At 57.1% G+C, this 57,671-nt stretch carries 49 protein-coding genes and 11 pseudogenes (2 of these 60 cut by a window edge); 31 read left to right on the top strand and 29 right to left on the bottom strand.

Going from position 1 to position 57,671, the window contains the following annotated elements:
* Positions 1 to 61 carry the end of a hypothetical protein gene (locus tag SM755_RS14685; protein WP_323173315.1) on the top strand. The gene continues 191 nt to the left of window position 1, outside the view, so 61 of the gene's 252 nt are visible here — the last part of the coding sequence; its start codon lies beyond the left edge, outside the window; the stop codon is at positions 59 to 61.
* A 289-nt stretch (positions 62 to 350) separates the two neighbouring features.
* On the opposite strand, the pseudogene SM755_RS14680 reads toward SM755_RS14685, so the two are convergent.
* Positions 351 to 524: pseudogene (locus SM755_RS14680) on the bottom strand (ISH3 family transposase); the annotation flags it as partial.
* Positions 525 to 781: 257 nt separating this feature from the next.
* On the opposite strand from SM755_RS14680, the pseudogene SM755_RS14675 reads away from it, so the two are divergent.
* Both SM755_RS14675 and SM755_RS14670 read left to right on the top strand, forming a co-directional pair.
* Positions 782 to 1,370, top strand: a pseudogene (locus SM755_RS14675) (TATA-box-binding protein).
* 236 nt (positions 1,371 to 1,606) lie between these two features.
* A complete protein-coding gene (locus SM755_RS14670; protein WP_323173314.1) occupies positions 1,607 to 2,545 on the top strand; it encodes a PrsW family intramembrane metalloprotease in 939 nt (312 codons plus the stop codon).
* A gap of 607 nt (positions 2,546 to 3,152) precedes the next feature.
* On the opposite strand, the gene SM755_RS14665 is transcribed toward SM755_RS14670, so the two are convergent.
* Positions 3,153 to 3,650, bottom strand: a complete 498-nt coding sequence (locus SM755_RS14665; protein ID WP_323173313.1) for a DUF1269 domain-containing protein — start codon at positions 3,648 to 3,650, stop codon at positions 3,153 to 3,155.
* Positions 3,651 to 3,784: 134 nt separating this feature from the next.
* Entirely contained in the window at positions 3,785 to 5,119 is a 1,335-nt protein-coding gene (locus SM755_RS14660; RefSeq protein WP_323173312.1) for a metallophosphoesterase, read from the bottom strand.
* Between the two features lie 421 nt (positions 5,120 to 5,540).
* Here SM755_RS14660 and SM755_RS14655 point away from each other — a divergent pair.
* From SM755_RS14655 to SM755_RS14640, 4 genes and pseudogenes are all read left to right on the top strand, one after another.
* A pseudogene (locus tag SM755_RS14655) lies at positions 5,541 to 5,829 on the top strand (IS5/IS1182 family transposase); the annotation flags it as partial.
* A gap of 682 nt (positions 5,830 to 6,511) precedes the next feature.
* The gene (locus SM755_RS14650; protein ID WP_323173311.1) at positions 6,512 to 7,552 is read left to right on the top strand and encodes a S8 family peptidase; all 1,041 of its coding nucleotides are present in this window, start codon (positions 6,512 to 6,514) and stop codon (positions 7,550 to 7,552) included.
* A 238-nt stretch (positions 7,553 to 7,790) separates the two neighbouring features.
* Positions 7,791 to 8,729: a 1,4-dihydroxy-2-naphthoate polyprenyltransferase gene (locus tag SM755_RS14645; protein WP_323173310.1), complete on the top strand. Its 939-nt coding sequence runs from the start codon at positions 7,791 to 7,793 to the stop codon at positions 8,727 to 8,729.
* A 668-nt stretch (positions 8,730 to 9,397) separates the two neighbouring features.
* Positions 9,398 to 9,817 carry a VOC family protein gene (locus tag SM755_RS14640; protein ID WP_323173309.1) on the top strand — a complete coding sequence of 140 codons (420 nt, stop codon included), beginning with the start codon at positions 9,398 to 9,400 and terminating at the stop codon, positions 9,815 to 9,817.
* Between the two features lie 81 nt (positions 9,818 to 9,898).
* Here the strand turns inward: SM755_RS14640 and SM755_RS14635 are convergent, their stop codons facing one another.
* Together SM755_RS14635 and SM755_RS14630 are read right to left on the bottom strand one after the other, a co-directional pair.
* Positions 9,899 to 10,312 carry a VOC family protein gene (locus SM755_RS14635; protein WP_323173308.1) on the bottom strand — a complete coding sequence of 138 codons (414 nt, stop codon included), beginning with the start codon at positions 10,310 to 10,312 and terminating at the stop codon, positions 9,899 to 9,901.
* A 166-nt stretch (positions 10,313 to 10,478) separates the two neighbouring features.
* Positions 10,479 to 11,258, bottom strand: coding sequence for a class I SAM-dependent methyltransferase (locus SM755_RS14630; RefSeq protein ID WP_323173307.1), 780 nt, complete (start codon positions 11,256 to 11,258; stop codon positions 10,479 to 10,481).
* Between the two features lie 184 nt (positions 11,259 to 11,442).
* Between SM755_RS14630 and SM755_RS14625 the strand changes: the two genes are divergently transcribed.
* The 5 genes and pseudogenes from SM755_RS14625 to SM755_RS14600 all read left to right on the top strand — a co-directional run bounded on the left by SM755_RS14625 (position 11,443) and on the right by SM755_RS14600 (position 14,888).
* Positions 11,443 to 11,883: a HalOD1 output domain-containing protein gene (locus SM755_RS14625; protein WP_323173306.1), complete on the top strand. Its 441-nt coding sequence runs from the start codon at positions 11,443 to 11,445 to the stop codon at positions 11,881 to 11,883.
* Positions 11,884 to 12,476: 593 nt separating this feature from the next.
* On the top strand, positions 12,477 to 13,517 hold the full coding sequence (locus tag SM755_RS14620) for a S8 family peptidase (protein WP_323173305.1): 1,041 nt from the start codon (positions 12,477 to 12,479) through the stop codon (positions 13,515 to 13,517).
* A 368-nt stretch (positions 13,518 to 13,885) separates the two neighbouring features.
* Positions 13,886 to 14,002: pseudogene (locus tag SM755_RS14615) on the top strand (MarR family transcriptional regulator); the annotation flags it as partial.
* 1 nt (position 14,003) lies between these two features.
* A pseudogene (locus SM755_RS24460) lies at positions 14,004 to 14,549 on the top strand (RNA-guided endonuclease InsQ/TnpB family protein); the annotation flags it as partial.
* Between the two features lie 138 nt (positions 14,550 to 14,687).
* On the top strand, positions 14,688 to 14,888 hold the full coding sequence (locus tag SM755_RS14600) for a hypothetical protein (RefSeq protein WP_323173303.1): 201 nt from the start codon (positions 14,688 to 14,690) through the stop codon (positions 14,886 to 14,888).
* A gap of 156 nt (positions 14,889 to 15,044) precedes the next feature.
* Here SM755_RS14600 and SM755_RS14595 read toward each other — a convergent pair whose 3' ends face one another.
* Genes SM755_RS14595 through SM755_RS14575 form a run of 5 tightly spaced genes read right to left on the bottom strand, consistent with a single transcriptional unit; the run spans position 15,045 to position 17,631 of the window.
* Positions 15,045 to 15,716 carry a dihydrofolate reductase family protein gene (locus SM755_RS14595; protein ID WP_323173302.1) on the bottom strand — a complete coding sequence of 224 codons (672 nt, stop codon included), beginning with the start codon at positions 15,714 to 15,716 and terminating at the stop codon, positions 15,045 to 15,047.
* A gap of 1 nt (position 15,717) precedes the next feature.
* Positions 15,718 to 16,209 (bottom strand): SRPBCC family protein, encoded by a 492-nt coding sequence (locus SM755_RS14590; RefSeq protein ID WP_323173301.1) that lies wholly within the window; start codon positions 16,207 to 16,209, stop codon positions 15,718 to 15,720.
* Positions 16,206 to 16,805, bottom strand: coding sequence for a dihydrofolate reductase family protein (locus tag SM755_RS14585; protein ID WP_323173300.1), 600 nt, complete (start codon positions 16,803 to 16,805; stop codon positions 16,206 to 16,208). Before SM755_RS14585 ends, SM755_RS14590 begins: the two co-directional genes overlap by 4 nt.
* A 2-nt stretch (positions 16,806 to 16,807) precedes the next feature.
* Positions 16,808 to 17,296 (bottom strand): SRPBCC domain-containing protein, encoded by a 489-nt coding sequence (locus tag SM755_RS14580; protein WP_323173299.1) that lies wholly within the window; start codon positions 17,294 to 17,296, stop codon positions 16,808 to 16,810.
* Positions 17,293 to 17,631 carry a metalloregulator ArsR/SmtB family transcription factor gene (locus SM755_RS14575; RefSeq protein WP_323173298.1) on the bottom strand — a complete coding sequence of 113 codons (339 nt, stop codon included), beginning with the start codon at positions 17,629 to 17,631 and terminating at the stop codon, positions 17,293 to 17,295. The genes SM755_RS14580 and SM755_RS14575 overlap by 4 nt, the downstream gene beginning before the upstream one ends.
* A gap of 290 nt (positions 17,632 to 17,921) precedes the next feature.
* On the opposite strand from SM755_RS14575, the pseudogene SM755_RS14570 reads away from it, so the two are divergent.
* Positions 17,922 to 18,922: pseudogene (locus SM755_RS14570) on the top strand (IS630 family transposase).
* Here the strand turns inward: SM755_RS14570 and SM755_RS14565 are convergent.
* The 5 genes and pseudogenes from SM755_RS14565 to SM755_RS14545 all read right to left on the bottom strand — a co-directional run bounded on the left by SM755_RS14565 (position 18,919) and on the right by SM755_RS14545 (position 24,053).
* Positions 18,919 to 19,585, bottom strand: a pseudogene (locus tag SM755_RS14565) (IS6 family transposase). The pseudogenes SM755_RS14570 and SM755_RS14565 overlap by 4 nt on opposite strands.
* 489 nt (positions 19,586 to 20,074) lie before the next feature.
* Positions 20,075 to 21,445, bottom strand: coding sequence for a cytosine permease (locus tag SM755_RS14560; protein ID WP_323173297.1), 1,371 nt, complete (start codon positions 21,443 to 21,445; stop codon positions 20,075 to 20,077).
* A 247-nt stretch (positions 21,446 to 21,692) separates the two neighbouring features.
* Positions 21,693 to 22,002: pseudogene (locus tag SM755_RS24455) on the bottom strand (Zn-dependent hydrolase); the annotation flags it as partial.
* A gap of 177 nt (positions 22,003 to 22,179) precedes the next feature.
* Positions 22,180 to 23,742 carry a sodium:solute symporter family protein gene (locus tag SM755_RS14550; RefSeq protein WP_323173296.1) on the bottom strand — a complete coding sequence of 521 codons (1,563 nt, stop codon included), beginning with the start codon at positions 23,740 to 23,742 and terminating at the stop codon, positions 22,180 to 22,182.
* A gap of 2 nt (positions 23,743 to 23,744) precedes the next feature.
* Positions 23,745 to 24,053: a hypothetical protein gene (locus SM755_RS14545; RefSeq protein ID WP_323173295.1), complete on the bottom strand. Its 309-nt coding sequence runs from the start codon at positions 24,051 to 24,053 to the stop codon at positions 23,745 to 23,747.
* A gap of 733 nt (positions 24,054 to 24,786) precedes the next feature.
* On the opposite strand from SM755_RS14545, the gene SM755_RS14540 reads away from it, so the two are divergent.
* From SM755_RS14540 to SM755_RS14525, 4 genes are all read left to right on the top strand, one after another.
* On the top strand, positions 24,787 to 25,599 hold the full coding sequence (locus SM755_RS14540; RefSeq protein WP_323173294.1) for an IclR family transcriptional regulator: 813 nt from the start codon (positions 24,787 to 24,789) through the stop codon (positions 25,597 to 25,599).
* Positions 25,600 to 26,456: 857 nt separating this feature from the next.
* Positions 26,457 to 27,728 (top strand): Zn-dependent hydrolase, encoded by a 1,272-nt coding sequence (locus SM755_RS14535; protein ID WP_323173293.1) that lies wholly within the window; start codon positions 26,457 to 26,459, stop codon positions 27,726 to 27,728.
* A gap of 30 nt (positions 27,729 to 27,758) precedes the next feature.
* A complete protein-coding gene (locus SM755_RS14530) occupies positions 27,759 to 28,175 on the top strand; it encodes a DUF3830 family protein (protein ID WP_323173292.1) in 417 nt (138 codons plus the stop codon).
* Positions 28,172 to 29,107: a D-2-hydroxyacid dehydrogenase gene (locus SM755_RS14525; protein ID WP_323173291.1), complete on the top strand. Its 936-nt coding sequence runs from the start codon at positions 28,172 to 28,174 to the stop codon at positions 29,105 to 29,107. The genes SM755_RS14530 and SM755_RS14525 overlap by 4 nt, the downstream gene beginning before the upstream one ends.
* Before the next feature lie 210 nt (positions 29,108 to 29,317).
* On the opposite strand, the gene SM755_RS14520 is transcribed toward SM755_RS14525, so the two are convergent.
* Positions 29,318 to 29,491, bottom strand: a complete 174-nt coding sequence (locus tag SM755_RS14520; RefSeq protein ID WP_323173290.1) for a hypothetical protein — start codon at positions 29,489 to 29,491, stop codon at positions 29,318 to 29,320.
* Between the two features lie 354 nt (positions 29,492 to 29,845).
* On the opposite strand from SM755_RS14520, the gene SM755_RS14515 reads away from it, so the two are divergent.
* The 5 genes from SM755_RS14515 (at position 29,846) to SM755_RS14495 (ending at position 36,399) form a co-directional block, all read left to right on the top strand.
* Positions 29,846 to 31,279, top strand: coding sequence for a uracil-xanthine permease family protein (locus SM755_RS14515; RefSeq protein ID WP_369335249.1), 1,434 nt, complete (start codon positions 29,846 to 29,848; stop codon positions 31,277 to 31,279).
* Positions 31,272 to 32,498: an XdhC family protein gene (locus SM755_RS14510; protein WP_323173288.1), complete on the top strand. Its 1,227-nt coding sequence runs from the start codon at positions 31,272 to 31,274 to the stop codon at positions 32,496 to 32,498. Before SM755_RS14515 ends, SM755_RS14510 begins: the two co-directional genes overlap by 8 nt.
* A gap of 162 nt (positions 32,499 to 32,660) precedes the next feature.
* Positions 32,661 to 33,179, top strand: a complete 519-nt coding sequence (locus SM755_RS14505; RefSeq protein ID WP_323173287.1) for a (2Fe-2S)-binding protein — start codon at positions 32,661 to 32,663, stop codon at positions 33,177 to 33,179.
* 1 nt (position 33,180) lies between these two features.
* Positions 33,181 to 35,541, top strand: a complete 2,361-nt coding sequence (locus tag SM755_RS14500) for a molybdopterin cofactor-binding domain-containing protein (protein WP_323173286.1) — start codon at positions 33,181 to 33,183, stop codon at positions 35,539 to 35,541.
* Entirely contained in the window at positions 35,542 to 36,399 is an 858-nt protein-coding gene (locus SM755_RS14495; RefSeq protein ID WP_323173285.1) for a xanthine dehydrogenase family protein subunit M, read from the top strand.
* An 11-nt stretch (positions 36,400 to 36,410) separates the two neighbouring features.
* On the opposite strand, the gene SM755_RS14490 is transcribed toward SM755_RS14495, so the two are convergent.
* Positions 36,411 to 37,826: an amidohydrolase gene (locus tag SM755_RS14490; RefSeq protein WP_323173284.1), complete on the bottom strand. Its 1,416-nt coding sequence runs from the start codon at positions 37,824 to 37,826 to the stop codon at positions 36,411 to 36,413.
* Between the two features lie 327 nt (positions 37,827 to 38,153).
* Here SM755_RS14490 and SM755_RS14485 point away from each other — a divergent pair, with 327 nt between their 5' ends.
* The 5 genes from SM755_RS14485 (at position 38,154) to uraH (ending at position 42,364) form a co-directional block, all read left to right on the top strand.
* Entirely contained in the window at positions 38,154 to 38,738 is a 585-nt protein-coding gene (locus SM755_RS14485) for a nucleotidyltransferase family protein (protein WP_323173283.1), read from the top strand.
* Between the two features lie 69 nt (positions 38,739 to 38,807).
* Entirely contained in the window at positions 38,808 to 40,187 is a 1,380-nt protein-coding gene (locus SM755_RS14480; RefSeq protein WP_323173282.1) for an amidohydrolase family protein, read from the top strand.
* Between the two features lie 140 nt (positions 40,188 to 40,327).
* Entirely contained in the window at positions 40,328 to 40,831 is a 504-nt protein-coding gene (gene uraD, locus SM755_RS14475; RefSeq protein ID WP_323173281.1) for a 2-oxo-4-hydroxy-4-carboxy-5-ureidoimidazoline decarboxylase, read from the top strand.
* A 196-nt stretch (positions 40,832 to 41,027) separates the two neighbouring features.
* The gene (pucL, locus tag SM755_RS14470; protein WP_323173280.1) at positions 41,028 to 42,017 is read left to right on the top strand and encodes a factor-independent urate hydroxylase; all 990 of its coding nucleotides are present in this window, start codon (positions 41,028 to 41,030) and stop codon (positions 42,015 to 42,017) included.
* Complete coding sequence (gene uraH / locus SM755_RS14465; protein ID WP_323173279.1) at positions 42,014 to 42,364, top strand: hydroxyisourate hydrolase; 351 nt, start codon at positions 42,014 to 42,016, stop codon at positions 42,362 to 42,364. The genes pucL and uraH overlap by 4 nt, the downstream gene beginning before the upstream one ends.
* Positions 42,365 to 43,608: 1,244 nt before the next feature.
* Here the strand turns inward: uraH and SM755_RS14460 are convergent.
* Positions 43,609 to 44,136, bottom strand: coding sequence for an Rrf2 family transcriptional regulator (locus SM755_RS14460; protein ID WP_323173278.1), 528 nt, complete (start codon positions 44,134 to 44,136; stop codon positions 43,609 to 43,611).
* 117 nt (positions 44,137 to 44,253) lie between these two features.
* Between SM755_RS14460 and SM755_RS14455 the strand changes: the two are divergent.
* Positions 44,254 to 44,953 (top strand): annotated as a pseudogene (locus SM755_RS14455) (IS6 family transposase).
* A 700-nt stretch (positions 44,954 to 45,653) separates the two neighbouring features.
* On the opposite strand, the gene ilvD reads toward SM755_RS14455, so the two are convergent.
* The 4 genes and pseudogenes from ilvD to tuf all read right to left on the bottom strand — a co-directional run bounded on the left by ilvD (position 45,654) and on the right by tuf (position 50,984).
* Positions 45,654 to 47,423, bottom strand: coding sequence for a dihydroxy-acid dehydratase (gene ilvD / locus SM755_RS14450; RefSeq protein WP_323173277.1), 1,770 nt, complete (start codon positions 47,421 to 47,423; stop codon positions 45,654 to 45,656).
* Between the two features lie 542 nt (positions 47,424 to 47,965).
* Positions 47,966 to 49,234 (bottom strand): hydroxymethylglutaryl-CoA reductase, degradative, encoded by a 1,269-nt coding sequence (locus SM755_RS14445; protein ID WP_323173276.1) that lies wholly within the window; start codon positions 49,232 to 49,234, stop codon positions 47,966 to 47,968.
* 68 nt (positions 49,235 to 49,302) lie between these two features.
* Positions 49,303 to 49,647 (bottom strand): annotated as a pseudogene (locus SM755_RS14440) (IS630 family transposase); the annotation flags it as partial.
* 65 nt (positions 49,648 to 49,712) lie between these two features.
* On the bottom strand, positions 49,713 to 50,984 hold the full coding sequence (gene tuf, locus SM755_RS14435; protein WP_323173275.1) for a translation elongation factor EF-1 subunit alpha: 1,272 nt from the start codon (positions 50,982 to 50,984) through the stop codon (positions 49,713 to 49,715).
* Positions 50,985 to 51,137: 153 nt separating this feature from the next.
* On the opposite strand from tuf, the gene SM755_RS14430 reads away from it, so the two are divergent.
* The gene (locus SM755_RS14430) at positions 51,138 to 51,491 is read left to right on the top strand and encodes a helix-turn-helix domain-containing protein (RefSeq protein WP_323173274.1); all 354 of its coding nucleotides are present in this window, start codon (positions 51,138 to 51,140) and stop codon (positions 51,489 to 51,491) included.
* A 16-nt stretch (positions 51,492 to 51,507) separates the two neighbouring features.
* Here the strand turns inward: SM755_RS14430 and SM755_RS24450 are convergent.
* The 3 genes and pseudogenes from SM755_RS24450 to SM755_RS14420 all read right to left on the bottom strand — a co-directional run.
* Positions 51,508 to 51,720 (bottom strand): annotated as a pseudogene (locus tag SM755_RS24450) (HalOD1 output domain-containing protein); the annotation flags it as partial.
* A gap of 346 nt (positions 51,721 to 52,066) precedes the next feature.
* Positions 52,067 to 53,476, bottom strand: a complete 1,410-nt coding sequence (locus SM755_RS14425) for an ATP-binding protein (RefSeq protein WP_049903970.1) — start codon at positions 53,474 to 53,476, stop codon at positions 52,067 to 52,069.
* Between the two features lie 836 nt (positions 53,477 to 54,312).
* A complete protein-coding gene (locus SM755_RS14420; RefSeq protein WP_323173273.1) occupies positions 54,313 to 54,969 on the bottom strand; it encodes a helix-turn-helix domain-containing protein in 657 nt (218 codons plus the stop codon).
* A gap of 85 nt (positions 54,970 to 55,054) precedes the next feature.
* On the opposite strand from SM755_RS14420, the gene SM755_RS14415 reads away from it, so the two are divergent.
* Together SM755_RS14415 and SM755_RS14410 are read left to right on the top strand one after the other, a co-directional pair.
* On the top strand, positions 55,055 to 55,870 hold the full coding sequence (locus SM755_RS14415) for an NAD(P)H-binding protein (protein WP_323173272.1): 816 nt from the start codon (positions 55,055 to 55,057) through the stop codon (positions 55,868 to 55,870).
* Positions 55,871 to 56,077: 207 nt separating this feature from the next.
* Positions 56,078 to 56,254, top strand: coding sequence for a hypothetical protein (locus SM755_RS14410; protein WP_323173271.1), 177 nt, complete (start codon positions 56,078 to 56,080; stop codon positions 56,252 to 56,254).
* Positions 56,255 to 56,653: 399 nt separating this feature from the next.
* On the opposite strand, the gene SM755_RS14405 is transcribed toward SM755_RS14410, so the two are convergent.
* The 4 genes from SM755_RS14405 to SM755_RS14390 all read right to left on the bottom strand — a co-directional run.
* Positions 56,654 to 56,866 carry a hypothetical protein gene (locus SM755_RS14405; protein WP_323173270.1) on the bottom strand — a complete coding sequence of 71 codons (213 nt, stop codon included), beginning with the start codon at positions 56,864 to 56,866 and terminating at the stop codon, positions 56,654 to 56,656.
* A 133-nt stretch (positions 56,867 to 56,999) separates the two neighbouring features.
* A complete protein-coding gene (locus SM755_RS14400) occupies positions 57,000 to 57,185 on the bottom strand; it encodes a hypothetical protein (protein WP_323173269.1) in 186 nt (61 codons plus the stop codon).
* On the bottom strand, positions 57,182 to 57,532 hold the full coding sequence (locus tag SM755_RS14395) for a HalOD1 output domain-containing protein (RefSeq protein WP_323173268.1): 351 nt from the start codon (positions 57,530 to 57,532) through the stop codon (positions 57,182 to 57,184). Before SM755_RS14395 ends, SM755_RS14400 begins: the two co-directional genes overlap by 4 nt.
* 84 nt (positions 57,533 to 57,616) lie before the next feature.
* Positions 57,617 to 57,671: the final stretch of a helix-turn-helix domain-containing protein gene (locus SM755_RS14390; RefSeq protein ID WP_323173267.1), read on the bottom strand. It continues 590 nt past the right edge of the window; only the last 55 of its 645 coding nucleotides appear in the window; its start codon lies beyond the right edge, outside the window; the stop codon is at positions 57,617 to 57,619.

The following is a 57,671-nucleotide window of genomic DNA, read 5'->3' as shown; positions in this document are numbered from 1 at the left end:
TGCTGTCCACGAGTTCGCCGGGAACCAAATTCGGGAAGGCGGCGTCTGTATCTGTGAATAACAGAGTTTAGAGCCTTAACAAGCGGTTGTATATCGTATGTCGGTATACCATATTCTGGCGAACCGTCGCATAAATTCTGCGTTTGGATTTCTACAAACCACCATTCAGATAAGTCTCAGTACCTCACAAAGCGTCCCTGCTCACTTGGGCTGAAGCCGCAGTTTTATCCTGATCGGTAGTGCTTAACGGGAGTTCTGACCGAAGATTGAGCAGAGTCGTTGCTGTCGGCGGCAGTCAGCCGCCGACGCGACGGCATTGCCACTCACAGGAAGGCTGGCTCGGTCAGGTCTTAGCGGTGGAACCGGTCGTCAGGTGGCCGGTTTGCGGGGACGGCCCAACGCACCGCGAGGGCCGTCCACGCTGCCCAGCATAGCATCTTGATGAACTCCTTGAACGACCAGGACCAGAGGCGACGCCCGCCACGGTGGGTCGTCGCCACGTACTTCCAGTGCAAGTACTGCCAACACGCATCTGGATCGTTCCCGCGATTGCCCTCGAGCACGCTTCCTCACCGGATCGCTCCGAGAACCCTCCTCGTGAAGGGCGAACCCGTCGGAATTTGGAGTGGCGATCGTGCAGTGAGACGACACACATTCGGTGGCTTCGATGAAGTGCCAGTTCCAGAGATTCCCGACTCACCGATCTGGGAGTGTACCAGGTGTCAATTCCCCTGACACGGGCCGGATCCTGACAATCCGAGGGGGGACACGCACCACTAAAATGGAAGAACTGACATCCACCACCGATCCGGAGGAAACACTTGCAATTGAAAATGTGGTCGGCTCAACCAGCCTTGAGCAGGAACTCGACCTCGAAACCCTCGCTGACGATCTCGAAGACATCTCATACGATCCGGAGCAATTTCCGGGATTGGTTTATCGCACGATCGATTCGAAGGCAACGTCGCTGATCTTTCGATCGGGCAAACTCGTCTGTACTGGTGTGTCATCAGTCATCAATTGATGATCTCGAAGACGCAGTCCGAATCACGGTCGAAAAACTTCGGACGTTAGGTATTGCGGTGCTAGCTGATCCAGAGGTGACGATCCAAAATATCGTGACGAGTGGTGATTTCGGGGCTCGACTCAATCTCACTGCGATTGCGATCGGTCTCGGGTTGGAGGCGGTCGAGTACGAACCAGAACAATTCCCGGGATTGGTCTATCGATTGGACGAGCCAGATGTCGTCGCCTTACTCTTCGGCAGTGGCAAACTCGTGATTACGGGTGGTGAACAACCGTCAGATGCACAAGCAGCGATTGAGACGGTTCAGACACAGCTGGTCGAGCTCGACCTTTTGGAGACGTGACCCCGTGTTTGGGCAGCAGCCCTTTAGGACAGAAGTGGCTATGGAGGTTTTCGTTGCTACTCGTGTATTAGCAATCCACTACAGATGTCAGACGTACGAGTCACGACGGTTTCGCGCGATTATCTCTCCATTACCCTTACAAATAAGAAAGTGCTGACAATATCACTTTAAGTAATAGGAGAACCTTTCAAATAACCATCGGCGATATTTTTATCGATTATTCCCGCGGTTGGTGCATGGTCTCAGATAGACCAGAAGGCGGCATCGACGACAGGGAGCAGTACGACGTGACGACCTGGGAAGAGCGAACAAGACTCGATCATCTTGCGGTCAGGACCTCCGGATTCATTGGTCGGTGGTGGGTTTTCCTCGCAGCTGTAGTCGCCGTGCTTTTTGCCGCTCACCCACTTGCGACCATCGGGTCCGAGCTGATCCAGTATCCGTGGCTCATCGGTGTGGTGTTGCTTTCTTTGCTGGTTGGACTGCTTATCATTAGGTACATCCGACGGATCAACCCGACGACGGTCTCGCGCAAAGCACTGGTCGTGACGTTCCTTCTCGGCGGGGCATTCGCCGGCATCGCCATACTCATTGAGGGGAGTCTTCAGCCCGTCATCGGGGCCCTCCCTGTCGTCGGGACGGCCATGTTTTTCCTCCTAGTCGTCGGGCCAGTCGAAGAACTCGTGAAGTGGGCGGCTGTCCGGCTGTACGCTTTCGAGCGGTCGAGCTTTCAGACAGCTCTTGATGGTGCGCTCTACGGAGCCGTCGCGGGGCTGGGCTTTGCCGCCCTTGAGAGTTCGGAATACATCGCAAGGGCAGTTGCACAAGGCTCGGCGAGCGATCCAGCACTCTCACTGGCCGTGGGCGGGGCGATCGGGCGGGTGCCCGCTGTGCCGTTCCACGTGGTCCTTACTGCCTTGGCCGGGTATTACCTCGGCCTCGCGAAGGCCAATCCAGAGTCGTATGCTCCTATCGTCATCAAGGGATTGCTCATCGCCGCGGTCCTCCACGGAATCTACGATACCCTCGTGACGTACCTCCCAGGCGTCGTTGGACTCGCCGTCGCAGTCGTCTACGTTGGAGGTATCGGCCTATTGCTGTATAAGAAACTCTCTCGGTACCGTCAGCAGGCCCCCAGTGATGGCTCACCTGCACCGACGACGGCGAGTTCGTAGATCACACCCTCGTACTGCGAACACGGTTATAGGAAGGTGATGTTGTTTGCTTCTCAGAGTGGTGAGAGGATCCTACGATGCCAGAGATTGATTGCACTGTTGAGTCACTGACGCCACAACAACGCCTCGAGTCGCTCAAACCCCCGGATCATTGACACGTGAACGGCAGTGCATTGACGCTTCTGTCGTGTGTCGCCTACGAAACCTAGCACCAACAACGCCTTCCGTTCCTCAACCAGATTGCTCGGCGAGCAGAGAAACTCCGCGAGGAGTGTAGTTAGATCAAATCGAGATATGGCCGTCCCACGTTGTGAATCAGGGATCCGCAATCAGCAGACACACTCAGTGGTCGTCAGTGTGAGAATCAGCTGACCAGCGGATACAGCGTCACTACGCACCCACGTCGTCGGTTTGAACGTCCTTACTCTCGAGTGACCCATCTAGTGAATTAGAGCTGTCATCGCTCAATGAGCCCGGTTCAGTCGCGTGAGTAGATCCGATCGTATTAGGGTATTGTTATGATTGCACCAATTACAGTAATACCATCTAAAATCTCAATTTTAGCTAACGGCGCTTTGTAAGGGACTGAATTTGTGTTTTCCCCTTCTCAGGCTGCAACTTCCTCCGCTGCGAACATCTCGCGAAGGGTATCTTCATCCGCCGGGGGAAGGTTCGTCCGAATCACTTCAGGATCGTACTGAGCAAGATCCTCGAAAACGCGCTCTTCGGAGACGTTATGAGCGAGCATGAACAGCGCGGAGTGGCCGGGTTCGACCGTGTCAGCCACTTCATCGATGAAGTCGTCATCAACGCCGACATCACTGAACTTCCCAGAGAGCGCACCGGTTGCGGCTCCGACCGCAAGGCCGAGCCATGGCATCCAGAAAATGATCCCGATAAGCAGGCCCCAGAATGCCCCGCCGAGAGCACCTGCACCGACCAGACTCCGTGCTTGTTTCACGTTGACGTGGCCGTCGTCTTCTCGGACGACGACTGCTGCGTCGTCGAGTTGTAGCAACTCTTGTTTCTGAAGGTCGTAAAGTTCGTCACGGACGGTTTTCGCGCCATCCATGGAATCGAACGCGAGGACGATGAGTTCTTTCATCGGCAACGAACGCACGTTGACACAGATCTTAAAGTTTTCACACAAGAATTTAGAAAAACACCACTGCAGACTCTCACGAGGATTGATGTTCGTACCCCACTCTTGTGTGACGATTCGCTTCCAGTGGAGGCTGTTCACTCAACCGTGTCGGGAGTGACTCCTTTCCTCTCGTCCTCGACAAGCGCTCGGTCAGGCAGCTCAGGGTTCGGCTCCCGACCCAGAGTCAGCAGTCGTTCGGTGAGCGTCAGCTCATCGGCAGTCGGACGCGGTTTCTCAATTTCCTCGTATTCAACCGCAACACCCTCGGGATCAGATTCGATGCGGACGACACACAGCTGGTATGAGGGATAAAAGACCGGAGGGAGATGCCCGGCAATGACATCCCGGCGGTGGAGACGCTTCAGCCAAGTCCCTGTGTTGACGAGCAACCTGCTGTCAACTTCCATCATCTTCGGTCGGTGGGTATGGCCATAGCAGAAGATAGCCGTCTCCGGACGTTCAGCGAAGACCTCGCTAGCGGCTTCCTTGTACGGCTCTTCGGGATCAACCGTAAGATCTGTTTCGACGATTCCGAACCGGTCAATCGTCTCCTTGGCATCCCGGAGGAAGAAAAACAGGAGGATTCCGATGAGCAACAGTAGCCAGATGACTGTCACGTTGATTACGAGTAGGAAGTGAACTGCCGCCCCGGCTAAACCGAACTGTTGGAGGAATGCGTCAGCTGTTTCGACCGGCATTGACCAGATGCCAGCCAGATCGAGCCCCGCGAGAACAGCGAGGATGACACTGATGTTGAACAGAAACAGGAACGGGACCGTGGCATACCGCAGAAGGGGATTCATCTCGCGGTAGAAGTATTTTGAAATGAGCCAGTTCGGCATCCTTTCAGTAGGCGTTACCGACTGAACATCCTTCAACCAGTTGTACCGTCCCCGGTCAGACAGCTGACCAGCTCGACTCGTCACATGCGTATTATAAAAGTACCCCAGCGGTGTCGCGTGTGGATTCCCGAAGTCCTCGATTCGATTGTTAGGATCCTGCTGGTGACCATGTTCGAACCAAATCGTTCGGTCGCCGACCGGCCGGGTGATCGACTCAGATTGAGCGAGCTCGATGTTATACTCGGCTAATTGCTCGACGTACTCGTCGTAGGCAGCGAGTTCGTGGTCGTGATTTCCTGGGAGCAGCGTGATCGGAATGGACTCACCGGTCGCACGGAACTGTTCGAACAGCGCTGAATACTTCTCGACCAGTACGTCAAATTTCTCCAGTCCCTCAATCTCGGTGAACTCCCAAAGCCCGAATGCGTCGCCGTTAATGATCAGCTCCGCATCCTCATCCGTCGTTTCCAATCGGTCGAGGAATTCGAGCAACTCATCGACAAAATCGACATGCTCCAGTTGCTCGTCCCCTCCGATATGGAGGTCACTGATCACGTAATAGATTGGGCCATCGGTGACATTGGTCATCGAATCAGATGTACAGGTCTAACACTAAAGTAATGGTGACATTCTTGCGCAACTTAGCGGATAACCAACAGCGAAATTAGAGTATCCCGCCAAACACCGGTTGGTGAAGTATAATCGCCTGCATTCGGCGGAATGCTTCACCAACTTGTCTCACTCGATACTATCGAGTATCGGCTTCAGTTGCCCGATGCGCTTCGCCACGTTGAGTAAGAGCGAATAGGTTTATTTACCTTGTTGAATGAATATTCACTTCTGGAAACATATCACATAACTAACAACATGTTGGTTTAGCTCCTATTGGTAGTGTACTTTTTGATCTGATGGCAAGAATGAAGAGTAATTTCTGAGATCTCGCGCTTTCACTTCTCGTTCGTACTCGTAGCACACCTTCCCGACGCTGCTCCCGAATACAACACAGCAACTCTGGCGAGTGCTGCTGCGCCTGTCGGCAAAGCTGCACGACCCAAGTGGTCACGCCGCCATTGACCCGACGTTTTTCGACTGTGAAAACGCGAACAAGCACTACTGTCGCCGAACGAATTACCGCGTCCAGACGCTCAAAACAACTGCTCTTATCGATACAGAAATTCAGGCTATTCGCTGTACAACCGAGAAACGTCACGACACACAGCTCGGCCGGCGACAAAGGATATGACTGGATGGTATTGCGCGAGAAACTCCGCGAAGAAGGCGTGGGCCCGCTGATCAAACTATGTCCGCCGATTCACTATGGCTGTTTTTCGTACCAACCAGGCAGCTGAGTCAGAGAGTAACCCCTCCTAGTTCCAGTGTAGGTGACCGAATCGATACAGGCTCGTACCACGGCGTGGCTCAAGTGTCCGTCACAAATAGACTCACTGAGAAATTGTGCAGTGTGCCGACCAGATAGTCAGAGGGTACAGCGTCACTAGGCGTACAGTCCGGTGGTTGGAACACCCCTACTCTCGCGTGATATCCCTAGTAAATTACAACTGGAATTGCGAACCTAGCTAGACTCAGTCATGTGAGTAGACCCTGTGGTAGTAGGACGTTGTTATGATTGCCGTGAGCATGATAATACTCCCCGCAATCTCACTCATAGGTTGTAATTTCTGTTGAGTTTAACACTCCCTATAGATACTACTTATCGAATACTGAATATGTACTCGTTATTAAACGAATACCTACCTAGTGGTCATAGCGAGTGGTTCGTCTATGAACAAACCACCTGAAACGCAATTTGAGAACCGAATTGGACGACGATCATATCTCCGAGCAGCTGCCACCGCAGGAATTGTAGGTGCAACGCTTGGAAGCATCGGTACGACTGCAGCACAGGATGCAGAGACGACGACTCAATACAACGTTGGTCACGAGACCGAGGCAGGAAGAGCGCATGCGAGAGATATCGCAGTGGAAGTCCACCACGAGTTCGAGGCGCTGGATATCACCACGGTCGAAGTTGCAGAGGGCGACGTCGATGCTCTCAGTGACCATGATGATATCCGATTCGTTGAAGAGAACATTGAGCGGAGTCTCGATCTCCCTGACACCGATCCTGACAACCAAATACAAGAGGATCTTGAAGCCGAGCAATGGAAGCCCTGGGGAATCGAACGAGTTGGTGCGCTTGCGGCGCACGAACGAGGTGAGACCGGGTGTGGCGTCCACGTTGCGGTCATCGATACCGGTATCGACCCCACGCACGAGGACCTGCATGCCAACATCGGCGAGGGTGTTGCCTTCGTCGAGACCACGGCCGAGAGCGATGCAGCGTGGGCCGATGACGACGGCCACGGCACGCACGTCTCGGGGACGATCGCCGCAGTCGATAACGACTTTGGTGTCGTCGGTGTGAGTCCGTCTGCGACGCTCCACGCAGTGAAGGTGCTCGATGACCAAGGAACTGGGACTGATGCGGATATCGCTGCTGGTATCATGCATGCGGCAAGAAAAGGCTACGATGTCGCCAATCTCAGCGTGGGCGAACCAGAGACAACGCAGACACAGACCGAGGCTGTCAAGTTCGCTCACGAGGAGGGGCTCCTGCTCGTTGCGGCGACTGGGAATGACGGTCACCCGCAGGTAGACTACCCTGCGGACCTCGATGAAGTGATTGGTGTAAGTGCGATCGCGAAAGACGATTCGCTCGCATCGTTTTCGAACACGGGCCCCGAAGTGAACCTGACCGCTCCTGGTACTCTCGTGCTATCGACGATGCCTGGAAATCAGTATGGAGTCATGGAAGGCACCTCGATGGCGACACCACACGTGACGGGTTCGGCAGCGTTGCTAGCCGCACATGGCCTCTCTAACGATGAAATCCGCGAACTCCTCACCGCATCCGCAGAAAACATCGGACTTGGGCCCGACCAGCAAGGATCCGGGCTTGTCAACGCGAATGCTGCCCTCGAGGAACTCGAGAAACTGGAAGGAAAGGCGCTGGCCAAGTAACAACGCCACCTGTGATACAATCATTTTTCACGGTTTGCGGTTGCTATTGACCGGAGGTCTCCTCACATTGGCTGGAAACTGAGTGGTTTTAGTGAAGCCTTCTCAGTGATGGTTTTCAGCCGACCTGCTGCATACATAGTGCGGATATAGCACGAGATTCGGCTCGGGTTCGTGGGTTACCCCATTCGGTTGGCTGCAATGCCAATATTGACACGTACCCGAATCGGATGATTGACACATGAGTATGGGCGAGGGTGACGTGTCACGGACAAAGGCGTGGTTGCTGGCTGCCCGCCCGCAGACCTTGCCCGCAGCCGCTGCACCAGTTATCGTCGGTGCGGGACTCGCAACCCATGAGAGCGTTTTTGAACCGTTGCCCGCGCTGATGACGTTCGTCGCTATCGCGTTGATCCAGATTGGAACGAACTTCGCGAACGACTACTACGACGCGATCAGAGGTGTGGACACCGAGGATCGGGAGGGATTCACTCGTGTCACGCAAGCGGGGATCATCCCCGCTCGGCAGGTCCAACTTGCAGCGTTCGCTATGTTCGCGCTGGCGATCTGCTCTGGTGCCTATCTGGTCTCCGTCGGCGGCGTGCCGATCATCGTCTTCGGACTCATAAGCGTCTTCTGTGGATGGGCCTATACCGGTGGTCCGTATCCGCTTGGCTATCACGGTCTCGGCGATCTCCTCGTCTTCATCTTCTTTGGTATCGTTGCCGTCGTCGGCACCTACTACATACAGGCCGTTTTCGCGGTCGAAGCGTTTGTGATGACGATTCCTGACGGAACCATCACCTGGCAGGTGTTTCTCGCGAGCCTTCCCATTGCCGGGCTCTCCACAGCGATGATTGTCGTGAACAACGTTCGCGACATGGAAACTGACGCCGAGACCGGCAAATGCACGCTCGCCGTCCGCCTCGGCTACCGCGGGAGTCGCATCGAGTTCACCGCAATGCTCTCGCTCGCGTACCTCACGCCGATCTGGTTCTGGCTCGGTGAGGGGTTCGGCGCGAGCATCTTGCTCCCGCTCGTTTCGCTTCCCTACGCAGTGATGATCTCTCGGACAGTCTGGTCCAGAACCGACGGTAAGGCGCTCAACCCAGCGCTCGAGGCGACCGGCAAACTTCTGGCGCTCTACGCGGTGTTGTTTGCCGTAGGGCTGGTGATGTAAGCTCGCCCTCGACCTCCTGGAGACGTGACCTGTGTTGGGGCAGATCAACAATCGAGAATGAAGTTCCGTGAAATTACGCTGATGTGTGTCATCTACAACATCAAACGTGCTATTAAACAGTGAAATCCAACGCAGTATGGCGATTCAACAGAGCCGAGGATACAAAATAAAGCAATGCGGCTCTGACACCATCTCGGTAACTTTGCACACGTAGTTAGCGAACTGCCCGACTCACTTTCAGGTATCATTCTACATAAATAATTCGGGCTACTACATACTGATGATTTTTAGTACGATAAGGAGGCCAAACAGCGGCAATCCCTTCTCCCACTCCCCAAGAGGTCTTTCTCGTGATCGAGGCACTTGTCGAATAAATGATAATCACATAGAGAACAGCCCGATTGCGTCCATCGTGCTGGACTCGTCGACGAGTTCAGTGGTCGCCGAATCGCACAGACTCTCGCTTGGGGATGCACTTCAACAGCGATCAGACATCAAATAGCCGACATCGTTACTCAAGTTCAGTGACCCACTCGCGTAGATCGGCGGCCAGTTCGCCGTTCTCTGTTGCGCCAGCATAGACGCGCAGTGCTGCCTGAGCTGTCGGATTATCGCCGGGAGCGATCACTTTCGCTTCGCTAGGATCGCATATTTAGGTGAGAGTTCCGTTGACAACATTGCAGACCAAAGCCATGAATGTCAAAGCTACAGATTTCGTTTTCCAGACCGTGACTGATTTCAGCACATCGGTACTGTTCTATCGTGATACGCTCGGACTAGAGCCGGAGTTGGTAGATGACGAAAATGGATGGGCGGAGTTTGCTCTCCCACCGACCACGCTCGCACTCGGAGAGGAAAGCCCGCAGATGCCCTTCACACCGGGAGAAAGCGGCAGTGGTGTCGCAATGGCAGTTGATGATGTCGAAACGGCCACCGATGAACTTCAAGATGAAGGAGTAACTATCCTGATGGACCCCATCGACAGTGGTGTGTGCCATATGTCAATAATTGCTGATCCGGACGGTAATCCAATTCTCCTCCATAGGCGCAACGATGGCACCTCCGGACGGGTTGATCCGTTCCCCTGAGTCTGAATGGTCGCAGGGAGATAGGTAAACCATGACCGGTTGAAACGCGTAGCTCAGAAAGTGGAAAGCGGATCGAGAGAATTACTTGCCGCCGTCTGGTGGTCGCTCGACGAAGACGACGCCGTTCCCATAGAGGTCACGTGCGACGGCCTCGATGCCGTAGGGCTGTTCTTCAGGCTCGGCCGTGAACTCGACACCGCGCTCGCGCAGGGTTTCGTAGGTTGCGTGGCAATCGTCCACGGTAAAGGCGAGTGCTGGTTGTTCACCGACCATCGCGGCTCGACGGTCGGCTTCTTCCTCGTCTTCAGACCAGTCGGGGAGTTCGAGGACGATCTCTGCAGTGTCGTCTTGTTCAGCTGCGACAGTGACCCAGCGGTTATCGGGTCCGAACGGTTCGTCCGCTTTCTTCACGAGGCCGAGCTTCTCGGTGTAGAAACGCAGCGCTTCGTCCTGGTCATCGACGAAACGAGTGGTGAGACGGAGCTTTTCGATCATAATTCCTCCATCTGTACCGACGACGCGTGCCGGCAAATACGTTCACCTAGTACACTGAAAGTGATAGCTGCTCTGCTCACAAGACATTCTCCCTTACTGATTGGCTGTCAACAGTGCACCCCTTCATATATGGTGAACCCATTTGAACTGCTGTTGCCGGTCGTCACTACTCGCGGGTCTTCCGAGCGACGACGCGAAGCCGCCGATAGTCCGCGATCCACGTCTCGTCCTGAAGCTGGTCCTCTCGAAGGCGATCCTCGACGGAGGAGATGACTGTTGACTGTTCATCATCGGGGATCGTAGACAATAGACTGTCACCGAACATACCGAGCCAGTCCGCGAGTCCATCGGTCCCGTTATCGAGTTCAGTCGGTCGGTCGAAGAGTGTCGCGTAGCGCGTTTCGAAACCGTGTGATTCCAGTTTCGAGGTATATTCGCCGACACTTGGGAAGTACCATGGACTCTCGACATCGTAGCCGCGTGCAGCCGCTTCGTCACGAACTGCGTTCACAATGGCAGCGACGTTTCCTGTTCCTCCAAGCTCTGCGACGAACCGACCACCGGGAACAAGTGCGTCGGCGACCGATTCAAGAACGGCATCCTGCTCAGGGATCCAGTGGAGGGCCGCGTTGGAGAACACGGCGTCGAACGGATTGTCGAACGAGAAGTCCCGGGCGTCCTCGTTGACGAATGGATACTCGGGATAGGTTTCGTGGGCCGTCTCAACCATCTCTTCAGAAGCGTCGAGACCGACGACAGTTGCTCCTGACTCGGCAATTCGATCTGTAAGGTGTCCAGTCCCGCACCCGAGATCGAGTATCCGCTCCCCGTGCTCTGGCTCCAGTAGATCGACTACCCCTTCACCGTACTCAAAGACGAAGGAGTGTCCCTCGTCATAGCTATCGGAATTCCACTTGTTCGCGGTCTTCTCGTCCGGTTTTCCCATACACATCGCTACTCTATACATTCACTTCTATCTGTTGAAATAACAGGTGTTGCTTTCTGTTCCACCAATCTCGGCCATACACGAGTTACCGTGACTGTGCTTTTCCTACCGCTGACATCAACTGATCGGAGGGACAAACCCCTGGCGCTCCCATGTAAATTATTTACATTTTCGAGTGGTGCGTATGCAGACGATGGCTCATAGCAATGCCAGTCTGTCAACCCGAGTGGTATTCACTGTTGCAGAGGCAATTGACACGGATCCCGTGGATCTTCCGTCGCTCGAAAAAACGATCAGTAGTGAGGCACTCAATAACCTCTTCCACGAGGACACATCACTTCCCGGCGCATATCTGGTGTTTCCGTACAGTGATGTCTGGGTGATGGTTCACGGCGACAGAACCGTTGATGTATTCATGGAGTACGCCGCGACCACAGCCGTTGACGACGTTCCAACCGATAGTGAAGGGCAACCAACTGACGATCAAATGGTCGTACTATCCGCTGAAAATGGACGACACGCATTCACCGACGACGAATTGAAGACACTCCACGAAATCGTGGAGGAGGCGGACGATGCTACGGAAGCGTGGGAGGACACCATTAACTATGCCGAGCAACGATAGATCCCGCGATCTCTGCGATCACGTTGTAAGTTAGTGTCTGGCGCGACCATACTCACTGAGAAGCCACAAGGTGTGGCACTCAGGTGCTCAGAGATACGGTCTCACTAAACGCACAGTTCATCGGTTGGAACGCTCTTACTCTCGAGTGATACCCCTGATAAATTATAACTGTGATTATTAAGTGAGTCAGATTCAATCATGTAAGGAGAGCTGATTGTAGTAGGTCTGTACTATGACTGCCGTGAGCACGATAAGATTCCCCAACAAGCTCACTCTTAGATTGCAATTTCCGTTGGATTTACCGCTACCTATAGATACTAATCATAAAATATTTATTATGTATGGGTGAGTGAACGAACACCTACTCAGGTGATATAGCGATTGGTTCGTCTATGGACAAACCACCTGAAACGCAATTCGAAACGCGTGTTAGACGACGGTCATATCTCCGAGCTGCTGCCACAGCAGGAATCGCAAGTGCAGCACTTGGAAGCATCGGAACGGCTGCAGCACAGGACGACACAGAGACGACGCGTCAGTATAACGTCGGCCATGAGACTGAGGTGGGAAGAGAACACGCGAGAGATGTTGCGGTGGAGGTACACCACGAGTTCAAGGCGCTGGATATCACGACGGTCGAAGTTACAGAGAGCGATCTCGATGCCCTCGGTGACCATGAGGATATTCGATTTGTCGAAGAGAACATCGAGCGGAGCCTCGATCTCCCTGACACTGACCCTGACAACCAAATACAAGAGGATCTCAAAGCTGAGCAATGGAACCCATGGGGTATTGAACGAATTGGTGCGCTTGCGGCGCACGAACGAGGCGAAACCGGTTGTGGCGTCCACGTTGCGGTCATCGATAGCGGTATTGACCCCACGCACGAGGACTTACACGCCAATATCGGGGAGGGTGTTGCGTTCGTTGAGACCACAATCGAGAGCAATAAAAAGTGGGCTGATGACTTTGGCCACGGCACACACGTGTCGGGGACAATCGCGGCGCTCGATAACGACATCGGAGTCATTGGTGTGAGTCCATCCGCAAAGCTCCATCCAGTGAAGGTGCTCGATGACCAAGGAACTGGAACCGATGCGGACATAGCCGCTGGAATCGAGTATGCGGCACGCCACGGCTACGACATCGCCAATCTCAGCGTCGGCGAGCCGGAGACAACGCAGACACAGACCGAGGCTGTCAAGTTCGCGTACGAAGAGGGACTCCTGCTCGTTGCGGCAACGGGGAATGACGGCCAACCGCAGGTGGACTACCCTGCGGATCTCGATGAAGTGATCGGTGTGGGTGCGACCACGAAAGACGATTCGCTTGCACCGTTTTCGAACACAGGTCCCGAAGTGAACCTGGTCGCCCCTGGTTCCCCCGTGTTATCAACGATTCCCGGAAGCGAGTATGGGGTCATGGAAGGCACCTCAATGGCCACACCGCACGTGAGCGGCTCGGCAGCGTTGCTAGCCGCACACGGCCTCTCTAACGTCGAAATCCGCGAACTCCTCACCACGTCTGCAGAAGATATCGGACTTGGGCCTGACGCAGCGGGATCGGGACTTGTCAACGCGAGTGCTGCCCTCGAGCACCTCGAAAAGCTGGAGTTAGAGGTGCTGCCCGAGTAGCAAATCCAACGTTGTTGAAAACCGTTTCGCATTTTGCAGTCCTGTCGACCGAAAATCCTTGCTAAGCTGGTTGAAAACCCGTTAGAGAGCGCCTTTTTCTGCACATGATTCTTGAGTGTGGCGTGTTGACCAGATCTTACAGAGTGCTGAGTTGGTTCAGGATCTGCGACAAATATCCACCAGTTGATGTTTTGTAGAAATCTAAACGCAGCATCTGTGTCAACTTCCAAAGGATAGAGACGTTGGGACTGGCCCCCTCAATGCATACAATTCTCGAACCGCTCCGTGATCAACAGTAATTTCCCCTTCAGTGTTTTCGTAGCTTTCTCCTACACTCCTTACAGTGGAGCACGCCTCCGCGTTCAACGATGCCCATCGACCGTGACACCTCCGAAAACACGAGCGAGGACGAACTCGCGGATCTTTCAGTCCCGGATCAGGTCTTCGGGTTTCTCGCCGCCAACGAGGGCCGGGCGTTCAAGGCCCACCGAGACACCGGACGAAGGTGACACTGAGCACAACACAGTCCTCGGTGTGGACCTCGGTATCGAACAAATCGTTGTCACGTCGACCGGGATGTTCTGGAACGTGGCTACCTGACCCACCGTCGGCGGGAGTACGAGCGGATTCGCGGCAACCTGCAACAGACCGGGACAGAATCGGCCACCGAACCATCGAACAGATGGGCGACCGCGAGATCCAGTGGGTCGAGGACTACCTACACTGTATATCGAAGGCAATCGTCCAAGAAGCCGTCGCGAACGAGTGCGACACCATCGCGTTCGAGAAACTAACAGACATCCGCGATCGGATGCCCCGAGCCAAGAAGTTCCACGCACGGGCATTCCGACGATTGTACGACTACGTAGCGTACAAGGCAGAGGCCGACGGAATCGATCGATGCACATAGACCCGGCCTACACGAGTTAGCGGTGCTCGCAGTGTGGGACGATGCTTCGAGAGAATCGACCGTCGCAAGCGGAGTTCTGTTGTCAGAAGTGCGGCTACGAAGTGAACGCGGATTACAACGCGGTCGCCGGACTACGTCCGGCGGGCAGCAAAGTCGCTACGCGACTTTGCGACGGCGAAGAACATCGGGTCTCCGACCGAGATTTCGGTCAACGGCTCCTGGATGTCCCCAGTTCCGATGAGGTTAAATGAAATGTTGATGTGTCCGGTCTCCTCGACCACTGCATCGACGAACTCGTCGACTGCCTGCTCGTCGAGGGCATCGACGACGGCGGTGTCCGCCTCGCCGCCACCCGATCAAATGTCCTCGGTGACCGCTTCGAGCGGTGCCGCAGTGCGACCCGCAAGGAAGACATTAGCTCCCTCGCTGGCGAAGGACCGTGCGACGGAACCGCCGATTGACCCGCCTGCGCCGTAGGTCACGGTGACCTCGTCATCGAGCAACACGACTACGATCCCTCCCTGGCGCTCTGGTGCACTCCGGTGACACGTTGATCGTTTGTGGGATGGTCAGGCTCCTCTTGCCCACTTCAATCTGGTCGTTGGTTTCGTCGGCTGTCATCGCTCTTCGTTTTCAGTTGCTCTTTCGTTCACGACGCGGAATCGGAGATGCGTCACGTTGGGTGACCCCACAATCCTCGTTCGTTCCAGTTCGATCGGCCTGGTACCGAGGTGATCGAACAATCGGATGCCGTCACCAAGTAGTACGGGAACGACGTGAAGCTGAATCTCGTCTACGAGTCCCGCCTCGACGTATTGACGGACGACATCCGCACCGCCCGAGATTCGGACGTCCCCGTCACCAGCGGCCTCCTCGGCCCGTTCGAGGGCGCGTTCGATTCCCTCGGTGACGAAGTGGAAGGTCGTCCCGCCGTCCATCTCGAGCGGCTCTCGTCCGTGGTGCGTGAGGATGAACACTGGTGTGCCGAAGGGCGGGTCGTCGCCCCAGGGCCCTTCGAACGGGTCGTCTCCCCACGGACCGTCGTCGTTGTCGAACATCCGCCGCCCCATCACGAAAGCGCCGACCCGTTCGATCGATTTCGCCACGATTTCGTCGTCCTGGCCAGTCTTCCCTCCGTCAAGCCCCTGCTCCGCGCGCCAGCTCTGCAACTCGAAGACCCACTCGTGGAGGCGCTCGCCCCCATCACCCAGGGGGTTCTCCTGGCTATCGTTCGGGCCGGCGATGTACCCATCAAGCGACATCGACATGTCTACGAAGACGGTTCCCATACTATGTGGCCCCTCCGTTTGCCAAGTGTTCGGCGAGGCGGCCCAGGGTCTGCTTCGCGCCGTCGTCGGCGCCGAACTCCACGGCCTCGTCTAGTTCCTCCGCCGAGGAGAAACACATCTCCATGGTGAGGTCGGTCTCGCTATCCCCTTGAGCGTCAAATGTTACGACGACCCGGAACTGCTCGGGGTCATCGGGCGAGCCGTGCGTGTACGCCAGGCGTTCGGGTTCCTCGACCGCGTCGTATTCGATACGATTCGGGAACTCGTTGCCGTTAGGGCCAGTCATCATGAACCGCCACACCCCACCGGGACGTACCTCCATCTCGTCCGTCGTGGTCGCGAATCCGTCCGGACCCCACCACTGGTCGACCTGCTCCGGGTCCGTCCAGGCCTCGAACACCCGCTCGCGCGGTGCGTCGAACGTTCGTCGGATGGTTAGCCGGTTTTCGCTGGTTTCGAGTTCAGCTTCTGCGTTCGTCGTGTCGTCTGTCATCGGTTTCTCTCCCTTTTCTCCGCCGTCTCGTAGGTAAGACCGACAACGCCCGAGTCGGTCGTCTCTATCTCGACAAGTGTCATACCGGTTGGCTCGCTCTCGTCCGTAAAGAGCCGCTTGCCGGTGCCGAGGACCAGCGGGTGGACCATGAGTTGGTATTCGTCGACAAGGTCGTTGACCATGAGCGTCTGGACTAGCTCCCCGCTGCCGATGACTACGAGGTCACCGCCAGGCTCCTGTTTCAATTCGGCGACCGCGTCGGCCACGTCACCCTTGAGGAGCGTCGAGTTCTGCCAGTCGACCGCATCCAACGTCCGGGAGGCCACGTACTTATCGATGCTGTTCATCCGCTCGGTGAAGGGTTCATCTTCGCTCGCGGTCGGCCAGTACGACGCGAAGATCTCGTACGTCTTCCGGCCGAGCACGAGCGCGTCCGCGGCGGAAAGCCCGTCGGCGACGGTCGGGTCCACGTCGTCGAAGTACGGCACCTGCCAGCCACCGTGCTCAAACCCGCCTTCGGTATCCTCGTCGGGGGCACCCGGGGCCTGCATCACGCCGTCGATCGTCAGGAACTCGCTGACGACGAGTTTCCTCATAGTTACGCCTCTTCGACGATGGCCGCGAGGTTTTCGAGTGAGTCGTTCCAGCCTTCGTTGGCGTCGCTCGGAGGAACGGCCTCTGGGATGCCTGCTTGGCGGACGGTGATCTCGGTCCCATCAGGAACATCCTCGAACGTGACCGTCACGGTCATCTCGCCGGCCATCTCGGGGGCGTCAGTTTCGAACGATTCGGTGTAGACGATTCGCTCGCCCGGCTCGAGTTCTTGGTAGGTGCCGCCGAAGGAGTGACCCATATCGGCGAATTCTGGGGTCTCCCCCGTGAACGTGGCTCGGAACGTTCCGCCCTCCTCGGGCTCTAAGTGGTGGACTTCGGCGCTGAAGCCGGTCGGGGGGAGCCACTGGGCGAGTTCGTCGGGGTCGAGGAACGCGTCGTAGACTCGCTCGGGTGGCGCTTGTATCACGCGGCTCACTGTCATGGTCCGCTCGTCCGTTGTCGGTTCTCCGTGTTCGTTGTCGATGTCGGTCATGCTTTGTCTTCCTCCAGATGGTTGGCCAACGCGTCGAAGCGGTCCTCCCAGAGAACGCGGTATCGGGTCAGCCATCCGAACGCGTCGCTCAGTGGCGCAGCGTCGAGGTGGCACCGCCGAACCCGACCGTCCTCCTCGACATCGAGGAGACCTGCATCCTCCAGCACGCGCAGGTGCTTGGAGACCGCGGCCAGCGACACATCGTGGGGTTTGGCCAGCTCACTGACGCTCTCGGGGCCGTCAGCGAGCTGTTCCAGGATTTCTCGACGGATCGGGTGGCCCAGTGCCTTGAAGACTGCGTCGAGATCCAGATCGTCCGGCTCTTGTTCAACCATCTGGTTAAGTGTACAGCGTTTGCAGTATTAAACCTATAGGTTAAACGAATAGGGCTATCGATTTGATCGGTACTCTGGACATCCGTCGACCAGAACAATCAGACAGAGTTCCGGCGCTGTTCGCGGTCTGGATCGGACTCCTGCTCGGCCTGAGTGCATGCCGAATGCATCGCGACAGCGTTCGCTAAATCGCACAGACTCCCATTCGAGGATGCACTCCGACAGCGCGCCAAATCGGATAATTATAGTAACCGTTAGAACTTTCTACCCATAGATTGTCACTCCTTTTAATGGATCATCTCGACGAAATCTCCGTCGAAGAACTTCACGACGCACTCGACAACGTCGAGGGAAGGAAGCCGACACAGCGGCTGTTAGCCGCAATTGAGTACAAAAACGGTGTTACACAGACCGAACTAGCCGAGTGGCATAATACCGGCCGGCGAACAATCTACAGTTGGCTCAAGCGACTCGACACTGACGAGTCGCTTGAGCAGGCTGTTACAGATGCTCATCGATCTGGGAGAAAGCGAAAGCTCTCAGAAAAAGAGCAGCAAGAGTTCGAAGAAACAGTCCATAGATCACCTGAAGAAGTTGGGCTCGACGCGCCGGCGTGGACGCCGGCGCTCGTCCAGCAGCATATCGAGGAGACATACGATGTCGAGTACTCAATCCCAAGCTGCCGGCGGCTGCTCAAAGAAGCGGGATTGAGCTTCCAAAAACCACGCCGTACAGCCGCCGAATCAGATGCTGAGGACCAAGAAACGTTCCGCGAGGAACTCAAAAAAAGCGGCGGGAAATGGACGCCACAGTAGTCTGTATCGACCAAACCAAGAAATCCGTGCAAGTTGAGCCGCGTACCGCGTGATTTCCTCGCGGCACGCGACCGTCTGTTGAACTGTCCGGACAACGCGACTGGACGTGTCTCTTAGGCGCGATCACCGAGGACGGTGATCGCTTTTTCTCTCGATTTGAAGAGTACGTGACTGCCGATCACGCAAAATATTTCATTCTCGCATTATGCCAAGAGTTCGAGAATGACTTGATTATTGTGTTGGATGGAGCGCCGTATCTTCGGGTGTCGGCCATCACGGACCTGGCGGCCCGGGACGACCTCACCTTCGTACCATTGCCGGCGTATTCACCGGAGCTAAATCCGGTCGAAGAGTGCTGGAGACAACTCCAAGCGGCACTCAGCAATCGCTTCTTTGACTCACTCAACGAGCTCACAACAGCGATTGATACAGCTATTGATCAGCTCTCGCTCCTGGAGACGAGCAATTATTTCTAACGTCTACTATAGTTTAGCACCTCCGCTGGCGTCTCTCCGTTGAGTGACTGGTGCGGTCGTTGTATGTTGTAGTAGTGTACGAACTGTTCAAGACACTTTCTGACGCTCGCCCGACTGCCGACCCATGAGTTATGGAAGCGGTCAACCCGCATTTTGAGGGTGTGAAACCACTTTTCGATGTGGTTTTGATCGACGTAGTCGAGATGGCCGCTCAATCCTAATTGAGAGAGGGCAGTCAGATAGACAGCACCATCGACGAGAAACTCAGCCTCAGAGAGATCGTGTTTCTCGCGGAGTCGATGGGGAACGCAGCTGCCGGATCAGTGCCGTGCCGACCAAATAACGCGACATCGAGGATTATCTCTGAGTCGTTGTCTATTGCAGAATGTACCCAAGACAAGTCTCCGTTGATTTTGACAGCGGTTTCGTTAACAGTGACCCGCGACAGTGTCGCCGTCGGTGGGTCGTATCCGCTGCCCACCAGCCGATGTATCCAGTTCCAGACTGCTCTATGAGGCCGCTCAACGCCTAATTCAGCGAGAATCGCTGTTGTCTCCGAAGCGAACAACCGGTCTGATGGAGGCGGATGGCGAACGCCCTGACGGACGTCGCCGTCCGCTCGTTCTCCCAATATTCTTCTACGCTCTTGTGACAGCGTGTCACAGAATACGTCTCACACCCTCTACCTGACGATTATACTGCTCTCAATTCGCGTATGAGCCTGTAGTTTCGCTGGTTATTGGTTTCGTCCAAGATTAATACCGTGAATAATGGCTGTTGAGAACTATTGTATGACACGCTCTCGTGTGAAGCACATTGTTGGTGGAGAACTACCCGGTGATTTCGAGACAATACGGAGTTCATCGAGCGCCGATCAAGCTATCGATCTGAGCAGCTATGAGGGGTTTTCTGGCTGCCCCTGAACACTAATCGTGGGTACCAACAATCTCCTTCACAAGAGCGTTCTTCTAAATCCCCACTCAAACTGGCTCAATTAGACAGTGTCTATTGAAACCTCGTTTCACCAGAAGACACAAAACAGTCTATTGCTCGTCCCGTTCTGACGAGGAACGGAATCGGAAGGCGACTCAAGCGAAACTGAAATGTACCGGCAGTCTGCAGCCAGCGATCGGGACACCCTGAAGTGACGTGTTAGTCGGCCGCAGTTGACTGGGACTCCGTGTCCGAGAGGTACGCCATCGTTCGGCTATCGACGTTCAGTTTCCGCAGACAGACGTAGGTGCCAAACCCAATAGGGAAACCGACCATCCATGACAGGTCCAGTACGGCGAGGCTCGCAACCGATCCGATTAGAACGCTCAGGACGGCCGTGACGGAGAATCCCTTCATGAACCCTTGCTCCGAAGTCCGCTCTGTATCGTAGAGCGCGGTGTTCGAACCGTCGGATCTGAACACCCAGTACTCGGCCAGCAGGACGCCGAATACCGCTCCGAGCGGAACGGAGTAGACGTTGATGACCAGAAAGTAGATGCCGCCTTGTGAGGAGAACAGCACCCACGGGAACGTAACGACCGACAGCACGCTCGTGAGTATCAGTCCCTTCTCCCAGGTCGTATCGAGCGTATCCTGAAAGATGTGAACGGCGGGGAGCATGTTCAGCGTCAGATTCGACGACGTCTGGGCGGCCAGCACGAACATGAGCAACGCGGCGCCGAGGGTCGGGTTTGGCGAGACGTCCATGATAGCGAACACCGGGTTCCCCGTGTCCGTCGTGATGGCCGTCCCGAAGACGATCCCCACGAGTGCCATGTACAACATGGCGGGGGCGACCCCCAGGACGTGACCGAGGATGTGATTCCACGACCCTCGACGCTGCTCGAGGTGCCGGCTCAAGTCGTTCGCGTTGAGCGCGGCGGTTATCGCCGTCCCGACGTGGGCCGCGACGATCGTGAGGAACGGGAGGCCCCAGGTACCCTCGTGCTCGATCGAGGCCGTTGAGATGCCCTGCTCTGTCGTCACCTTGAAGATGGTATACGCGAGGAGGGCGATGATGATCACCGCGGCCGCGGAGTCGAACCACTTTATCGAGGTGATCCCACCCCACGCGAGGGCGAGGTTGAGGAGGATAAAGAGGACGAAGTACAGTTGGACGTTTCCGAATCCGAACAGCGTCATCGTGATGCTCTGGATCGCCAGCGCACCGATCCAGTTGCCGATTCCGAGCCAGATGATCGCCGGAACCGCACAGACGAACTTCGGGATCATCGCGCCGCGGGGTCCGAACGCGGCCCGCACCTGCGTGACGAATGGAATGCCCTCTCGGTACCCCCCGAGTCCGTTTATCACGAACAGGACCGCCGAGACCGTCGCTCCGATCGTCATAGCGACGGCGGCCTGAACGACGTTTAGCGGCCCCTGTGGATACACGGCGAAGAACGCCGTCGAGAACCCTTGGACGATGATAAACGATGCCCACCAGACCAAAATGTAGTGGAAGAGACTCATCGATCGCTGATCTGACGGGATCGGCTCTAACCCCTCCGGGTTTGCTTCGTGACTCATCTGTCGGTCACCGGTCGTATCGCTGCCATACTAACAACGTCTCGAAGAGATGGTCCTATAGTACTTTCTCCGCGAGAATATGATCACTATGTACTGCTCTTATGCGGTAATATTCTGCCAGTATGTGATTCGATCCCCGATACTGGATTATTTTTCAAAATTCCAATACGGTGTGGACGATCGCGTCCGATTATATAGACGGCGTGTAACAGGATGCGAAATCGATTGCTACAGAAACGGATATTGCGGTCGTCCCTGAGTGGTTGGCTTCGCCCTCGATAGTCACGTGGCATCGAGTCGACCACGGAAACCGATTTCCTCGAGAGCACTCCCAGCGTCACCTCGCCGTCGGAGAACTGGGTCCCCTCTTCGCCGGTGAAACAGACGACATCAATCGGACGCTCGAGGTCGAAATTACCGGCCGTGGTCGCACGGACGCTTTTGAGCGCAGGATAGACGCCGAGCGGTCCATCGAAGATCCCGCTTTCCGGAACCGAACCCAAGTGACTCCCGGCAGCGACGGGTGCGATCTCCTCGTCACACCCCGTGGGAGCCCAGGGCCGACGCAGACCTAGTGATATTCAATCTGATCAGTCAAGCTATATCGGCTGTTATCCGCTACGGTTGCGACAGGCTGCAACATGCGTGGTTGGGCTAGTGAGACCGGCGACACAACAGCTCCTGATTATTTTCGTTATTGGATAAAGAAAGAGAAAAACTGAGTAAGTATGGATCTATTTTTCGGTGTCGTCGGAGAGCGTCCCTCCATCCGTCGCAGCAACTGAGGGGTCTTCGCTCCCAATTTCAGTCGGAAAGAGTTTAGGACGCGTCTCGCGAATTATCTCCCGTGCGAACTCGGGGTTTTCAACCTTAGTCATCAGACTAACTATCACGAAGACAGCTGTTGTAACGAGAAGACCCCAGAATCCTGCATGGACCGTCAGCGGTGTCGGCACAACGAACGTGAAAATACCAGTTACGACAGTCCCGGCGAAGAGACCGGATAGAGCTCCAGTTTTCGTAGCGCGAGGCCAATACATTGCCCCGACAACTAGCGGGATAAATTGGATGATTGCACCATATGCAGCGGCCTGTAACGGTACAATGTTGATCGAACTGAACATAGCGAAGTAATATGCGACACCTAGGGTGGGGAAGACCAAAACCTTCATCCAGAAGGTCTCATTCACCTTCTCGCCCTCCGGATCAGGATCAAATAGCGGTTTGTAGAAGTCTCGCATAATGACACTTACTGATGAGTGAACGATTGCGTCGGCAGTACTCATCGTTGCCGCAAGTGCGCCAGCGAAGAATAGTCCGATCAAAAGCGGATTCATATCGAGACTCATAACAAGATACGGGAGGATTCGATCAGGACTATCGAGTAGAGACGGCTCGACCACGGTTACGCCGGCGAATCCGATTAAGAGAATCGGAATAATAATGAATTGGAAGAGCGGATAGAATGCAGCCGTCTTTTTTACTGTAGCTGTGTCATCGGCAGTATATGCTCGCATGAACAGGTGGGGCCACATGATACTCCCGAGTGCTGAGACGACGATAAAGCTCGAATATTGAAGCATCGACATCTCTGGCAGCCCGACGAGCAGCTGTGAGGGATCACTTGCAGCTATGTTTTTAAACATCGGTTCTACTCCGCCATGGAGTTCAAAGGGGAGATACAAGCCGAGGAACCACGCAAGTAAGACCATCATGATTCCCTGCAGGACGTTTGACCATCCAACACCCATCATTCCGCTTGTGACGACGTAGATTCCAATGACGAGGAAGGGAAGTAACCCTGAAAGCCAGAACGGGATAATCCCATTACTGGCTTCGTTAAGGATGAATGCGACACCCTTTATCTGAACAACTAGATATGGAATAAAGGCGGCAACAGAAGCAATTGCCATAATTGCTGAGATCCACTTGCTATCAAACCGGTCGCTCACGAACTCCGCTTGTGTCACGTACCCCAATTTTCGACCGAGTCGGGATACCTTCGGACCGAATACGTACCATAATGCAAACCCGAACGCACTGTACGTAATAATGTAGAATCCAGCTGCCCCTCTGTCGAACGCGAATCCAGGGCCGCCGAGAAAGGCAAATGCACTATTGTTCGCCGCGCTCATAATGAAGAACAGTACGATAACACCAATACGGCGATCGCCCGCGACGAATCCTTCAGTAGTGCTTTGATCGGCTGCGCTGCGGCTCCGGACACCGACCCACAGTGCAAACACTAGATAAGCCAACGGTATTACCGTGATGATCAGTGTTGCTGTCGAAACCATGGTCAGCTTCCCCCCTGTAGCTTGCCTTCATCAAAGCGATACAGTAGTACTGAGTTGACAAGAACGAGCACGAGAACCAAGATATTCCAGAACATATTGAACGGTAATCCCAATACGTATGGTTCGAGCTGGTTAGCCATAGAGAATATTGGCCAGATGACCAACAAGAGTAGAACTACATATGCACCGAAATGAAGTAAAAATCGGTATCGCGCAGTCTGTGGTGTCTCTTCAGCGAAGAGATCAAGTCCTATTCCATCGGATTCAGTGAGCGATTCATCTATCTCTACAGTTGAATCTGATCGTGCCATATTTTCTATACTGGGGGCAGACCCCAGTACGTTGGAAATCTTACCGACCACTTAAATAAAAGTTGTGTTGCGGCCATCTAGATTGCCAATCTTAGCATGAATGGGGGAATAAATGGGAAATAAATGGGAATTCTTATATTTCTTCCTGCGTAGTTGGAGATTATAAATAACATGGCGTGTCTTCTCGAGAAGACACGTCGACAGGGCGGCATATCCTCGCAGTATTTCTGTATCATGCTGGCCTCTCGTACAGATGGATTGAACCGTTCGTTGATCGGTCCTATAAACCGATCAGACAGTGGTTTCACCCGCTCAAGAGCGTGTTCGAGTCTGGCTACTAGAAGCGATAAGAGGTAACTGTCGACGACGAAGAAGTCCATGTCTGGGCGGTGGTCGACTGTGAGATACTCGAAATCCTTGATGTCTCATCTGCCGATCAAGTTTTGACACATTGTTGTTTCCCATAGACGTGCTCAAACAGTGCCGCGGTCGGCCCGCACAAGTGGCCACTAGTACGATTGGTCGCTTGAGTTCCTCTACTGTAAATCCAAGCGAGAAATCTGTGCAGGTACAACCATCTCACTCTTCAGAGGCTGTTCCCATATCTGGGATTCACAGCCGCAAGCAAGTACCGTCGACAATCGATTCGAACACTCATCCACTTATAATCAAAACGAATGTAACCTTTTCCACTATGGAAACACCCATATAGATACCACATCAACTCCAAAACATGACGGATGCCGACTCGAGGTCGTACCGGATGCTACAAACGCTCTCGGTAGCGTCCGACGTGATCGAGGTGCTTACCGCTCGAGATGGGGCAACCATTACCGAACTCGCGGACCAACTCGATCTCAGCAAGAGTTCCGCGTACCGGTATCTCAAAACGCTCGAGGAACTTGGGTACGTGACCTGCACCGATGGGTGCTACGAGCTGTCCTATCAGTTTCTCCTTTTGGGTGAGTACACCAGAAATACGAGCGAGCTGTATCAGGTGGGAAAATCTAAAGTCGACGACCTCGCAGCCGAACTCGGCCACTACGCGCATCTCGTTACGGAGGCTGACAGCTACGGTGTAAACCTGCACCAAGCCACGGGCGAGGAAGCTACTGACTACGACTACCAAGCCGCTAAACTGCAGCAACGGGATCCGCTCCACGTAACAGCGGCTGGAAAAGCGATCCTCGCACACATGTCGTCCGAACGCATCGAAGCGATCGTCGAGAGCTCCACGTTCGAGCAGCGGACCAAAAATACGATCACCGACCGGGAGCGGCTGTACGACGAACTCGAGGCGGTTCGACAGCAGGGGTTTGCCCACAACGACGAGGAGGAGATCAAAGGATTTCGGGCGATCGGTGCCCCGATTAGAGATCACGAGGATCGGGTACTCGGTTCAGTAAGCGTTTCGGCTCCGACGAGCTACCTCTCAGGAGATGCGTTTACCGACGACGTTCCCGATCTGGTACTGGAAACGGCGAACGTCATCGAAGTGGACTTCAACATGACCCAGAAGCAGAACTCGATCACCGGCGTTTCATAGTTCCCGTTATGGAAACGGCTCCGCTCACACGTATTCTGCCGCGGCATTCGAACGGCTCAGATATCCTTTTTCTCGGCATCGGGACGAATGCGGACGACGAAACCCTTCGTGTCATAGATCGGGGTTTCCCCCGGTCGAGGCGCCGACTGATCACCTCTCCAATCACTAGCTGGTTCACTTACTGCCGAGTTCCATTTACACCCGTACTTATGTAATTGGTGTGTACTCGAACGCGCTGATGAGGTCACTCACGCATGATCTCGGGACTAGAATGACTTCTTCCCGTCGTCGTATTTTATCCCGATCAACCAATGAGGATTCCGGATCGATTGACACCCTGAATGTGACACAGTCGCTGCTCACCTGAACGCGAAGAGCCGATCCGGGAATGTAACACTCTCTGTATGAGATTTGAGACTGAGCGCCGACGATACCGACGAACTGCAATCCACGTTTCCATATCGGAAACGGATGATTCACTGTATGGGTTCGTTCAAAATGTCTGAACACCCGCGTTAGGAGCGGTATCGTTCACCGTCCGTGTGGTGTAATGGCTAGATAGAGGCTGAAGTCAACCAAGGAAGAGGTAGTTCCCCATATAGATAATAACACCGACCCATAATACTTTTCAGTGATTAGTCGAAATTCGCATATCGTGCTGAAAACGAAGACAAATGTACAGGTAATTCGGATCGGTACCGTCCGTTCAGGAACGTGTGCGATCGGATCCAATGAGATGTCACATGACGGAGTGAGGACTGCGCCAAACGGGACTGGAGACACGAGGGGTACGAGGTGACCGGTCACGTGACGCAACCAGAAAAACGACCAATATGGGACGCACGAGGAGTGCTTGGATGACGAAGTCGGCGCTACCGGTCGACGGAGAGCAGCTCCAGCGAGACATCGAGCAGATCGCGTTGTTCGGCGCCGTTGACGCCGACGACGGCCGCGGACGAACGGCGCTGCCCGGAGACGAGGCGAACGGCGAGGCACGCGACTATCTCGTCGCCCGCCTCGAGGAGGCGGGTCTCGATGTCCGAGTCGATGCAGTCGGCAACGTCGCTGGCCGATGGACGCCGCCTAGCGCCGATCCGAACGCCGCAGCGATCGCCGCCGGGAGCCACCTCGATTCGGTTCCGCGCGGTGGCATCTTCGACGGGCCGCTTGGCGTCTTCGCGGCCCTTGAAGCCGTTCGGGCGATTCGAGAGAGCGATGTCTCGCCCGACTGCGGGCTTGAGGTCGTTTGCTTCACCGGCGAAGAGGGGACCCGCTTCGCCGACGGCGTCCTCGGGTCGACGGTCGCGACTGGCAAACGCGGCGTCGACGAGACGCTGGCGCTGACCGACGGCAACGTGACTCTCGAGGAGGCGCTCGAACGAATCGGCTACCGCGGGACCGGTCGCCTCGATGCGAGCGAGTGGGACGCGTGGCTCGAGCTCCACATCGAGCAGAATTCGCGCCTCGAAGACGCCCGCGTCCCGCTCGGCGTCGTCACCGATATCACCGGAACGGTGCGGTGTCACGTGACCATTGAGGGCGAAGCCGATCACTCGGGGACGACCGCAATGACCGACCGACAAGACGCGCTCGCGGCGGCGAGCGAACTCGTCCTCGCGGTCGAACGGAGCGCCACCGAGGCCGCGGCGTCCGGTAGCGGAACCGCGGTCGGCACCGTTGGCCACCTGGACGTTGAGCCGAGCGTCGTCAACGTCGTCCCAGGAACGGTCTCCATGCGACTCGATCTGCGATCGGTCGAGCGGGCGGAGATCCAAGCGCAACTGGACGCTGTCACCAGCGTTCTTGAGACCGTCAAAGACAACCGCAACGTTTCGACGACCTTCGACTGTACGTACGACGTTCCACCGACGCCGCTCTCCGCTCGGTGTCGAGATACCGTGCTCAACGCGGCGCAGGACTGCGGCATCGAGGCGCGCACGCTTCACTCGGGGGCCGGCCACGACACGATGCAGGTCGCCGACGTGACAAACGCCGCACTCCTGTTCGCCGCCTCTGTCGGCGGACACTCCCACTCGCCGAAAGAGTGGGCCGACTGGGACGACTGTACGGCCGCAACGACCGTTCTCGCCGAATCCCTCGCACGGCTTGCAACGACCGATGAACACTGATGACTGCTGCAGTTATCACTGAAACCACTCATGTTAGAAATCGAGATCGAAGACACGACCTTCACGGCCGAATTGCACGAAGACCGAGCTCCGGAGTCCGTCGCAGCAGTCCGCGAGTTCCTCCCGCTCGAATCCGAACTGATGCACGTCCGCTGGAGCGGGATCGCAACGTGGATCAACATCGACGAGATCGATCTCCCCGAGATTCCCCGGGAGAACCACACGGTCTACCCCTCTCGGGGCGATCTCCTGCTTTATCCGGGCTATCGGAATGAACAGGAGATCCTCGTTCCCTGCGGTCCAACGTGTTTCAAGAGTCCAGCCGGCGAACTCGCGGGGAACCACTTTGCCACCGTGGACGCGACCGCCGACAGACTCAAAGCCGTCGAAGAGGCAACGCTCCGCGACGGCGTCCAGAACGTAACGATTCGGGAGGTTGAGAGATGACGGACATCGTCGTCCTCCACGACAAGATTCACGGACTGGACCCGACAGCGTACGCCGAGACGATTCGAGACGAGCTACCGGACCTCGAGGTTGCGGTTGCGCGGACACCCGGGGCGGAACGCGACCTCCTCCGCGAAGCGACGGTCGCGACCGGCTATCAGATCGACCCTGAACTCGTCTCGGCGTCAGACAACCTCGAACTGTTCGCCTGTACGTTCGCGGGCACCGGCCACCTCCCCCTCGAGACGCTCGAGGCCGAGGGCGTGGCGGTCACCAGTGCTTCGGGAGTCCACGGCCCGAACATCGCCGAACAGGTCCTCGGATACGTCCTCGCGGACGTGCGGAACCTCCGCCAGGGCTGGGAGCAACACGAACGCGGGGAGTGGAACCACTATCAAGGCGGCGAACTCCGCGGATCGACTGCGACCGTCGTCGGGATGGGCCCGATCGGACAGGAGATTTTGGCGCGGTTCGACGATTTCGGCGTCGAGACCATCGGCGTCCGCTATACGCCGGCGAAGGGCGGCAACGCCGACGAGGTCGTCGGCTTCGACGACGCGCTGGAGGCGGCTGCACGAAGCGACTATCTGGTGCTCGCCTGTCCGCTCACCGAAACGACCGAGGGGATCGTCGACAAGCAACTCCTCGGCACCCTTCCGATGGATGCAATGCTCGTTAACATCGCTCGCGGTCCCGTGGTCGACACCGACGCGCTCGTCGCCGCGCTCCGCGGCAACGACATCCGCAGCGCCGCCCTCGACGTCACCGATCCCGAACCCCTCCCCGCCGATCACCCGCTCTGGTCGCTCGGGAACTGCCTCGTCACGCCCCACAACGCCGGCCATACCCCCAACTACTGGGACCGCTGTACGGCGATCCTCTGCGACGCCCTCGAGAAGACGTCGCTGCGGCCGCTTGCACAGGTCTCGTAAGGATCGACACAGGAGGACCCCCGGCGGTGTTTTTCGCGTAACAGCAACAGCTATCGGGCGTTGAGACGATCGTCGGCCACCGGATCACATCTTTGTCCTTGAGAACGGATCGACGCACCATGAGGGTAACACAGCGGTGATCCTTGGGCGGTCCGAGATCCGCGACGCGTCCCCCACGGTCGAACGAGAACCAGGACTCGAATTGACACCCTACTGACCGGCGGCACCGTCGTGACGACTGAATCGTCGTTCGACGCTGCCGTCGCCATCGACGACGAAACAATCGTCGGCGTCAGGACGGAACGGATGCTGCCGACAGCCAATCGACGGATCACCGTGTCCGGAAATCTCATCCTCCCGGGCGTCGTCGATCTCCCCGTTCATGTTAACCGGCTACAACTTGTTGATTCGTATGAAATTGGAACTCCGGTGGCTGCTGCTGGCGACGCCACAGTATCGTTACCTTCGCGTGGCAAGGGTGGCAGGACGGGCCTTGAGGTGGCACTTCACTCGGGTCTTGAATGACGACTTAAGCCGCGCGATGACCAGAACTCCGATTATGCACCGAATCGAAGCGACCGCTTTATCGTTTTGATTGTGAAGTACGAAAACGATTGGCCAATTATCTACATATCTTGTGCCCAATTACCCCACATATACGAGGTAAACTAGATGTACGAGTGCATAATTTGCGCGTAGAGAGGGTTTTGATAAGTAACAGACGAGAAGATGGGGGGTATGAGTGGTTCAGCAACCACCGAATCGGAGAATGACTCTGTCGTACTGTACGACATCGAAGACAAGCCGCCACTGGGGAAGGCGATACCAATGGGTATACAGCATGTCTTGGCAATGTTTCTCGGGAATGTCGCCCCGCCGCTGATCCTCGCCGGGGCGGTCGGCTCCGTCACTGGAGAGACTACTTTCCTCGTCCAGATGGCGCTCATCGTTGCCGGCGTCGCGACTCTCATTCAGGTCTTTCCCATTGGGCCTGTCGGCGCGAAACTCCCTATCGTCATGGGGACGAGCTTCGCCTTCCTCGGCCCACTCATCGGGATTGGCAACCAGTTCGGACTTGCAGCGGTGTTCGGAACTGCGCTGATTGCGGCTCCCGTCGAGATGGTGATGGGCGTCACTCTCGACCGCTTCCGGAACTACTTCCCGCCGCTGGTCACCGGCATCGTCGTCATGCTCATCGGGCTGACGCTCATTCCGACTGGGATGGACTACGCTGCCGGGGCGTCCGCCGGCCCAGAATCTGAGGGCTATGCCTCTCTCACAAACCTCGGCCTCGCGGGTCTCGTTCTCCTGACGACTGTCGTCCTCAATCAGTTCTTTAAGGACTTTCTCCGGGTCATTAGCGTCTTCGTCGGCATCGTCATTGGCTACGTCGCAGCCATCGCGTTGGGTGTGGTCGACTTCTCCGGCGTCGCGGCTGCTGGGTGGATCACCGTGCCGACCCCGCTCAAGTACGGCCTCTCGTTCCCGCCTAGCGCCGTCCTGACGATGGCCTTCCTCTACGTCATTACCGGAATAGAGACCATCGGCGATATCTCCGGAACCGTCTCGGCAACGGGGCGCGACGCGACTCGGGAGGAACTCCGCGGCGGCCTCATCGCGGACGGCGTGATGAGCATGTTCGGGGCTATGTTCAACGCGATGCCAAACACGTCCTTCTCGCAGAACGTCGGCCTCGTTAACTTCACGGGCGTCGCGAGCCGCTACGTCGTCGGCATCGGCGGTGTCGTCCTCGTCTTCCTCGGATTCGTCCCGAAGATCGGGGCGATCGTCTCCGCGATGCCGGACGCTGTTCTCGGCGGCGGCGCACTGATCCTGTTCGCGATGATCTTCTCCTCGGGAGCACGCATCATCGTGCAGAACGTCACGCTCGACCACCGCAACTCGACGATCCTTGCGGTGTCGATGGCCCTCGGACTTGGCGTCTCGTTCCGGCCCGAGATCCTCCAGAACTTCCCGTCCGAAGTGCAGACGTTGTTCGGCTCCGCGCTCGTCACTGGCGGAATGGCCGCACTCGTGCTCAACGTCGTGCTTCCTGGCGGTGGTGTCGGGTTGGGGCCGACCGAGCACACAGACGGCCTCACCCCTGAAACGCCGATAGGAATCGAGGACGACGTCCCCGACGCTGCGTCCACCCCACAGGACGATGACTGACGGCCTCGACACTGACGCCGAGAGCGTGGTCGGAAGACAACCGTCGAAGTACATTCGATTGCGGGACAATATCATGAATCAAATGGACCCATGGAGCGCGACCGACCGCGACCTCCGTGATGCACTACGATCACTTCGCGACGCCAACGACGCGGCGGCCGTCGTGACTGTCGTTGACGTGGACGGCTCGGCGTACCGACGACCCTGTGCGAAGTTCGTCGCGCCGGCGGACCAGACTGCGCTGGGTGCTGTTACAGCGGGCTGTCTCGATGGTCCGGTCGCCGACCTCGCGGCCGAGGCACGCAAGTCGGGCACAGCAACCGTGGCGACGTTCGATCTGACGGGCGACGAGTGGGGCCTCGGGCTCGGCTGCAACGGCGTCGTCGACCTGCTCGCCGAGCCGCTCGATGACTCTTTGGATCCGCTGCTTGCGGCGCTCGACGACGGCGAGGCCGCGGCGGTCTGTAGCGTCGTCGAAAGCGATGACGACGCGGTGCCCGTGGGTGCGCGGACGGTCGTCACGGAGGCCGACAGCGAAGACGGCAACGACCGGGTTTCGATCCCGGCGGACATCCTCGCGGACCTGCAGAGCACCGCGGACGCCGTCCGCGACGCCGGATCGAGCACGACAGTTCGAATCAAACGCGAGGCGGGCGGCCTCCGTGTATTCATCGACGGCATCGAACCCGTCCCCCGACTCGTGCTGTTCGGCTCGCAGAACGATGTCCACCCGATCGCCAGGTTCGGTGCGCAGGCGGGTTTCCGCGTGACCGTCGCCTCCCCACGCGGCGCGCGGGCCGACGATGAGCAGTTCCCGAATGCTTACCGCGTCCGCGCGGCACACCCGACCGACCTCCCAGCGCTCATTGAAGATCCAGAGCGCACGTACGTCGTGCTGCTATCCCACAACCTCGTCGATGACAGGCTCGCGCTCAAGGCGCTGCTCGATGAGTCTGACGTGCCGTACATCGGTCTGATGGGACCGCGCAAGCGCTTCGAGGAGTTGTGGGCGGCGTCCCGGGATGACGGCCGGGCGTTCACGAGTTCGGAACTCGACTGCGTCTCTACGCCCGTCGGTCTCGACCTCGGAGACGGCAGTCCGACAGGTATCGCGATGAGCGTTGTCTCGGAAGTTCTCGCGGCGGCGAACGGCGCAGATGGCGGCCGCCTCAGCGAACGGGCCGGACCAATCCACGACCGACCCGATCTCACGCGCTGATCGCATCACCGACACCGGCTCGAACGGATTGCCGACTGGCACGGACCCCAAGAGTGGACTGCGTTGACGCAACGGCGATAGAAGTGCCCATAACACCCTCCTTATCGTAACTAGTGCACGTACCCAAGGTTTAATCAATGTGTGCTGTGTGTTTGTACGATAATGAGCGACGAAGAAGAGACAATCAGCTCTATCCACGTACGTATCAACGGCGAACGCGAGCAACTCGCCATCGAGCACGGCGAGACACTCATGGCGAGCCTTCGTCGTGCTGGCCACTATAGTGTGAAAAACGGTTGCGACGAGGGTGTCTGCGGGGCCTGTAACGTCATCCTCGGGGAACGGGGACTTACCCGGTCGTGCCTCGTGCCGGCCGCGAGCTGCGACGGCGCGGATGTGATGACCGTCGAGGGACTGCTCGACGACGCCGGCAACCTCCATCCGCTCCAGGAAGAGTTCCTCGAACACGGTGCCGCCCAGTGTGGATACTGCATCCCGGGCATCCTGCTATCGGCTTACGACCTCCTCCAGGACAACGTCAACCCGACTGAGGACGAGGTCGCTAACGCGCTGAGCGGGAACATCTGCCGCTGTACCGGGTACGTCCAGCAGATCGAAGCAATCCAGGCCGCGGCCGACCGCCTGCCCCACTCAGAAACGTCAGCCGAGGGAGACGCGTAAGATGAGCCAGTACGAAGGCGAGTCTGAGTCTGCTGACGAAACTGTCGCCGAGAACGATGCGGCCGACTCGAACGTCGGAGTCACGGAGAGCGTCGAGAAGGTCGATGGGTGGGGCCTCGTGACGGGTAACGCTAGGTACACTGACGACGTCCCGACCGACGACGCGCTCGCCGGGCGCGTCCTCCGGAGTCCCCACGCCCACGCCCGCGTCCGATCAATCGATACCGAGGCGGCCGAGGCGATTGAGGGCGTGACGGCCGTCATCACACACGAGGACGTTCCGGAACAGCGGTTCACGCGGACTGGTTTTCCCCACCCGGCTCCGGCGCCGTTCGACGAACGGGTGTTCAACGAGACAGTGCGGCACGTGGGCGAGCCCGTCGCCGCCGTTGCCGCAACGACGGTGGATGCCGTGGAGCGCGCACTCAAGGCGATCGAGGTCGACTACAAGGTGCTCGACCACGTCCTCGATCCCGAGGCAGCAATGGGGTCGGACACACCCACGCTCCACCCCGAGGAGTACGAGAACCAACAGGAGAACGCGGATCCCGAGCACAACGTTGTCTGCGAAACGCGCCACGAGGAGGGCGACATCGAGGCCGGCTTCGAGGCAGCCGATGAAATCGTTGAGGGTGAGTACAAAACCCAGATCGTTCAGCAGCTCCCGATGGAAATGAACACGGCAATCGCGTGGATCGACGACCGCCAGCGGCTGGTACTGCGGACGACGACGCAGGTACCCCACATCTGTCGCGACAAGATCGCCCGTGCGTTTGACATAGACCGAACCGATGTGCAGGTGATCAAGCCCCGCGTCGGCGGCGGCTTCGGCGTCAGGCAGGACACGGTCCCAATCCAGTACATTGCGGCGGCCCTCGCACTGGAGACTGGCGAGAAAGTACGGCTCAGGAACGAGCGAAAGGAGGACCTCCACGTTTCCCAGACCCGCCATTCCCAGACGATCCAAATCAAGACCGGAGTCCGCGAGGACGGAACGATCACGGTCATGCACGTCGATATCACCTCGAACACGGGTGCGTACGGCTGTCACGGCTTTGCGGTGTTGGAGAATGCGGCCCACGAGCCGATGTCGGTGTATCCCTGTGAGAACCGGCTGTTCACCGGCCGAGCGGTCTACACCAACGTCACGCCCGGCGGGGCGATGCGCGGGTACGGCGCGGTCCAGGGGACGTTCGCCCTCGAGAGCCACGTCGACAAGGTCGCCACCGAGATCGGCATGGATCCCGTCGAGTTTCGCCGTCGGAACGCGATCGAGGAGGGTGAAGCGAGCTTCGAGCCGGCCTCCAGCGAGGCCATGGACGAGCTGCAGTCCGTCGGCGCTCAGGAGTGTCTCGAGCGAGCCTGCGAGTCGATTGGGTGGTCGGACGGGCCGGATCAGCCTGCCAATGACCGCTACAGATGCGGCTACGGCGCCGCGCTGTCGATGGCGAAGTCGGGCGTCCCGAACAGCGAGTTCTCGCGCTGCAACGTTACCCTCGAGACTGACGGTACGCTCACCGTCCGGGTCGGCGTCGGCGACACCGGGCAGGGATCGGAGACCGTGATGGGCCAAATCGCCGCCGAGGTGTTCGGTCTCGACATCAACTCGGTCCACGTGAAGGCCGACGACACCGACGCGACGCCGTGGGACAACGGGGCCTACGCGAGCAGCACGACCTACGTCAGCGGGAACGCGACCGAGAAGGCCGCCCGCGACCTCGCGGAGAAGGTGCGTGATCTGGCGGCCGACTGGTACGACGTCGATCCCAAGGCCGTGAAACTGGCCGACGGGGAGGTGGCCCCTCCCAGAGGCGAGTCAATGACGCTGAGCGAGTTCGCCGAGGAGGCGTTCGCCGGCATCCGTGGACCGAAGCGTAGACTCACTGGCAGCGGCCAGCACTACACGCCGCTGTCGCCCAAGCCGTTCGCCGCGCAGATCGCCGCGGTCGAGGTCGACACCGAAACCGGTGAGTTCGAGGTGACCCACTTCGTGAACGCTGTCGACTGTGGGCAGGCGCTCAACCCAGCGAACGTGCGCGGGCAGATCATTGGCGGGGCGATCATGGGGCTCGGCCAGACCGTCTCCGAGGCGATTGAATTCGACGAGGACGGCCAGCCAGAGCTCCGTGGACTCCGGGATTACGAGGTGATCCACGCGACTGACCTGCCAGAGATCGATACCGAACTCGTCGAGACCCACGAGCCGACCGGTCCGTTCGGCGCGAAGAGCGTCGGGGAGGTGACGACTCTCGGGCCGCCGGCGGCCGTCGCGAACGCTATCGAGGACGCCGTCGGAGTCCGAATCACCGACCTGCCGATCACCTCAGCGAAGATCTGGGACGCGCTTCAGGGGGGTCGGTAAATGTCAGAGCAGCTTCCGGCCGCCTACGTCCATGCCGATACAGTGGACAAAGCGGTTGAACTCGTCTCAGCTGATGCCGAAACGCGCGTGGTCGCCGGCGGCTACAGCCTGCTCCCCCAGGTGAAAGACGGCATCGAGACGCCCGACCGCCTCGTTGACGTCAGCCGCATCGACGAACTCCGTGGCATCTCCCACGAGGCGGGCGAGACCTGTATCGGCGCACTGACAACGCACCATCAGATCGCGACGTCCGACCTCGTCCATGAGCACGTCCCCGCCCTCGCGGAAGCAGCCGACTCCGTGGGAGACTATCAAGCGAGACAGCAGGGGACGATCGCTGGCAACCTCGTGTTCGCCGACCCGAAGTACGACCCACCGGCTGCGTTTCTCGCCCTCGACGGTCGCGTCGTCGCCCGCAGTCCCGACGGCGAACGAACGATCGGAGCCGACGAGTGGTTCTGTGGTCCCGGTGAGACTGCACTCGGACCGGACGAAATCGTCACCGACGTCGCCGTGCCGGACGCCAAACGGAGCAGCTACGTCCGGACCTCTGAGTACTCCGGCTACGCCATCGTCGGCACAGCTGCCGCGCTCGATGTCGACGGCGATGCCGTCGCGTCTGCGCGGGTCGCGGTCAACGGTGTGAAGCCGTTCCCGATTCGGCTGCCGAACGTCGAAGATGAACTCGTCGGCAAGCATATCGACGATGAGCTTCGATTCCGGGCTGCAAGCGCCGCGCTCAGAGACATCAATCTCGAGACCCTGCTGATGAACGGCGTTGTGACCGATCACCAGCGCCTCCAGCTCGTCCGGACGTACTGCCGACAGGCGATCGAACGGGCGATAGAAGGGGATTGAGCGGCTGTTTCCTATTCGATCCCAACACGCTCGACGAGGTCATCGGCGGCGGCCGTCGCCTCCGTCATCAGCTCGTCCGTATCGCCGAGCGTCAGGACCTCGCGGTCCTCCATGACGACCTCGCCCGCACAGATGACCGTCTCCACCTCGTCGCCCTGTGCCGCGGTGACGAGCGCGAACACCGGGTTGGGCGACGGCGTGAGGTGCGGGCGATCCATGTCAACGATCGCGATGTCAGCCTGCTTGCCGACCTCGATCGATCCGAGATCGTCCTCACGGCCGATTGCGCGGGCGGCGTCGATAGTGACCATGTCGAAGGCCGTCTGTGCGGGCACGACGCCGGGATCACGGTGGAAACCCTTGTGGGCCGCCGATGCCGCACGAGCGTCGGCAAGGGGGTTGATCGCATCGTTCAGATTCGCATTGTCAGTTCCCAGCCCAACGACCACGCCGTTTTCCAGCATCGAGACGACGGGCGCGAACCCGGTTGCTAAGCGCATGTTCGCGAAGAAGTTGTGTGCGACCTTCGTGTTCGTCTTCGCTAGCAGGCGCACGTCTGCTGCGTCAATCTGGACGCAGTGACCCAGGAGAGCCCGTTCGCCGAGGTAGCCGACGTTCCGAAGGTAGCTGATGTTGGAGAGCGGGGCGCCCCTCTCCTGCGCTTCGGCCTCGGCGACGTGTGCCGTCGTCATCAGGTCGTACTCCTCAGCGATCCGGTACGCCCCCCGGAACCCCTCGGCTGTCGTCGATGCGAGGACGATCGGAGAGGGCCAGACCGACTGCCGCCCGTCGGCGTTCCCGTGAAACTCCCGGATGAGCGACTCCACCCGAGTCAGCGCGGTGTCCGTCTCCATCGTAAAGTAGTCTGCCGGCGGGTGGGCGATGTCGGGGTCGCGGACCTGGACATCAGCCAGTAGCAACTCAAACGCCTCGTCCGGGGGACTGTCAGCGAACCCGGCGCCGTAGATGCTCCTGATACCCGACCGCGCATAGGCGTCGAACTTCGCCTCGATGGCGTCGCGGTCGTCCCAGATCACCTCCGTGTCGCTCTCGACGAACGTCGTCACGCCCGCCCGGACAGCCTCAGTACAGTATAGCGCTGCGGCGACGGCGTGCTCCTCAGGCACCATCGCGACGCAGGCTGGCCGCTTGACATTGTAGAGCCAGTCGTGGAGGCCGCGGTCCGCCGCAAAGGCGCCTCGAAGGAGGATATCCGAGACATGCGTGTGAGCGTTGACGAGCCCCGGGATGATCGCACCACCGTCGGCGTCGATCACGCGGTCGGCGTCGTAGTCCGTCTCCAGTTTCGCCGCAGGTCCGACCGCGGCGATTTTGTCGTCCAGAATAAGGACCGCACCGTCGTCGACGACCTCCCGGTCGGCGTTCTGGGTGATGACTGTCCCGTTCGTGACGAGGAGGTCCGTCATCTTGACGCATCCTCCCCAAACCATTCGGTGTCCAGTACGTCGGCCAAATAGCCGTTCCTCTTGACGCTGCTCTCGTCAGCTGCCATGTTCCCATGTTTATCCTCCTCTAAGTAAACAGTTGTGGGTGGTATCTCGGTATAGTACCACGATAGAGGGATAGAAGTGAGGGAACTCGATGGATATTGCGGGAATCAGCATGTTTAGTTGCGTGCCCACACATGCTTTCACAGTGCTAACCCGTAGCGACGCCGCGCCGTTCGAGAGAATCACTGGAACCGTCCACAAGCAGTCCAGTTTCGCGGAGGGACAGCCGTCCGTCGCGCTCAGATGACGCGAACGGACCTCACAGTCGGTGCCGTCCTGCTCGCGATCGGACGGAGCGAACGCTTCGGGCCGGCGAACAAGCTGCTGGCGGACTACGAGGGCGAACCGATCGTCCGGCGTGCAGCCCAGACGCTGCTGGATGCTCCCCTTGAGGACCACATCACAGTCGTCGGCCACGAGGCCGCCGCAGTGCGGGACGCGCTCCCGGACAGCTTCGACGTCCGATACAACGATCGGTACGAAGACGGCCAGCACACCTCCGTACAGGAGGGCGTGATCGCCGTGCGCAAGCGTTCATGGGACGCCGTGGTATTTGCGCTCGGTGACATGCCCGTCGTGGCGCCTGCGACAATCGAGTGCCTCCGAGACGCGTTTGAGGCCCGGCGAGGGAGTATCGTCGCGCCGGCCTACGATGGTAAGCGCGGGAACCCTGTGCTTTTCGGCGCAGCCCACTTCGGCACACTCGCCGACGTTGCGGGTGATCAAGGCGGTCGACGGCTCGTCGTGACACACCCCGACGCAATCCGGATCGCCGTCGACGATCCTGGCGTTCGCCGTGATGTTGATTGGCCCGAGGACTTGCCGTAGCCCGCGACGCCGGCGTAAGTTTCAGGGAGACCGGTATACCTAACTCACCCCGGAGAGCAGTGTGATTCAATGGCTGTTGACACAGTAATCGCAGGCGGGACTGTCGTCACCGACACAGCAACGTTCGAGGCGGCAGTTGCCGTCGACGACGGCGAGATCGTCAGCGTCGGTGACGAAGACACCCTCCCGGCGGGCGAGGAGCAGATCGACGCGACGGACCAGCTGGTCATGCCTGGTGTTGTCGACCCTCACGTCCACGTCGACGATCATGTCTCGATCGATAGCTACCGCACGGCAGCCAGCGCGGCCGCACTGGGTGGAGTCACCACGTTCATTGACTTCGCGTGGCAGGCCTATGAGGGCGGGGACAGCCCGTGGGACGAGCCGGCCCCGCTGCTGGACGGCGTCAAGCGGAAGCGCGAGAACCAGTCCGAGGCGCTGGTCGACTTCGGGCTGCACGGCGGGATTATGCGGGAGGACGACGACCTCTTCGCGGAGTTGGCCGACGTTGTCGACGCCGGCGTAACGTCGTTCAAAATGTACACGGCCTACGAGTTCGGGCTCTCCAACGGGTTCATGCGACGGGTCTTCGAGGCACTCGCTGAGGCCGATGCCGTCGGCGTGGTCCACTCGGAGGACGACTCGGTCTGCCAGTCGCTCATGGAGGAACTCCGGGCGGACGGAGAAGATGCTCCGGAGGTGTATCCGCAGTCTCGCCCCGACTACGCGGAGGCGATGGCCGCGGAGGATGCCGTCCGCCTCGCAACAGAGGCCGGCGCAAAGTACTACGGGATTCACACCTCCTGCCGGGCGTCCGCCGCCGCACTGGACCGCTTCCGAGACGACGGATCGCAGGTCCGCGGGGAGACGTGCACCCACTACACGGCGCTGGATGAGTCAATCCACGCTGAACTGGGAAACCTGCCGAAGATTGCCCCGCCGATTCGGTCGCCGGACGACGTCGACGCAATGTTCGAGTACCTCCGCAGGGGCGTCCTAAGCGTCGTCTCGACGGACCACGTCGCTCAGCGGCGCACGAGTAAGGAAGACATGCCGTGGTGGGAGGGACCGTTCGGGGCAAACGGGATTCAAGCAAGTCTTCCGGTGTTCCACGACGTAGCAGTTAACGAGCGCGGTCTCTCCTACCCCTTCTTGGTCCGCGTGATGTGCGCGAACCCGGCCGAGACGTTCGGCCTCCCAAACAAGGGGACGCTTGAGCCCGGGACGGATGCCGACATCGTCCTATTCGATCCAGGCGAGACATACACGATCACTGCCGAGGACAATGCGTCGAAGGCCGATTACTCGATCTACGAGGGCCGCGAGGTCACGGGGAAGGTGACGAAGACGCTCGTCCGGGGCAAAGTCGTCGCCGACGACGGCAAGGTGGTCGGCGAACCGGGCCACGGGAAGTTCGTTGAACGGGAGTTGCCCGACTGGAGCGCGTGACCCGGTGCAGGCGCTTTGAACTGATCTACGGACTGTCGTCGAAGAGCAATCCAGACCTTATTAACGTCCTCTCTTTACGACGCGCTGGTGCCGTCCTGAGACGTCAATTTAAGTCCCCGGCGGATGAACGGTCAGATGCGATGACAGAATTCATCATCGAGGAGTTGAGCCAGTTCGACGAGGAGCACTTCGTGGACGCCCTCGACGACGTGTACGAGGAGTCTCCGTGGGTTGCCAAACAGGCGGCCTCGGAGCGGCCGTTCGATTCGCGTGAGGACCTGCGGGCGACCATGGAAAGAGTCGTCAACGAGGCATCGCGGGACCGGAAACTGGAGCTGCTACGAGCGCACCCTGATCTCGGGGAGCAGACTGAGATGACCGAGGCGTCCCGGGAGGAGCAGTCTTCCGCCGGGCTCGATGAATTGCAGCCGGAGCAGTACGAGGCATTCCAGCGGCTTAACGAGACATACCGGGAGACATTCGACTTCCCGTTCATCATGGCTGTGAAGGGTAAGTCGCCAGACGAGATTCAGACAGCGATGGAGGACCGGATCGACAATTCCGAGTCCGATGAGTTTCGCACCGCACTGGACCAGGTCCACGAGATCGCTCGCCTCCGCCTTGAGAACCGGATCGCGCAGTGACGACTCCACAGAAATGCATCGCCTGCAGTCAGACGCCGTCAATGGCCGGGCGCCCATCCCGGGGTGGAGAGGTGCCTGCCCGGTAGCTCGTACTGATCAATCTATTCGTATTGTCCTACTTTCGTTTGAAACGATTCGCATATGTTGTGGATACGCGAGATTTTTTGTACGACCAGGGAGTGGTGTTGAGTAGTCGATGACGACTGATAGCATGCCGATAGAGAGTGTCGACTCACCGGACGATAGCGGGCGGACGATGAACTACGGCAAGGAGAAGGTCTCCGTCTACCGGACGTATGCTACCCCGTTGGACGGCGTCAGGACGATTCCCGAGTCCCAGTTCGACGGCCGGGAGAACATTCTCTTCGGACACGACGTTCGCGTCCAGGTCGAGGGCGAGGAGTTCCTGTCATCCTTCAGCGAGAGAGACAACAGCATGGTGGTAGCGACCGACTCGATGAAGAACTTCGTCCTCCATCAGGCGGGCGAGTACGACGGTGCCACGACTGAGGGATTCCTCCACTTCGTGGGCTCGCAGTTCCTGGAGACGTATTCCCAAATGGAGCGCGTTCGGATGTCCGCCAACGAGATCGCGTTCGACGAACGATCCGTACCCGCAGGCAATGGCGAGTTCGAGCTGAGCGATCTAGTCTTCCGCGTGTCCGACGACGAGTCGGCCTTCGGAGAAGTGTACCTTGCCCGGGGTGAGGACGTCCCGGTCATCGAGGACCTCACGGGCGGCGTCACGGACATCGAACTGGTCAAGGTGAAGGGGAGCTCGTTTGAGGGCTACGTTCAGGACGAGTACACGACACTGCCCGAGCGGGCAGACCGGACGCTCTATATCACTCTGGATATCTTCTGGAGCTACACGGATCCGGAGAACGCGCTCGGCGAAGAACCAGAGCAGTACGTGCCGGCCGAGCAGGTGCGTGACATCGCTCAGGTTGTCTTCCACGAGGTTGACTCCAACTCGATCCAAGATCTGATCTACCAGATCGGCCAACGCGTCCTCAAACGGTTCCCGCAGCTCGAGTCCGTCAGCTTCGAGGCCAACAATCGCACCTGGATCCGCGAGCGCGACGACCTCGACGGCGACGCGAAGGTGCTGAAGGAACCGCCGCGGCCAACTGGATTCCAGCAGTTCTCGATGGATCACAGTGACCTCGAGGAGACCGCACAATGACGGCCGGACTGACGACGCACGTCCTCGACACAAGCCGGGAAGGCCCAGCCTCCGGCGTCGACGTAACGCTCCAGCGGCTGGATTCGACCGGCGAACCGGAGACGATTGCCGAGGGAACCACCAACGACGACGGGCGCCTCGATGACCCGCTACTTGGACTGGACGAGATGGAAACCGGGACGTACCAGCTGCTATTCGACGTCGATGCCTATTATCAGGAGGGACCGTCGAAGACGTCGTTCCTCGAGACGGTACCGGTCCGGTTCGTCATCTCCGATCCCGATGAACACTATCACGTGCCCTTGTTGCTGTCGCCCGGCGGGTACACGACGTATCGGGGAAGTTGACCAGATAGAAATCAAGCGAAAACTGGTTTCGGCGTAACAACACACCTCTTCGGTCAGAACAGCGCTCTGGACAACTGAACGATATCGCAGTTGCAGCTACCGTGGTACCAGTGGCTGGCCCCCAGACTACCATCGACGGGGTCGGAGCAGAGCCGCTTATGGCGAGTATTGGTGACCCACTGTCTGATCCGCCGTACGACCCTCCCTGTTGACACCGAGGCGGTCGGCGACGGTCACGTCGTTGTGTTCCTCGTTGACTGCGAGGCAGAGGCGACTGTCTAGCCTTGGGTTCGCCCCAAGGCGCTCCACAGCTGACTCGCCCGATTGGACCGTCTGTTACGGCCGGTCGAGATCCCCTCGGGAACAGTCAGCCATGGTGGCATATACCTTAGATCGGCACCGTTTAGTTAATCTTCGGCTGGTGTTCAGTCATCAAGTTCTTGATTCGGACAATCGTGGTTGTCATGGTGTCTAAACCGCCTGAGCCGCAGACTTTGGGCGTAAATTGGTACTCTTCGGATGTACTGTAAGCCGATCAACGACTGGCCGAAACGCTAGAAGTGGTGCAGTTTCTCGTTGGTTTGGACAGAGAAACTGTGGTGCTCGTCGGTACCGAAGAGTGGATTGCGGATTTGTATACGTTCTTGCACACTCTGATGTTTGCGGGGAAACTCTTTAATGACCTTTCAGATGAGTGATGGTCGAAGGCTTTGATAGGTGAAGGCTGGTCTTGAGAATAATAAGTACCACGTGCTAGGAAATTGAACTATACCTGGAAGGTGATGATTGAAGTACCGTGGTTCACCACAGGTTGGTAATCGTGGTGATACATAACAATCGATTACAGAAGTACGGGCGTAATATATGTGCTTATTTTACTATGGGTACAAAAGAGAACAGAGACAATTTGGAATATATACACGTATACTAATATCATTAGAGTATCTATATACTGCCTATTTATTCACAACCGACTGGTTTTGATCCACTACCTGATGTGTTCGCTTCTACAGTTCTTGAATGCGCAGTCACGAATATTATTTCTATCAGTCCCCTCCGTGAAATTGTCCTGATGTGCGTTATCTCCAGTATCAAGCAGGCTTGAACTGATCAAATCTAACGCTGTATAGCTATTTATTATAGGTATAAAAAGAGAGGGGCTGGGGGATTCTCTTTCCATTGATGCCTCTGGTGTAGCGAACCCATTGGACAACCTACGAGAACTGCTCATAATTAGACTGTCTTTAGTGCTCTTCTCCCATCGGAGATTTTATTTCACTGATATCTATTATTGCCATATCTATAGTATTATCAACATATACAATTTCGCCAGCAATGACTAAATTTGAGACAGGAGACGGCCCAACTACGATTGCGTCCCCCCCTGTAAGGTCTTGAATCGACTGTTGAAAATGTATCTGTGCACGACACAAGTCTGGGTGATGGATATTGGTGAAGTGGATTTCACTAACAGTCGCGCTGATACGTTTATAATTATGAGCCAGAGTGACTGTCTCAGCATTATTTAGGTGCTGGCGATCTATCTCTTCATATGCTTTCTGAGTTGGCTTATACCCCCCGTTTGGGCCAGGAACACCTTCAGCCAACCCAAGTGCCTTCAGAGTTTGCATTTGATTACGGAGTGTACCAGCGTTTCGGTTGATTTCCTTAGCGAGAACCTGTGCAGATACTAATTCCTCATCTATCTGGTACTTATTAATTAGAGTAGTAAGAGCCATTCGTTGCCTACTAGTTAGATCAAATTGACCCATATGTACCCTAGTATCTATTCGTATTTATTTGTAAGGGCCTATATTTGATAGAACGTACGACACTGTCTAGTTGAGCCAGTTTGAAGAACGATCTGGTCGTTGAGTTAATGTAGACTATTGCTCGCAGACCTTCTCAGCAAGAGCTATGCGGCGGAATTTGATGAATGTTGGGAGCGTGGGCGGACGGCGACGCCCAGGGCGTTCGTTGTCTGGCTCTCCGTGACCGATTGTTCACTTCGAGAAACACAAGCGATTCTTCGCTCACTCGGCGTTGAACGCTCTCATCAAGCAATCTGGAACTGGGTACATCGCCTAGCTGACAGCGTCCCAGACCCGCCGACGTCCACGAGAGCGGCGCTCTCGTGCGGCCCATCAGAACGCTTTGCGTTCTGAGGACGGCGCAACCGTTGCGGGTCGCGGTTAATGAAACCGCTGTCAGGATTAATGGCATACGATCTTGGGTGTACGATGCAATAGACCTTGACACGAAGCTCATTCTCGATGTAGCGCTCTTTGGACAGCGAGGCACCGATCCAGCTGCTGCGTTTCTGCATGGACTCACCGAGAAACACGGTCTCTCCGACACTAAGTTTCTCGTCGATGATGCTGGCTATCTGACTGCCCTCTCTCGATTAGGATTGAGCGGTCACCTCGACTATGTCGATTGAAACCACATCGAGAAGTGGTTTTACACGCTCAAATACGGATTGACCGCTTCCATAACTCATGGGTCGGCAGTCGGGCGAGCGTCAGAGAAAGGCTTGAACAGTACGTACACTACTATAACACACAGCGGCCGAATCAGTCACTAAACTGATAGACGCCAGCGGAGGTGCGAAACTAGACAGTGCCAGTGTAGCGCTGTTGTTGACCAGTTACTCTGGCCGCACGTCTTGGACATCCGGATGCTCGACGTGCGCTTTTAGTCCGGTCGGAAGTTCTGTTTGAGGCGTGTCGGCCAATCGGTCGTGGATTCGCTGCCACTCCTCGTGCCGGCAGAGGACGTACACAGGGATCTCGTCAACACCAAGCAGCGACGCGATCGTAACTTCGTGAAGCCAAATACGATCGTATGGAAGCGAACCTCAAGCCAGTTGAAGAAGTTGAGGACGCTGATGGGACAGGAGAGAACAGCGACTGAGACAAATATCTATAGCGGCTCGGTTGACTCTTGTGAAATCCTCAGTAGCCAACAAATTTGGCTCTCAATCGCTGAGTACAGAGGGCGTATCAGTCACGACTCTGTGAATCTGCAGTGGTACTAATAGAACATTCACTGATATATTCAGTGTTCCTGCAACCACGGGTCTTCGTAAGTCAATGCCCACATCGAAGCGTCCGATATCCCTTGTCTCTCGATCTGTTCATGCGTCAGCTTCGGCCGCTCACCGGCGATACCTCCGTCTTTTCTCCATTGAGGGAGCTTTGTGCCCCGCTCGGTCCAAAAAATACGGGAGGGCATTCCCGGTTGGCTCCGTCGTTCGGTGAAACGCGCCCTGACGGGCAAGCACGCTCGCTCAGTTGTCGCGCTTGACGGCGGGATTCGTCACCGCGCCGTTCGCAGCGGAGTCGAAGGCGTCGCCATACTTACGGAGGAAACCGCCCTCATACTGGATCTCGGGACGCTCGTATTCGTCGAGGCGCGCTTCGAGTTCTTCGTCGCTGAGGTCGACGGAGAGTTCGCGCTCGCGGATGTCGACGGTGACGGTGTCGCCGTCTTCGAGGGCGGCGATCGGTCCGCCGACCACGGACTCGGGAGCGACGTGGCCGACCATCGGGCCGCGGGTCGCACCACTGAAGCGCCCGTCGGTGAGGAGGGCGACATCGTCCTCGTGGCCCTGGCCAACGACGGCGGCGGTGACGCCGAGCATCTCGCGCATCCCGGGGCCGCCCTGCGGGCCCTCGTTCCGGACGACGATGACGTCGCCGGACTCGATGTGACCCTCCTGCACGTAGGACATCGCGTCCTCCTCGTGCTCGAAGACGCGCGCGGGGCCGGTATGGTGGAAGCCCTCCTCACCCGTCTCCTTGAGGACGGCACCATCCGGCGCGAGGTTCCCAGTTAGGATCTTGATTGCACCCTCCTCGTGGAACGGGTCCTCGGTCGTTGCGAGGAAGTCTGCATCGATGTCCTCGTCGTCCGGTAGGCCGAGCGTCTCCAACTCCTCGGCGATAGTGTTCCCGGTGACAGTCATCGCGTCACCGTGGAGGTATCCACCCTCCAGGAGGCGGCGAATGACGACGGGGACACCGCCGACGTCGTGGAGGTCCTTCATGACGCGCGTACCGCCTGGTTGGAGGTTCGCGATCTTCGGCGTACGCTTGCTGATCTCGTCGAACTCGTCGATCGTAAGGTCGATGCCAGCCTCGGCAGCAAGCGCGAGGACATGCAGGACGCCGTTCGTGGAGCCGCCGAGCGCTGTCTGGAGGGTAATGGCGTTCTCGAAGGACTCTTTCGTGAGGATATCGCTCGGCCGGCGGTCATTCTCGACGGCATCGAGAACGACCTCACCAGCCTCGCGAGCAACCTTGTAGCGCTCTTCATCCTCGGCGGGCGGTGACGCCGACCCGAGGGGGGCGAGACCGAGTATCTCGCTGATCGAGGCCATCGTGTTCGCGGTGAACATCCCGCCGCAAGAGCCTGCTCCTGGACAGGCCTCGTGCTCCATCTCGTAGAGTTCCTCCTCGGTCATGTCGCCAGTAGCGTAGGTACCGACGCCCTCGAAGACGCTCTGGACCGTGATATCGCGGCCGTCGTGGTGGCCGGGAAGGATGGACCCACCGTAGAGGAAGACGCTGGGGAGATCGGTGCGGATGGCGGCCATCATCATGCCGGGGAGGTTCTTGTCGCACCCGGCGACGGTGACGAGGGCGTCCATCCGCTCGGCGAAGGAGACGAGCTCGACGGAGTCGGCAATCAACTCCCGGGAGATCAGCGAGGCCTTCATTCCCTCCGTCCCCATGGAAATGGCGTCGCTGACAGTGACGGTACCGAACTCGATCGGCATCCCGCCGGTGTCCTCGATGCCAGCGATTGCAGCGTCCGCGACATCGTCGAGGTGGACGTTGCAGGGGGTGACATCCGCAGCGGGGTTGGCGACGCCGACCATCGGTGAGGAGAGGTCCGCATCATCGTAGCCCATCGCGCGGAACATCGCGCGGTGCGGAGCACTCTCGGGGCCCTTGGTCACTTCGGTGCTCCTCAGGTCAGGGTCCTTCTCGGGCGTCGATCCCTCCGTAGATTCGATATCCGTCTCGTCCGTGTTCGACTCTGGTTTGCCATTCATATCCAGTCGTTTTCGCGTGTGGCCATAAACAGTGTGATGTCCGCGTGTTGCCGTGGCGCACGCTCCTGCCCTTGACTCGGAAGCTACGGCTACGCGGGTACCAGTCGGGGTATACCCATCGCGGTCGACCACTATCCGGAGGGCGCGGGATACGCCACGCGGATGCTCGCCGTCGTGCGACAAAAATTTGATCAAAAGGCAGCGAGCCTCCTGATAACCGGTTCTCAACTTTACCTACGCCGAATGAATTGCGGCCGTCATGTGTATAACCGGAGAAAACGAGTGTGACTCAGTGAGAGCGAAGCCCCCTACGCTATCCCAGATTCTTCAAACCACCCCCAACTACGTGTACCCAATCTCCGTTCAGTACCAGGACTTCCTAACCGAGACCCGTGGACCCCCATGAAACCAAATACGGATACAATCTACAGCCGACACAGATCGCTGTTTTGGTGGCTCTGTTGTACCGATTTCTTCGACGAAATTCAAATGAAACAGCCAATTAGTAGAACTGCGTAGTTACCAAGGGATTACGGCCGGTCTCACTGGCTCAGTTCTTCGGCCAATTCACGGGCTCGTCCAGCCCGAATATCATCTTCGGCAACCATCCGCGCCGCAATTTCCTCAATTAGTTCATCGGGTGCGTCAGTCTCACGGGCAATATTCTTCGCATGAAGTTTCATGTGTCCAGTTTGGATTCCTTCATCAGCCAGTGCACGCATACTGGCGATGTTTTCTGCGAGCCCCACGGCTCCGAAGATTCCCACTAGCTCGTCACTCGATTCAACGTCAAGGATCTCCATCGCTGCACTAGCAGTTGGATGGGAACGAGTAGCGCCGCCAACAGTGCCCACTTGGACTGGTACCTCAATACTGCACGACAGATTTCCCTCTGTATCAATTTCGTAGGTCGAAAGCGGGCCGTATCCATCATTGGCTGCAAAGGCGTGAGCGCCGGCCTCAATTGCTCGCCAGTCATTCATTGTTGCAACTGCAAGCGCATCCATCCCGTTCAGGATGCCCTTGTTGTGCGTTGCTGCCCGGTACGGATCACCGGCGGCGAAGGCCCACGCATCAACGATTCGGTCCCTTACCTCTTCTCCAGCCAGCGAACTCTGCTCGCGCTCAAGCATATCTGGTGTGACAGTACACCGAGCACGCGCAACTCGGTGATCCGCTAAGTTTGACAACACACGGAGAACGGCTTCCCCACTGGTCTCTTCTTCAACGAGCGGGGCCACTGCCTCTGCCATTGTGTTGACTGCATTCGCTCCCATGGCGTCCTGCACATTTACAAGGAGATGAACGACAACCATTGGGCCACGAGGGGTGTCTACGACACGAGCAGTAACGTTCTCACACCCGCCACCGTGAGAGACGAGGACACCCTGATCATTAGCCATAGATCTAATCTCGTCAGCTCGTTCGAGAACCCGCATTTTCGCACTGTATGGGTCACTGATGTCTCGAATTTGGATCTGTCCGAGCATATACGGTCCCGAGACAGAGGTTGAGAATCCGCCCGTCTCACGCGTAAGTTTCGCCCCGTACGAAGCGGCTGCCACAACGGAGCTTTCTTCAACCGCCATTGGCACAAGTACGTCTTCGCCATCGATAACGAAGTTTGTCGCAACACTCAACGGGAGGGAAATACTGCCGATCACGTTTTCACTCAAACTATCCATGAGTTCGCTATTGGGCCCCTCCCCCAGAGCGTCAGAATCTTCTTCAGAAAGGAGGCAGCGACTCGTAATGATTTCACGTCGTCGTTCCGGAGTTTCTTCGTAGAAGTCAGGAATACGTGAGTCCATAGCAGTTAGTCAAATTCCATCCAGTTAGTTGATAGGGTTAGTGGAATGATTCTGTGGACCGTAGTATCCGGAACAGACCACGCGGGCGCGTCTAGTCCACTTTCGGGTGATTCGTGGAGTGCCTCAACGAACTTGTCGTGCTGTTGGTCAGTGAGCTTAGACGGTCTCCCGGAACGGTGTTCGTCGTAGACAACCTCCTCGAACGGCTCGTCGGCGAACTGTTCGAGTCGATCAAGCCAGCGTGAGAGCCAGCCAGCAGTGTATCCATAACGTTCAGCAACATCTTCCAGCGTCGCTTCGTCTTCTTCGAGATAGTTGATCGCTGCCATAACCCGCTGTGTCGGCTTCTTCCCCTCGACCTCCGCCAAGACCTGGCGGAGGTCGTCGGTAGACACGTCATCAAGGGAAGCCATATCGGGATAACGTATTCCTCTTTGAAAAATATTCAGCCGTCAGTATGAATCTGTACGAAGATAGGTTAGTCTCGCTCGTTGATTTCAAGAATCTTGCCAGCCGCGATGGTCTGACCCATGTCGCGGACGGCGAAGCTTCCAAGTTCAGGTATTTCACTCGATGGTTCGATGCTGAGGGGCTTCTGCGGTCGGATCGTAACTACAGCGGCGTCGCCCGACTGGATGAAGTCGGGGTTTTCCTCGGCGACCTCACCGGACGAGGGATCAACCTTCTGGTCAATGGATTCGATGGTTCCGGCCACCTGTGCCGTGTGGGCGTGGAGAACCGGCGTGTACCCGGCGGTGATCACACTGGGGTGTTGCATAACGGCGATTTGGGCTTGGAAGGTCTCGGCGACCGTCGGTGGGTCGTCAGCAGGACCGACAATGTCGCCACGACGGATGTCGTCCTTACCGATACCGCGGACGTTGAACCCGACGTTATCACCGGGCTCGGCTTGAGGGACTTCCTCATGATGCATCTCGATCGTCTTCACTTCGCCGCCCACGTCGCTAGGCTGGAACGAGACGTTGTCGCCGGTGTTCATGACGCCGGTTTCGACACGTCCAACAGCGACAGTACCGATGCCGGAGATAGTGTAGACGTCCTGAATCGGGAGCCGAAGCGGCGCGTCCGACGCTGGCTGTGGCTCGGGTAGATCGTTGAGCGCCTCAAGCACAGTCTCGCTATTGTACCAGTCTGTGTTCTCGGAGGCGTCGGCGACGTTGTCACCCTCGAATGCGGAAACGGGAATGAACGATGCATCGTCGGTGTCGAATCGGACCTGGTTGAGGAGCTGCTTGACCTCCTCAACGACCTCCTTGTACTTCGCTTCCTCGTAGTCGACAAGATCCATCTTGTTGACAGCGACGATAAGCTCGTCAATTCCCAAGGTACGGGCCAAGAAGACGTGTTCCTGGGTCTGGGGCGCGACGCCGTCGTCAGCAGCGACGACGAGGACAGCGTGGTCAGCCTGGGACGCGCCCGTGATCATGTTCTTCACGAAATCTCGGTGTCCCGGTGTATCGACGATGGTAAAGTCGTACGTCTCCGTCGAGAACTCCTGGTGGGCGATGTCTATCGTGACACCACGCTCTCGCTCCTCGGCGAGGTTGTCCATGACGTAGGCGAACTCGAATCCGCCCTTGCCTTTCTCCTCAGCTTCCTCGCGGTGCTGTTCGATTACGTGCTCCGGAACGCTCCCCGTCTCATAGAGAAGTCGCCCCACGAGCGTGCTCTTCCCGTGGTCAACGTGGCCGATGATAGCTAAGTTCTGGTGGGGATTGTCAGTACTCACTGTATCCTAACTACGGTTTTAGAAGTCAAAAGCTACCAAGTTAGAAGTGCAGTAGTAACTACCGGACGTGGAAGTATCGAGGCACACTCGCACAGGTTGGATGATGACTCAATTTCTCACAACATACATTACTACTGAATTCGTAGTGAGGCCATGAGCGAATCCGAGATAGTGGAATCACAGCATAATAATCGGATGAGCACGGTCTTTTCCCTGCTCGGGAAGGCCCACACGATAGCGATTCTCAAGGAATTTGTCCTGGACGACGATGAATCGATTCGGTTCGGCGAACTCGAAGACGAGCTCGGCATCTCCCCGAATACGCTCTCTCGGCGACTCGATGAACTCGTCGAAACCGGCTTCTTGGAACGGACGCAATACGATGAAATCCCTCCACGCGTGGAATACGAGATAACGGAGATGTTGAACGACCTCGAACCGATGTTTCAGGAGCTGGATGAGTGGATGGAACGCTACTGCTCGGACCAGCATGGAGACACTGAGTAGAGGTCGTGTAGCTCGTTTGGTTCTGGATAAGCCCATCAAGGTGTTCTGGATCGACGACCTCGTCGAATGGTTCAAGACCACTTCCGGAGGTATTCGTAACTGATGCGACAGTCCGAACGGCAGCACGGCTGTGTGGTTTACCCGCTCGAATTTCGTAGGCGCTGAAGCCGGTTAGGTAGCTTCGCCATGCACAGCTACCCGCGAAATTTAGAACCGAGGTTGTTTTCACCACCCGTCTCGTATGAGAAATCTACCTGCCTGACTTCAGAAGTATATAATAAAGGCACAAACTCATTACAGTATTGGGGATATGTTGAGGGAGACACCTGTAGGCCCTACCCGTCGTCTAATGTTCTAACTTAGAACCAGTACAAATGTTTTCTATTTGGTGGTTCGTCGAAATACAAACGCCAAACCTGTGACTTCCAATGCAGAGCAGTAGTTGAGACTGGCCTTCTCAATGCATACGACTCTTCGGCGTTACTTACTTCGAACCGAGAGTATCCAACTGAAGCCAGTGATATATTAATTGGTGACAGGGTCACAATCCGTCTTCCTCAACTTTCTTCGATCGCCTATTCCGTGATCAGTCCGACGACGTCATTGACGGTAAACAGGCGAAGATCGTCCCGTTCCGATTCGGCTTCCTTGACTGCAGACGAGAATCCAGACCGACTGAATAGCGCATACGTGTACTCTGGGTCACCACCGCTGTTTGGATGCCAGTCTACTTTCGGAGTTTCAGACTCGAGTTGACTGAGGACATCGTACCCGACCGCTTCCTGTCGGAACTTCACCTCACCGACGAGGAGTGTCTCTCCATTCGTCGGGGCAACGATATCGATTTCGTTTCCACTGCCGTCCCACCAGTTGCCAGGTTCCTCTACGAAGCGATACTCGTCGCCGAACGCGTACAGGACAGCGTGCTGGCATAACTGCTCGAACGTCCCGCTGACGAAGTCTGGCAGTTCTGGGTCGATGAGATCAGTGTAAGCATCCTCGCCATATACCTCGTACCGGGCTGTCCGCCCATAAACGAATTTGAACCAAAACCGAAACAATGGATCTGTAATTGCATATCGTCCTTTTCGGCTCCGATCTGGATCGACGGTGACTGGGTAGTCTCGTTCGATAATGCGCAAGTCATTCAGTCGGTCGAGATAATAGCCGACACTACTATTACTAATTCCGGCACCCTGGGCGACTTCGTTCTTGACTCGGTTTCCTTCCGCAAGCGACTTCAATATCGCAAAGTATCGGTCGACCTCGTCCAGTTCCCGGTGGAGCACGTTTTCGGGCTCCTCGTGGAGTCCTCCGTCACGCCGTAACAGCGTCCTCGTGACGTTCTCCTCGAGTGTCTCGTCGTCTTCGATGGCTCGCAAATACTCTGGCGTCCCGCCGAAGACACCGTAGGTCATCACCTGTTCAGCGGGGGAATAGTCGGGAAAAAATGACATCGCCGCTCCGAAGCGGAGCGGGCCAACTTCGATCTCCCCATTCGGGTTCTTGGCGACGCGACCGTACAGCGGCGCTGTTCCTTCAAGGGCGTACTCGTGCATCATTCCGATAGCAGACCCAGTCAGTACGAAGGCCGTTGCAGTTTTCTCAGCGGTATGATCCCAGACGCGCTGCAGGATCGACGGGAGTGCGTCGGTTTGCTCGACGAGGTACGGGAACTCGTCGACGATGATGACTGCATTCTGCTCGGCAAGAAATTCGAAGAGGGGTTCCCACTCTTCGCGGATCCGTGTGATCCCTGGATACACCTCGGCAGCGTCGTTGATGAACGAGGAAATCTGCTGGTCTGCAGTCCCTCTAGTCGCTTGGTAGTAGACGGCGTCGTCGCGATCTCGGATCGACTCGAGCGCAAGCGTCGTTTTTCCCATCCGTCGTCGTCCCCAAACTACCGCTAGTGCTGCGGTATCACTCTCGTAGAGTTTATCGAGGCGTTTCAGTTCCCGTTCCCGATTTACAAATCCAGTCATTGTGCCCGTTTCGAAGGGGACACGTAAAACCGTTCCTCTAAAGGAGTCTGAGCTAACTTAGCTTAGACTAACGTATCTTGGGCACCCTTAGATGAGTTCTTGACGCTGTAGTGTTTCGGCGCCAACTAGTACCATCAACACAAGTATCTCGACGCACAGTCTTCCGGACCATCGCATAGACGCCCTATTCCGTGTGGCCTGTCTACTTCATATTTGCGTGTCCAGGGTGTCATAGAACAGTTCCCATATCCACTCTCTGTGACTACCCGACAAACGGTAAGTACAGGTGAAGCACATACCGTTCAGTACGAGGTTTAAATATACCATTCAGAAATCGCCGGTAATATTATGTGTTCCCCCAAACATTTTAGATATATCTTAGGTTATATACACTATGAGCAATACTCAAAGCCTTAGTAGAGAACGGTTATTAATAGGGATCGGAGGGTTGGCCTTAGTAATTCAATTAACCGTGTTTCAGAATAGTCTTGGAATAGTAAGTAATCCAGGAGTCTCTGGGTCACTTAGAGATATTTTGAGTGGCGGATTGTTGCTTGTGGCAGTGGTTTGCCTCGTCGGGGGGATGTATCTCCGCCAGCGTGGTTCTTGATGAATACGCACACGTAGTTGCCGTTCAGTACAGGAGATTCAGTTACCGGAGAGAATTGCGATAACTATGAAACTTGTTAAAAGTTGACTGCGGACTACAGAGCGTGTACCTTGCATGTCAGATTGCTCTGACACCGACGTTACTGGAATAATCACGGTACAGAAAGCGTACGATTCTCGCTCGTCGTCATATGTGGGAAATCATCATATTTTCCAGATCATCGGCCTCAAGAGAACTGTGACCGGAGTATCCGGGCTTCGGCTTTCCGCAGGTGTTCAGCAATGGTACTTGGCGCACAGCCCAATTCCGCGGCAATATCTTCCTGACTGGTGCTCCGAGGGATGTCGTAGTAGCCCAGTTCCACTGCCGTTTCGACAACTTCGCACTGGCGATCGGTGAGATGGCCCTTGGTAACAGCCGTTGTGCCAGCGAGACTGCCTACTGCTTCGATAGTCACCTCAACCGGAACAGAGATGGCTTCGATTGCATCCTGTACCTCGTCGTCAGGACCGAACACCGAGAGCACCACCGTCCCATCAGGCTCGTATTCGATGGGGGGGACGACAATAAGGCCGCCGGAAGAGATGGGACTGAACATCTCTTGAAGCGAATCGGTCGTTGCGTCCCGGACGTACACGTAGCACGACCGCTCGTCGATACGTTCCATGTCGTAGCCGACGACCTCCGGAATCTCTTGCATCGCTCTTTCGAGCGCATCAGCGTCGCCAACAACGTAATGGAGGATGCCCAGTGCGTCTCCGGTATAGTTCCATTGTACTGCCGTCGCTCGCTCGACAAACGATGCCTCGGTCATCACGCCGTACATCGGGTGGATTTCACCTGCTCGTCCATGGGCCGTGATGCGCACCCGGATGTGTTTCATCGAGCGATGATACGAGGTTGCCTACTTAAATCCGCCGAGTAGACTCGGCAATATCCATTCGGGCCGGTGGAATGAACCATCTCGTATGATCCAAACGCTGGTGACCGGCGCAACTGGAACACTCGGAACGGCACTCCGACCGCGGCTCACGGCGGCGGACCACGCTGTCCGGGCGGCAAGCCGCTCGCCTCCCGAAGAAACCAGGGTGGAACTTGACTGGGTAGAACTCGACTTGATCGAAGGCACGGGTCTCGAGTCGGCGCTCGATAACGTCGATGTCGTTATCCACACGGCGACGGCCCCGAAGGGTGACACAGCGGCGGTTGACGTGCAGGGGACGAAACGACTTCTCAAAGCGGCCGAGGCAGCCGACGTGGAGAACTTCCTCTATCCTTCCATCGTCGGTATCGACGACATTCCCTTCTCCTACTACGAACACAAGGGTACCGCCGAGACGATAGTCGAGGAGAGCAATATACCGACGACTATCGTCCGTGCGACGCAGTTCCACTCGTTCATTGCGGAACTGTTGGATTCGGTGGCGAAACTTCCGCTGTGGCCCCTTCCGACGAACGTACAGATCCAGCCCGTCGATGTCGGCGAGGTTGCGGATATCATCGTGGATCACGCGACGCTGACAGCGAGTGGACGAACTGACCTCGTTGGTGGTCCCAACATCCACTCAGTAGGTAAACTCGCACAGGCGTACCGTAATACGCGTGGCCTACGACGTCCGATCATCAGATTTCCCATCCCTGGCAAAACGATGGCGGCGTTTCGGACTGGCTATGCGACCTGTCCCGATAACAGGGCCGGGACAGTCACTTGGGAAGAGTGGCTCGCGGAGCGATATGCGAGCGGAGCGGACGAACCTACCACTCGTGCGCAGTCGCCAACGTGATCGCCGATAAAGGACGGAAGCGTATTTTTGCTGCAGTGGTCAGCCACCTACTACTGTCAACTCCACGGGCTGGTTCACGTAGTTGTTCCCACAGTGACCGATACGCACTGTGGATCTTGCACGACTTTCGAAACACATCTTGCAACTGGCAGATGTCCTACTGGTCAGTTCGCAAGTGTAGTGAACGGATAGTTCGCTCCAGATTGGGTGAAAAGAACGCCATGCGGGTCGTTCTATGACACCCTCGCGTGTCTCCTGTACTCGATCTGGCGAGCGGTCGATCTGCTTGTGCAAGTCGAGTTGACCGGCGAATACGAGGACACACCAGTTGTGACGGCTGAGAACACGCTCACGCTGTTGAAGAAGGAAACAGGAATCGGATAGAAAATCGCTCGATTCGGTCAAAAGACGTGTTTCTGAGTGGTAACACTGTCAGGAATCTCGGGAGACCGCTGAAACTGCTCTGAAACCGACAGGAGTTGGCACCTGGGAGGTGGTCTGAAGAATTTTCGGTTAGTGATTCGTCTGAACCCACGCATTACAAGCCTGCTAAGCCCACTGTACTCAACTACTGGGCTTGTCCAGAAGTTGAGACTGCATCCTCCAATGCATATGGAATCGTCACCCGTTTCGCCACTTCGTTTCGACGAGTCTTCACCGAAAGAGCCGATACAGAGAAAGTGCGGACTGACCGTTGGAGTTCCTACCAACTATGGATGATGTTCGTAGCGTCGTGAAAGCCTCAGGGCGCATATTCAGCAGTGAAGCGATTACAGCTCCAGGTTACTTGTCATGATCGCCAGCGATCTGTTCAAGAAATCGACGCACCTTGTCGAATCTCAATCCTCGCCGTACCTCGTCTTCGACCCTGTCGAACTCGACAAGTCTCATATCCGCTAATTCGGGGAGTAGAACGTGATGGAGTTCGTAACGGATCGTGAGGTACTCCCCGGCGTCAAGAGTCTCTCCCTTTCGAAGAATCGGATCTGCAGACATCACACTCTCGTCCAGTAGCGCACGTAATACTCGCTACTGTTGCGCTGAGAGCACACGTTCGATGCGATCATCGTTACAGCGTTTCTCTCTCACGGACCTGTTATCTGCGACGACCGGTAACCCTCGTCGTCGGTCACTCCGAATGCTCGTTCTTTTCGACTTCCGTGACGATCACGTCCCAGTCAGGATGTTCGACCCCATTCCGACATTCGAATCCGCCTTCGACATCGATTCCACTCTCGTAGGCCCTGCGAAGGAGGCCTTTCAGCTCCGCGTTCAACTCCTCCTTCGACGTAAGCGAGGTCCCCTCAGACGTCATCTTCCCGCGCCCCTTTCGTATTTCTCCGCTGCGAGTTCGTGTTCTGGTGTGATGGTGATCACACCGTAGCTGTGTACGGTTATCGCGCGCCCCTCGTGCGTGATTGAAATATGGGAATCCCCATTCGTCCCGTCATGAGCTCGGACGAGCGCATCTAACGCGTCGGGGTCAACAGTGGAATGGAGCGGGTCCAGTTCTACAGGATCAGTGTCCATTACGTCCGCCAGCGTTGCGACAACAGCCATGCTCGCAAGTATCTTCTCCTGATCAAACTGCGTGCGAACAGTCCCAGATTCCTGAGAATACTCGATCGCTTCGACTCCAACCCCAGATACCTTTGTGTCCATCTTGCCCGATTCTAGCCGTTTGAGTCGGTTCAATAGGGGTGCTGATTATACAGGGGGTTTAATACAGAGGACCTATCCGAACGATCATACCGAACTACTGAGTGTCGCTCCAATGAGGCGTCGATGCCCGCGTCGAAGG

Source organism: Natrialba sp. PRR66 (assembly GCF_034808065.1).
Classification (GTDB): domain Archaea; phylum Halobacteriota; class Halobacteria; order Halobacteriales; family Natrialbaceae; genus Natrialba; species Natrialba aegyptia.
The sequence above is the reverse complement of the archived record's forward strand: the minus strand, read 5'-3'. Positions and strand labels throughout refer to the sequence as shown.

Bases quoted from the DNA above. Each gene is read 5' to 3' on its own strand.
- SM755_RS14445 (WP_323173276.1), bottom strand. From the start codon at position 49,234: ATGGACTCACGTATTCCTGACTTCTACGAAGAAACTCCGGAACGACGA.
- SM755_RS14530 (WP_323173292.1), top strand. From the start codon at position 27,759: ATGTTAGAAATCGAGATCGAAGACACGACCTTCACGGCCGAATTGCAC.
- SM755_RS14500 (WP_323173286.1), top strand. From the start codon at position 33,181: ATGAGCCAGTACGAAGGCGAGTCTGAGTCTGCTGACGAAACTGTCGCC.
- SM755_RS14635 (WP_323173308.1), bottom strand. From the start codon at position 10,312: ATGATCGAAAAGCTCCGTCTCACCACTCGTTTCGTCGATGACCAGGAC.
- SM755_RS14420 (WP_323173273.1), bottom strand. From the start codon at position 54,969: ATGAAACACATCCGGGTGCGCATCACGGCCCATGGACGAGCAGGTGAA.
- SM755_RS14575 (WP_323173298.1), bottom strand. From the start codon at position 17,631: ATGGTTGAACAAGAGCCGGACGATCTGGATCTCGACGCAGTCTTCAAG.
- SM755_RS14415 (WP_323173272.1), top strand. From the start codon at position 55,055: ATGATCCAAACGCTGGTGACCGGCGCAACTGGAACACTCGGAACGGCA.
- SM755_RS14480 (WP_323173282.1), top strand. From the start codon at position 38,808: ATGGCTGTTGACACAGTAATCGCAGGCGGGACTGTCGTCACCGACACA.
- SM755_RS14430 (WP_323173274.1), top strand. From the start codon at position 51,138: ATGAGCGAATCCGAGATAGTGGAATCACAGCATAATAATCGGATGAGC.
- SM755_RS14485 (WP_323173283.1), top strand. From the start codon at position 38,154: ATGACGCGAACGGACCTCACAGTCGGTGCCGTCCTGCTCGCGATCGGA.
- ilvD (WP_323173277.1), bottom strand. From the start codon at position 47,423: ATGAATGGCAAACCAGAGTCGAACACGGACGAGACGGATATCGAATCT.
- SM755_RS14510 (WP_323173288.1), top strand. From the start codon at position 31,272: ATGACTGACGGCCTCGACACTGACGCCGAGAGCGTGGTCGGAAGACAA.
- SM755_RS14625 (WP_323173306.1), top strand. From the start codon at position 11,443: ATGCAGACGATGGCTCATAGCAATGCCAGTCTGTCAACCCGAGTGGTA.
- SM755_RS14405 (WP_323173270.1), bottom strand. From the start codon at position 56,866: ATGTCTGCAGATCCGATTCTTCGAAAGGGAGAGACTCTTGACGCCGGG.
- SM755_RS14460 (WP_323173278.1), bottom strand. From the start codon at position 44,136: ATGGGTCAATTTGATCTAACTAGTAGGCAACGAATGGCTCTTACTACT.
- SM755_RS14400 (WP_323173269.1), bottom strand. From the start codon at position 57,185: ATGACGTCTGAGGGGACCTCGCTTACGTCGAAGGAGGAGTTGAACGCG.
- SM755_RS14395 (WP_323173268.1), bottom strand. From the start codon at position 57,532: ATGGACACAAAGGTATCTGGGGTTGGAGTCGAAGCGATCGAGTATTCT.
- SM755_RS14540 (WP_323173294.1), top strand. From the start codon at position 24,787: ATGACGGATGCCGACTCGAGGTCGTACCGGATGCTACAAACGCTCTCG.
- SM755_RS14425 (WP_049903970.1), bottom strand. From the start codon at position 53,476: ATGACTGGATTTGTAAATCGGGAACGGGAACTGAAACGCCTCGATAAA.
- SM755_RS14525 (WP_323173291.1), top strand. From the start codon at position 28,172: ATGACGGACATCGTCGTCCTCCACGACAAGATTCACGGACTGGACCCG.
- SM755_RS14505 (WP_323173287.1), top strand. From the start codon at position 32,661: ATGAGCGACGAAGAAGAGACAATCAGCTCTATCCACGTACGTATCAAC.
- SM755_RS14550 (WP_323173296.1), bottom strand. From the start codon at position 23,742: ATGGTTTCGACAGCAACACTGATCATCACGGTAATACCGTTGGCTTAT.
- pucL (WP_323173280.1), top strand. From the start codon at position 41,028: ATGACGACTGATAGCATGCCGATAGAGAGTGTCGACTCACCGGACGAT.
- SM755_RS14535 (WP_323173293.1), top strand. From the start codon at position 26,457: ATGACGAAGTCGGCGCTACCGGTCGACGGAGAGCAGCTCCAGCGAGAC.
- SM755_RS14545 (WP_323173295.1), bottom strand. From the start codon at position 24,053: ATGGCACGATCAGATTCAACTGTAGAGATAGATGAATCGCTCACTGAA.
- SM755_RS14490 (WP_323173284.1), bottom strand. From the start codon at position 37,826: ATGACGGACCTCCTCGTCACGAACGGGACAGTCATCACCCAGAACGCC.
- uraD (WP_323173281.1), top strand. From the start codon at position 40,328: ATGACAGAATTCATCATCGAGGAGTTGAGCCAGTTCGACGAGGAGCAC.
- SM755_RS14660 (WP_323173312.1), bottom strand. From the start codon at position 5,119: ATGACCAATGTCACCGATGGCCCAATCTATTACGTGATCAGTGACCTC.
- uraH (WP_323173279.1), top strand. From the start codon at position 42,014: ATGACGGCCGGACTGACGACGCACGTCCTCGACACAAGCCGGGAAGGC.
- SM755_RS14665 (WP_323173313.1), bottom strand. From the start codon at position 3,650: ATGAAAGAACTCATCGTCCTCGCGTTCGATTCCATGGATGGCGCGAAA.
- SM755_RS14590 (WP_323173301.1), bottom strand. From the start codon at position 16,209: ATGACAGACGACACGACGAACGCAGAAGCTGAACTCGAAACCAGCGAA.
- SM755_RS14630 (WP_323173307.1), bottom strand. From the start codon at position 11,258: ATGGGAAAACCGGACGAGAAGACCGCGAACAAGTGGAATTCCGATAGC.
- SM755_RS14645 (WP_323173310.1), top strand. From the start codon at position 7,791: ATGAGTATGGGCGAGGGTGACGTGTCACGGACAAAGGCGTGGTTGCTG.
- SM755_RS14595 (WP_323173302.1), bottom strand. From the start codon at position 15,716: ATGGGAACCGTCTTCGTAGACATGTCGATGTCGCTTGATGGGTACATC.
- SM755_RS14495 (WP_323173285.1), top strand. From the start codon at position 35,542: ATGTCAGAGCAGCTTCCGGCCGCCTACGTCCATGCCGATACAGTGGAC.
- SM755_RS14670 (WP_323173314.1), top strand. From the start codon at position 1,607: ATGGTCTCAGATAGACCAGAAGGCGGCATCGACGACAGGGAGCAGTAC.
- SM755_RS14560 (WP_323173297.1), bottom strand. From the start codon at position 21,445: ATGAGTCACGAAGCAAACCCGGAGGGGTTAGAGCCGATCCCGTCAGAT.
- SM755_RS14520 (WP_323173290.1), bottom strand. From the start codon at position 29,491: ATGAACGGGGAGATCGACGACGCCCGGGAGGATGAGATTTCCGGACAC.
- SM755_RS14580 (WP_323173299.1), bottom strand. From the start codon at position 17,296: ATGACCGACATCGACAACGAACACGGAGAACCGACAACGGACGAGCGG.
- SM755_RS14585 (WP_323173300.1), bottom strand. From the start codon at position 16,805: ATGAGGAAACTCGTCGTCAGCGAGTTCCTGACGATCGACGGCGTGATG.
- SM755_RS14515 (WP_369335249.1), top strand. From the start codon at position 29,846: ATGAGTGGTTCAGCAACCACCGAATCGGAGAATGACTCTGTCGTACTG.